At 62.7% G+C, this 57,671-nt stretch carries 54 protein-coding genes (1 of these 54 running past the window's edge); 22 read left to right on the top strand and 32 right to left on the bottom strand.

From position 1 onward, the window contains the following. The 20 genes from FXB41_RS30405 to FXB41_RS30310 all read right to left on the bottom strand — a co-directional run. Positions 1–854, bottom strand: the 5' portion of a protein-coding gene (locus FXB41_RS30405; RefSeq protein WP_219684410.1) for an AAA family ATPase. 28 nt of this gene lie to the left of the window's left edge; 854 of the gene's 882 nt are visible here — the first part of the coding sequence; its start codon is at positions 852–854; its stop codon lies off the left edge, out of view. A 7-nt stretch (positions 855–861) separates the two neighbouring features. Further along, positions 862–1,884, bottom strand: coding sequence for a xanthine dehydrogenase family protein molybdopterin-binding subunit (locus tag FXB41_RS30400; RefSeq protein ID WP_219684409.1), 1,023 nt, complete (start codon positions 1,882–1,884; stop codon positions 862–864). A gap of 1 nt (position 1,885) precedes the next feature. Next, complete coding sequence (locus tag FXB41_RS30395; protein WP_219684408.1) at positions 1,886–3,472, bottom strand: xanthine dehydrogenase family protein molybdopterin-binding subunit; 1,587 nt, start codon at positions 3,470–3,472, stop codon at positions 1,886–1,888. Between the two features lie 11 nt (positions 3,473–3,483). Continuing rightward, the gene (locus FXB41_RS30390) at positions 3,484–3,960 is read right to left on the bottom strand and encodes a (2Fe-2S)-binding protein (RefSeq protein ID WP_007593025.1); all 477 of its coding nucleotides are present in this window, start codon (positions 3,958–3,960) and stop codon (positions 3,484–3,486) included. 5 nt (positions 3,961–3,965) lie between these two features. After that, positions 3,966–4,784 (bottom strand): FAD binding domain-containing protein, encoded by an 819-nt coding sequence (locus FXB41_RS30385; protein WP_219684407.1) that lies wholly within the window; start codon positions 4,782–4,784, stop codon positions 3,966–3,968. Beyond that, on the bottom strand, positions 4,781–5,230 hold the full coding sequence (locus FXB41_RS30380) for an SRPBCC family protein (protein ID WP_219684406.1): 450 nt from the start codon (positions 5,228–5,230) through the stop codon (positions 4,781–4,783). The genes FXB41_RS30385 and FXB41_RS30380 overlap by 4 nt, the downstream gene beginning before the upstream one ends. A 5-nt stretch (positions 5,231–5,235) precedes the next feature. Continuing rightward, positions 5,236–5,673, bottom strand: coding sequence for an SRPBCC family protein (locus FXB41_RS30375; protein ID WP_007593021.1), 438 nt, complete (start codon positions 5,671–5,673; stop codon positions 5,236–5,238). A gap of 9 nt (positions 5,674–5,682) precedes the next feature. Then, entirely contained in the window at positions 5,683–8,586 is a 2,904-nt protein-coding gene (locus FXB41_RS30370) for a flotillin family protein (RefSeq protein ID WP_219684405.1), read from the bottom strand. Positions 8,587–8,611: 25 nt separating this feature from the next. Then, a complete protein-coding gene (locus FXB41_RS30365; RefSeq protein ID WP_007593017.1) occupies positions 8,612–9,445 on the bottom strand; it encodes a phosphoenolpyruvate hydrolase family protein in 834 nt (277 codons plus the stop codon). 3 nt (positions 9,446–9,448) lie between these two features. Then, a complete protein-coding gene (locus FXB41_RS30360; RefSeq protein ID WP_219684404.1) occupies positions 9,449–11,662 on the bottom strand; it encodes an ABC transporter permease in 2,214 nt (737 codons plus the stop codon). Further along, positions 11,655–12,437: an ABC transporter ATP-binding protein gene (locus FXB41_RS30355; RefSeq protein WP_007593014.1), complete on the bottom strand. Its 783-nt coding sequence runs from the start codon at positions 12,435–12,437 to the stop codon at positions 11,655–11,657. Before FXB41_RS30355 ends, FXB41_RS30360 begins: the two co-directional genes overlap by 8 nt. Next, on the bottom strand, positions 12,430–13,551 hold the full coding sequence (locus tag FXB41_RS30350; protein WP_219684403.1) for a branched-chain amino acid ABC transporter permease: 1,122 nt from the start codon (positions 13,549–13,551) through the stop codon (positions 12,430–12,432). The genes FXB41_RS30355 and FXB41_RS30350 overlap by 8 nt, the downstream gene beginning before the upstream one ends. Position 13,552: 1 nt before the next feature. Further along, complete coding sequence (locus FXB41_RS30345; RefSeq protein WP_219684402.1) at positions 13,553–14,563, bottom strand: branched-chain amino acid ABC transporter permease; 1,011 nt, start codon at positions 14,561–14,563, stop codon at positions 13,553–13,555. A gap of 200 nt (positions 14,564–14,763) precedes the next feature. After that, complete coding sequence (locus tag FXB41_RS30340) at positions 14,764–15,591, bottom strand: AraC family transcriptional regulator (RefSeq protein ID WP_219684401.1); 828 nt, start codon at positions 15,589–15,591, stop codon at positions 14,764–14,766. Positions 15,592–15,721: 130 nt separating this feature from the next. After that, on the bottom strand, positions 15,722–16,972 hold the full coding sequence (locus FXB41_RS30335) for an ABC transporter substrate-binding protein (protein WP_007593010.1): 1,251 nt from the start codon (positions 16,970–16,972) through the stop codon (positions 15,722–15,724). A 339-nt stretch (positions 16,973–17,311) separates the two neighbouring features. Then, on the bottom strand, positions 17,312–18,277 hold the full coding sequence (locus FXB41_RS30330; RefSeq protein WP_219684400.1) for an ABC transporter ATP-binding protein: 966 nt from the start codon (positions 18,275–18,277) through the stop codon (positions 17,312–17,314). Then, a complete protein-coding gene (locus tag FXB41_RS30325; protein WP_219684399.1) occupies positions 18,274–19,248 on the bottom strand; it encodes an ABC transporter ATP-binding protein in 975 nt (324 codons plus the stop codon). Before FXB41_RS30325 ends, FXB41_RS30330 begins: the two co-directional genes overlap by 4 nt. 3 nt (positions 19,249–19,251) lie before the next feature. Next, positions 19,252–20,112: an ABC transporter permease gene (locus FXB41_RS30320; RefSeq protein ID WP_219684398.1), complete on the bottom strand. Its 861-nt coding sequence runs from the start codon at positions 20,110–20,112 to the stop codon at positions 19,252–19,254. Then, the gene (locus FXB41_RS30315; RefSeq protein WP_007593006.1) at positions 20,109–21,053 is read right to left on the bottom strand and encodes an ABC transporter permease; all 945 of its coding nucleotides are present in this window, start codon (positions 21,051–21,053) and stop codon (positions 20,109–20,111) included. The genes FXB41_RS30320 and FXB41_RS30315 overlap by 4 nt, the downstream gene beginning before the upstream one ends. Positions 21,054–21,132: 79 nt before the next feature. After that, positions 21,133–22,674 (bottom strand): ABC transporter substrate-binding protein, encoded by a 1,542-nt coding sequence (locus tag FXB41_RS30310; RefSeq protein WP_219684397.1) that lies wholly within the window; start codon positions 22,672–22,674, stop codon positions 21,133–21,135. A 317-nt stretch (positions 22,675–22,991) separates the two neighbouring features. On the opposite strand from FXB41_RS30310, the gene FXB41_RS30305 reads away from it, so the two are divergent. After that, the gene (locus tag FXB41_RS30305) at positions 22,992–23,870 is read left to right on the top strand and encodes a MurR/RpiR family transcriptional regulator (protein ID WP_311985924.1); all 879 of its coding nucleotides are present in this window, start codon (positions 22,992–22,994) and stop codon (positions 23,868–23,870) included. Between the two features lie 147 nt (positions 23,871–24,017). Here the strand turns inward: FXB41_RS30305 and FXB41_RS30300 are convergent, their stop codons facing one another. From FXB41_RS30300 to FXB41_RS30285, 4 genes are all read right to left on the bottom strand, one after another. Further along, a complete protein-coding gene (locus FXB41_RS30300; RefSeq protein ID WP_007593000.1) occupies positions 24,018–24,293 on the bottom strand; it encodes a hypothetical protein in 276 nt (91 codons plus the stop codon). A 165-nt stretch (positions 24,294–24,458) separates the two neighbouring features. Further along, positions 24,459–24,632: a hypothetical protein gene (locus FXB41_RS30295; protein WP_007592998.1), complete on the bottom strand. Its 174-nt coding sequence runs from the start codon at positions 24,630–24,632 to the stop codon at positions 24,459–24,461. A gap of 91 nt (positions 24,633–24,723) precedes the next feature. Then, on the bottom strand, positions 24,724–25,056 hold the full coding sequence (locus FXB41_RS30290; RefSeq protein WP_007592996.1) for a hypothetical protein: 333 nt from the start codon (positions 25,054–25,056) through the stop codon (positions 24,724–24,726). A gap of 281 nt (positions 25,057–25,337) precedes the next feature. Further along, positions 25,338–25,628 carry a hypothetical protein gene (locus tag FXB41_RS30285; RefSeq protein ID WP_157158565.1) on the bottom strand — a complete coding sequence of 97 codons (291 nt, stop codon included), beginning with the start codon at positions 25,626–25,628 and terminating at the stop codon, positions 25,338–25,340. A gap of 316 nt (positions 25,629–25,944) precedes the next feature. Between FXB41_RS30285 and FXB41_RS30280 the strand changes: the two genes are divergently transcribed. The 7 genes from FXB41_RS30280 to FXB41_RS30250 all read left to right on the top strand — a co-directional run bounded on the left by FXB41_RS30280 (position 25,945) and on the right by FXB41_RS30250 (position 33,200). Then, positions 25,945–26,463, top strand: coding sequence for a hypothetical protein (locus FXB41_RS30280; protein WP_007592992.1), 519 nt, complete (start codon positions 25,945–25,947; stop codon positions 26,461–26,463). 448 nt (positions 26,464–26,911) lie between these two features. Next, positions 26,912–27,187: a hypothetical protein gene (locus FXB41_RS30275; protein ID WP_219684395.1), complete on the top strand. Its 276-nt coding sequence runs from the start codon at positions 26,912–26,914 to the stop codon at positions 27,185–27,187. A 172-nt stretch (positions 27,188–27,359) separates the two neighbouring features. Then, positions 27,360–28,115, top strand: a complete 756-nt coding sequence (locus FXB41_RS30270; RefSeq protein WP_007592988.1) for an outer membrane protein — start codon at positions 27,360–27,362, stop codon at positions 28,113–28,115. Positions 28,116–29,226: 1,111 nt separating this feature from the next. Next, positions 29,227–30,072 carry an HD domain-containing protein gene (locus FXB41_RS30265; RefSeq protein ID WP_219684394.1) on the top strand — a complete coding sequence of 282 codons (846 nt, stop codon included), beginning with the start codon at positions 29,227–29,229 and terminating at the stop codon, positions 30,070–30,072. 83 nt (positions 30,073–30,155) lie between these two features. Next, positions 30,156–31,271, top strand: coding sequence for an AI-2E family transporter (locus FXB41_RS30260; RefSeq protein ID WP_007592983.1), 1,116 nt, complete (start codon positions 30,156–30,158; stop codon positions 31,269–31,271). Between the two features lie 155 nt (positions 31,272–31,426). After that, positions 31,427–32,635, top strand: a complete 1,209-nt coding sequence (locus FXB41_RS30255) for an acetate/propionate family kinase (RefSeq protein WP_219684393.1) — start codon at positions 31,427–31,429, stop codon at positions 32,633–32,635. Between the two features lie 106 nt (positions 32,636–32,741). Beyond that, entirely contained in the window at positions 32,742–33,200 is a 459-nt protein-coding gene (locus FXB41_RS30250) for a potassium channel family protein (RefSeq protein ID WP_219684392.1), read from the top strand. Here FXB41_RS30250 and FXB41_RS30245 read toward each other — a convergent pair. Further along, positions 33,178–33,861: a helix-turn-helix domain-containing protein gene (locus tag FXB41_RS30245; RefSeq protein WP_219684391.1), complete on the bottom strand. Its 684-nt coding sequence runs from the start codon at positions 33,859–33,861 to the stop codon at positions 33,178–33,180. The genes FXB41_RS30250 and FXB41_RS30245 overlap by 23 nt on opposite strands. Positions 33,862–34,179: 318 nt before the next feature. Here FXB41_RS30245 and FXB41_RS30240 point away from each other — a divergent pair, with 318 nt between their 5' ends. Both FXB41_RS30240 and FXB41_RS30235 read left to right on the top strand, forming a co-directional pair. Beyond that, positions 34,180–34,803, top strand: coding sequence for a response regulator transcription factor (locus FXB41_RS30240; protein ID WP_219684390.1), 624 nt, complete (start codon positions 34,180–34,182; stop codon positions 34,801–34,803). 197 nt (positions 34,804–35,000) lie between these two features. Continuing rightward, positions 35,001–35,375: a response regulator gene (locus tag FXB41_RS30235; protein ID WP_219684389.1), complete on the top strand. Its 375-nt coding sequence runs from the start codon at positions 35,001–35,003 to the stop codon at positions 35,373–35,375. A gap of 12 nt (positions 35,376–35,387) precedes the next feature. Here FXB41_RS30235 and FXB41_RS30230 read toward each other — a convergent pair whose 3' ends face one another. Genes FXB41_RS30230 through aspT form a run of 3 tightly spaced genes read right to left on the bottom strand, consistent with a single transcriptional unit; the run spans position 35,388 to position 38,614 of the window. Then, complete coding sequence (locus FXB41_RS30230) at positions 35,388–35,999, bottom strand: invasion associated locus B family protein (RefSeq protein WP_219684388.1); 612 nt, start codon at positions 35,997–35,999, stop codon at positions 35,388–35,390. A gap of 27 nt (positions 36,000–36,026) precedes the next feature. Next, entirely contained in the window at positions 36,027–36,869 is an 843-nt protein-coding gene (locus tag FXB41_RS30225) for an alpha/beta hydrolase family protein (protein WP_246649352.1), read from the bottom strand. 56 nt (positions 36,870–36,925) lie between these two features. Continuing rightward, complete coding sequence (gene aspT, locus FXB41_RS30220) at positions 36,926–38,614, bottom strand: aspartate-alanine antiporter (protein WP_007592970.1); 1,689 nt, start codon at positions 38,612–38,614, stop codon at positions 36,926–36,928. 133 nt (positions 38,615–38,747) lie between these two features. On the opposite strand from aspT, the gene FXB41_RS30215 reads away from it, so the two are divergent. From FXB41_RS30215 to FXB41_RS30195, 5 genes are all read left to right on the top strand, one after another. Then, positions 38,748–39,413: a YoaK family protein gene (locus FXB41_RS30215; RefSeq protein WP_376707520.1), complete on the top strand. Its 666-nt coding sequence runs from the start codon at positions 38,748–38,750 to the stop codon at positions 39,411–39,413. Continuing rightward, positions 39,413–41,119, top strand: coding sequence for a SulP family inorganic anion transporter (locus FXB41_RS30210; protein WP_007592968.1), 1,707 nt, complete (start codon positions 39,413–39,415; stop codon positions 41,117–41,119). The genes FXB41_RS30215 and FXB41_RS30210 overlap by 1 nt, the downstream gene beginning before the upstream one ends. 205 nt (positions 41,120–41,324) lie before the next feature. Further along, positions 41,325–44,078: a decarboxylase gene (locus FXB41_RS30205; RefSeq protein ID WP_007592967.1), complete on the top strand. Its 2,754-nt coding sequence runs from the start codon at positions 41,325–41,327 to the stop codon at positions 44,076–44,078. Between the two features lie 14 nt (positions 44,079–44,092). Then, on the top strand, positions 44,093–45,793 hold the full coding sequence (locus FXB41_RS30200; RefSeq protein ID WP_219684386.1) for an aspartate:alanine exchanger family transporter: 1,701 nt from the start codon (positions 44,093–44,095) through the stop codon (positions 45,791–45,793). A gap of 31 nt (positions 45,794–45,824) precedes the next feature. Beyond that, entirely contained in the window at positions 45,825–46,262 is a 438-nt protein-coding gene (locus FXB41_RS30195; RefSeq protein ID WP_007592965.1) for a hypothetical protein, read from the top strand. A 55-nt stretch (positions 46,263–46,317) separates the two neighbouring features. Here the strand turns inward: FXB41_RS30195 and FXB41_RS41810 are convergent, their stop codons facing one another. Further along, positions 46,318–46,581 carry a hypothetical protein gene (locus tag FXB41_RS41810; RefSeq protein ID WP_219684385.1) on the bottom strand — a complete coding sequence of 88 codons (264 nt, stop codon included), beginning with the start codon at positions 46,579–46,581 and terminating at the stop codon, positions 46,318–46,320. Here FXB41_RS41810 and FXB41_RS41100 point away from each other — a divergent pair. Next, positions 46,474–46,869, top strand: a complete 396-nt coding sequence (locus FXB41_RS41100) for a hypothetical protein (protein ID WP_311985925.1) — start codon at positions 46,474–46,476, stop codon at positions 46,867–46,869. The genes FXB41_RS41810 and FXB41_RS41100 overlap by 108 nt on opposite strands. An 85-nt stretch (positions 46,870–46,954) precedes the next feature. On the opposite strand, the gene ppk2 is transcribed toward FXB41_RS41100, so the two are convergent. After that, positions 46,955–47,755, bottom strand: coding sequence for a polyphosphate kinase 2 (ppk2, locus tag FXB41_RS30185; protein ID WP_219684384.1), 801 nt, complete (start codon positions 47,753–47,755; stop codon positions 46,955–46,957). 36 nt (positions 47,756–47,791) lie between these two features. Continuing rightward, positions 47,792–48,244, bottom strand: a complete 453-nt coding sequence (locus tag FXB41_RS30180; protein WP_219684383.1) for a hypothetical protein — start codon at positions 48,242–48,244, stop codon at positions 47,792–47,794. Positions 48,245–48,424: 180 nt separating this feature from the next. On the opposite strand from FXB41_RS30180, the gene FXB41_RS30175 reads away from it, so the two are divergent. From FXB41_RS30175 to FXB41_RS30150, 6 genes are all read left to right on the top strand, one after another. Further along, positions 48,425–48,835 carry a hypothetical protein gene (locus FXB41_RS30175; RefSeq protein ID WP_007592955.1) on the top strand — a complete coding sequence of 137 codons (411 nt, stop codon included), beginning with the start codon at positions 48,425–48,427 and terminating at the stop codon, positions 48,833–48,835. Then, positions 48,828–50,060 (top strand): HlyD family secretion protein, encoded by a 1,233-nt coding sequence (locus FXB41_RS30170; RefSeq protein ID WP_219684382.1) that lies wholly within the window; start codon positions 48,828–48,830, stop codon positions 50,058–50,060. The genes FXB41_RS30175 and FXB41_RS30170 overlap by 8 nt, the downstream gene beginning before the upstream one ends. 113 nt (positions 50,061–50,173) lie before the next feature. Next, positions 50,174–51,517, top strand: coding sequence for a TAXI family TRAP transporter solute-binding subunit (locus tag FXB41_RS30165; protein WP_219684420.1), 1,344 nt, complete (start codon positions 50,174–50,176; stop codon positions 51,515–51,517). 167 nt (positions 51,518–51,684) lie between these two features. After that, entirely contained in the window at positions 51,685–52,659 is a 975-nt protein-coding gene (locus FXB41_RS30160; protein WP_246649348.1) for an ABC transporter substrate-binding protein, read from the top strand. A 104-nt stretch (positions 52,660–52,763) separates the two neighbouring features. After that, positions 52,764–54,401, top strand: coding sequence for a DUF3300 domain-containing protein (locus tag FXB41_RS30155; protein ID WP_219684419.1), 1,638 nt, complete (start codon positions 52,764–52,766; stop codon positions 54,399–54,401). Continuing rightward, complete coding sequence (locus FXB41_RS30150) at positions 54,398–55,315, top strand: DUF2950 domain-containing protein (protein ID WP_219684380.1); 918 nt, start codon at positions 54,398–54,400, stop codon at positions 55,313–55,315. Before FXB41_RS30155 ends, FXB41_RS30150 begins: the two co-directional genes overlap by 4 nt. 113 nt (positions 55,316–55,428) lie before the next feature. Here FXB41_RS30150 and FXB41_RS30145 read toward each other — a convergent pair whose 3' ends face one another. Next, positions 55,429–57,123: a sensor histidine kinase gene (locus FXB41_RS30145; protein WP_219684379.1), complete on the bottom strand. Its 1,695-nt coding sequence runs from the start codon at positions 57,121–57,123 to the stop codon at positions 55,429–55,431. Positions 57,124–57,671: the final 548 nt, after the last annotated feature.

The raw sequence follows: 57,671 nt of genomic DNA, 5'->3' as shown, positions 1-57,671 counted from the left end.
TCGAGGCGCGGCGAAATGAAATGCAGATCCTCCTCGTCTTTCAGGGCAACCCCAATCGAGCGCCTGAAGGCATCGGGCCACCGTGCGCCGCCCTTGTGCAGCAGCGTGGCGGCCTCAGCCCAGTCAACGGCCTCGGCGATCCCGGGCGCCTTGCTGAGCGGCTCGCGTCGCAGCTTCTCGACGGCGGCGACGACGGCCCGCGCGGTCCCCTCGGCGACGCTGGAGGCCCGCATCATCACGATGCGGGCTTCGCGCTCCGCCGAGGGATAGTCGATCCAGTGATAGACGCACCGCCTCCGCAACGCTTCATGAAGATCCCGCGTGCGGTTTGAGGTGAGGACGACGACCGGGCGCTCAGAAGCGCGCACCGTGCCGCGCTCCGGGATCGAGATCTGAAAGTCGGACAGAAACTCGAGCAGGAAGGCTTCGAATTCCTGGTCGGCGCGATCGATTTCGTCGATCAGCAGCACAGTCGAGTCAGGCGCGCGCAGTGTCGCCAGCATCGGTCGCTCGATCAGAAAGGTTTCGCCGTAGATGTCGATGCTCTCATCGCCGGCCTGGCGGATGGCGAGCATCTGGCGCGGATAGTTCCATTCGTAGAGTGCTGCGGATGCGTCGATGCCTTCGTAGCATTGCAGGCGGATCAGGCGGCGGCCGAGGACGGCGGCGATGGCTTTGGCGGCTTCGGTCTTGCCGACGCCCGGCGCACCCTCGACCAGCAATGGTTTGCCCAGCGCCAGCCCGAGATAGGCCGCGGTCGCCAGCCCCTCGTCGGCGAGGTAATAGGCGGCCCGAAGCGCCTTCTCCAGTGCCTCGGGGCTGTCGATGCCGACGATGTTGCTGCGGACGGCCATCGCGACCTCAGCGCCGCGCCTGAGGGCGCGCGCCGCCCTCGGCCTTGATCGCGCGCAGCACCTTCTCCGGCGTAATCGGCAGATCGTCGATGCGAACGCCGACGGCGTTGAAGATGGCGTTCGCAACGGCCGGCAATACCGGATTCGCGCACATTTCCCCGGGGCCTTTGGCGCCGAAGGGGCCATCGGGAGCGGGGCGTTCCAACACGGCGATGTCGTGCGGGCAGATGTCGCCAGGACCGGGCATGATATATTCGACGAAGTCGCGAGGTCCGTGGACAGGGTCTGGATAATACGGTTCGGGAGTCTCGTAGAGCGCGTGACTGACACCCATCCAGGCGCCGCCGACGAGCTGTTGCTCGACCAGGCGCGGGTTGAGCGCGCGGCCGAGCTCGTAGGCAGAGTCCATGCGGATCATCGTGACCTCGCCGGTCTCGTCGTCGACCTCGACCTCGGCGACAAGACAGGCATGGGCGTAGCAGGTCGCCGGCGACATCTCGCCGGTTTCCGGATCGACATTGGACAGAGGAACCAGGAAGATGCCACGGCCAGAGATGGTCTTGCCCTGCTTGAACTGCGCCGCGATGGCGACGTCCTTGGTGGAGATCGAGCGGTGCGGCGCGCCCTTGACGTGGATGTTCCCCCGGCCGTCGGTTTCGAGATCGGCGGCGCTGACCTCGAGTTCCTCTGCGGCGGCCTCCATCATCACGCCGCGCGCCTCGCGCGCTGCCGCCATCACGGCATTGCCGACGCGATGGGTGCCGCGCGAAGCGAACGAGCCCATGCAATGCGGACCGGTGTCGGAATCGGCGGTGTCGACGTAGACGTCCTCGACGGGTACGCCGAGCGTCTCTGCGCAGATCTGCCGCGTGACCGACTTCATGCCTTGGCCGAGATCGATCGAGGAAAGCGCCACGGTGAATTTACCGCTCGGATTGGAGTGAACCAGGGCTTGGCTGGGATCGCCGCCGAGGTTCATGCCGATGGGATAATTGACCGACGCGATGCCGCGTCCGCGATGTCGGGTCATCTCAACGCCTCCTGGTGCCGAACACGGATGAGAATCGGCCCGCCCCATGCGAGGGCGCTGCCGGTCGCGGTGGCTGTGGGGGGGGCGGCGGGGGCTCACGCGGTGGTTCGCGCAAGGCGGTCGTCGGCTGGCGATCATAAGTCGTGCGCTGCTGCGTTGGCGCAGTTGTACCTCCGCGGGTGTCAGTCGGCGTCCGCGGGACGGCGGCGCGGCTGCCGCGGCCGTCTTTGCGGGAGGAGGCGCGCTTGAACTCGTCGCGGATCGGCCATTTGGCCTTTTCGGCGGCGACCTGGACGCACTCGATCAGCGCCGTGTTCTTGGCCTCGCGCCGGTGTGCCTTCATGTCGCCGTCGCGATAGGCATTGAGAATGCGGAATTCCATCGGATCCATGCCGACGAGGTTCGCGAGCTTGTCCATCTGGCACTCGATCGCAAAATCCATTGCGGTGACGCCGAAGCCGCGCATCGCGGTTGCCGGCGTGCGGTTGGTGAAGACGCAGTAGACGTCGCCATAGACGTTCGGGATGGTGTAGGGTCCCGGCAGGTGGGCCGCGCATTTCACCGCTGCATAGCTCGAGAGCCGCGTATATGCGCCGCTGTCGAAATATGCGCGGACTTTCCGCGCGACGACGCGGCCGTCGCGCATCACGCCGTCCTTGATGTAGATGCGCTCGGCGCCCCGCGGCGGGCCGTACTGCATCTCTTCTTCGCGTCCGAACACGTAGCGTACCGGACGTCCGGTCAGCATCGCACCCAGGATGCACAAAGGTTCGGTCAGCGTGTCCACCTTGCCGCCAAAGCCGCCGCCGACGGTGCCGCCAATGAAATGGAAGGTGTTGGAGGGGACATCGAGAATCTTGGCGCAGGTGTCGACCGAAAAGAACAGTGCCTGCGTCGAGGTATAGACGACATAGCGCCCGTTGGTGTCGGGCGCCGCGATCGAACCGTTGGTTTCGGTCGGCGCATGCTCGATAGGCGACATCTGGTAGCGCTGCTCGAGCACGTGATCGGCCGTCGCCAGTGCGGCATCGGCATCGCCGAAGCGGAGTTTTTGGTGGTCATATACGTCGTGATAAATGAAGGCATTCTTCGGATAGGTTTCGTTGACGACGGGCGCGCCGGCCTTCAACGCATCTTCTACGTCGAACACCGTCGGCAACGGCTCGTAGTCGATCCGCACCTTTGCGATCGCCTCGAACGCCTTGCGTTCGCTGTCGGCGACGATGGCCAGGATCGGCTCCCCCTTGTAGCGGACCTTGTCGACGGCCAGCGACGGCTCGTCGTCCTTGCCGAAATTGATCAGGCTCAAAAGTGTGTTGAGGTTACGGGGGACGTCGGAGCCCCGGATGATCCGGCGCACGCCGGATGAGCGCTCGGCGTCCGCGGTGTCGATCCGCCGGATCCTTGCATGCGAATGGGTCGAGCGGACGACCTTCAGGTGCAGCATGCCCTGGAGCTTGTGGTCGTTGAAATAGCTCGACGTCCCCGTGACATGGCCGAGCATGTCCTGGCGCTGCGTGCCCTTGCCGATCTCGTTGAGATTGTCGTCGCGCTCGTCGGCGAAAATGTCTTTGCGCAGTTCCAGCATGATCTGGTCCTTCAGGCGCTCACCCGGCCACCGGAGGCGGCGAGGATGGCGTTGATGATCGGCTCGTAGCCGGTGCACCGGCAGATGTTGCCGGAGATCGCCTCGACGATCTCGGCGCGGCTCGGCGAGGGATTGCGATCAAGCAATGCCTTGGCAGCCATCAGCATGCCCGGCGTGCAATAGCCGCACTGGGCAGCAAAATTCTCGGCGAAGGCGCGCTGCAGCGGATGGAGGTTCGGTCCCTGCTTCAGGCTATCCAGCGTCTCGACGGAGCGGCCGGCAACGGTCTCGGCCAGCGTCAGACAGGAGAGATGGAGTTCGCCGTCGATCAGGACACTGCAGGTGCCGCAGCCCCCCTGGCCGCAACCGAACTTCGGCGTCATGTCGCCGATCAATTCGCGAAGCGCGACGAGGAGGTTGGTGCCACCATCAACGAAAATGGCGACATCGCTGCCGTTGTGGCGGAATTGCAGAGCAGTCTTGGCCATACGATCTATTCCTGACCCAAAAGAAGACGACGCAGATGGACGCCGACGATCTCGCGGCGGTACCAGGCGCTGCCGAGCGCGTTGTCGGACGGCGATGTTCCTTCCGCGGCTGCAGAGGCTGCGGCCGCGACGGTCGCGGCATCGAGCGCGCGGCCTTCCAGGGCGCGTTCGGCCGCCCGCGCACGTATTTGCGTCGGCGCCATCGATCCCAATGCAATTCGCGCCCCGGCGATCCGTCCGCCACTGATAGGCAGATGTGCGGCGAGCGTGATGACCGAGCCGCCCTTGGGCTTGATCCGTGCGATCTTGCGGTAGCGAAAAGCATCCGCGTTTGTCGGTCGCGTGCACGACACCGACAGCACGAGCGCACCCGCCTGCCTTTCGCGCGACTGCAAAAACTCCTCAATTGGAATGTCGCGCGATCCAAAGCCGCCTTGCAGGGCCACCGTGGCATCGAGCGCAAGCAGGGCGACGGTGAAATCGCCATAGGGGTTGGGCGCGAACAGATTGCCGCCCACCGTACCCATGTTGCGCACCGCCGGGCCACCGATCGAACGGGCAGGGGCGTGCAGGAAAGCAAGGTCGCGCTCGCCCAGAATCCGGGCGAAAGTTACACCAGCACCTAGGGTGATCCGCGGGCCGGAGGGGTCGATGCGCGTCAAGGCATGGTCATTGGCGCGCACGACGGTCGAGATCGAGATGTCGCCTTCGTTCAGTGCGCGCATCACCAGCGTGCCGCCGCCGAGATAGCGCGCGTTGCGATCGGACGACAGCGCAGCGGCGGCCTCGCTCGAACTCGTGAAGGTCTTCACCGTCACAGTCATGTTGACACAGCCTCCTTGAGGTGCCGGCGGATCGCGTCGAATCCCGCCTGGTAGATGTCTTCCGCGACCATGTGGGTGATCCGGTCCTTGTCCCCCGGCCGTGTCGAGAAGCGGGATTCCCAGTGCCAGAAGGTGCGGTCGCCGTCCGTGACGGGCAGCAGGCGGACGTGGGCCACGTAGTTGAACATCGGGACCGGCGTATCGAGCAGGCAATAGCTGAAGGTCTGCTCCAGATCCGAGAGCGTCAGCAATTGCTCGCGCAGCTCCGAGCCGTCCTGCAGCTTGAAGCGCCTGACACAACCGATCTTGTCCGAAGCCTGCGCGCGCTCGATCGTGGAGGTCGCGACCGCCGGATGCCAGCGATCGTGCCCGTTGAAGTCGCGCAGCACGGCCCACACGGAGCCGGTCGGCGCATCCAGGATCGTGCTCTTGACGATATGCGGCACGGCGCTCAGCCTCCGAACTGGCGCTTGAGGGCGTCGAAGCCGCCCTGGAACACGCCGCCGCCGATATTCGCGACGAGCTCCGCCTCCCGCTCGGGTGCGCAGTCGAACTCGGCGGTCCATTCCATGAAGGTCTGGTCGCCATCCGTGACCGGCGTCAGCCGAAGCGTCGCGACGTAGTCCTCGACCCCCATCGGGGATTCGAGGATCGAGTAGGTGCAGAACATGTCGTAATCGGACAGGCCGAGCAGCTTTTCCCGGATACGATCGCCGTTGCGCAGGCGAAAATCCCTGACGCAGCCGATCTTGTCGGAGGGCTCGCCGCCCTCGATGCGGCTTTCCGCAATCGCGGGATGCCAGTTCGGCAGACCGTTGAAGTCGCGTACCCGCGCCCAGACGCGATCGTTGCGTGCGTTGACGACGGTTGAGACATAGACCCGGGCCATGGGGCGACCTCAGCTCTTCTTCCGAGGGCTGCGCTCGGCGGTCGGCTCGCCGTCGGACGAAGGCGAGGGCGCAGCGGTCGGCTTCTCGCCGCCGCCGCCGCCCTTGCGCGCGGAGTCCTTGATGCCCTGCATGTCGCGAGCTTCTCGGATCAGGCCTGGCATCTTGGCGAGGCTGCCGCCTTCGACGCCGATGTCCGCAAGAAGCGAGTCGATCAGCGGCGCCTGGACGCGATAGCGCAGCGCCGAGTCGATCACCTCGTCGGTCGCGCTCCGGCCGCCATTGCCGCCATGGCCGTTGCCGTTGAGGCCGTCGACCTGGAGGATGCGGATGCCCTCGATCTTCTCCATCGGCTTGACGCTCTCACGGACGATGCCCTCGATGCGGTCGAGCAGCTTTCTACGGAACAGCGAGTAGCGCGCCTGGTCCGTCAGCACGTTCTCGGCCTCGTTGAGCATACGCTGCGCCTCGGCCTCGACCGCGGCGCGGATCCGTTCGGCTTCCGCGGCAATTCGCGTCTCCTCGGCCTGCTTCTCGGCGATCAGGATCTCCACGGTCTTGCGACGCTTCGCGATCTCGCTCTCGCGCGCGGTAATGACGCGCTCGGTCGCCTCAGTGGCATGCACCCGCGCCTCCTCGGCCGAGGTCTTGGCCGCGGATTCCTCCAACGACTTCAGGTGGATGGCAATCGCCTTCTCCATCAGAACGGTCTCGACCTCCTTCTCACGATTGATTTCAAGCTTGCGCAGCTCGCGCTCGCGGCCGATGCGGGCCTCGTCGAGGCCGCGATCGGAGGCAATGCGGGAGCGCTCGACCTCTTCACGCGCGGCAATCTCGGCTTCCTGCAGCGACTGGACGCGAGCGACTTCGAGCTGTTCGATCGAACGGCGACGTTCGATCCGCGCCGCCTCCAGCGCATGCTCGCGCGAGACGTCCGTGGTCTCGACCTCCTTGCGCGCGACAATCTCGGCCTGCCTGACCTGGCGGTCGGCGTCGATGCGCTCGGACTTCTTGGTCGAGAGCGCGATGACCCGGTCCTCATCCGCGATCTCGATCGCCTTCTTGTGCTCGATGTTGAGGACTTCGCGCTTCCTGGAGGACGTGATGCGCTCGGTTTCGAGCGCGAGATCGACGCCGATGCGCTGCCGCTCGATGGTGTCGCGCCGCTTCAGCTCGGCCGCCTCGAGCACGGCTGTGCGCTCGATCTCGAGCGCGCGTGTGTCACGCTCGGCCTGAATACGCTCGGCTGCAACAGACTTCTCCTGCGCGATCCGCGCGGCTTCGATGGCTTCGCGTGAGGCGATGTCGGCTTCCTCGACGGCGCGGTTGCGGGCGATTTCCAGCGACCGAACGCGTTCTTGTTGGGTGATGCGGGCAGCTTCCGTGGCCTCGCGTGCCGTGACCTCTGCGACTTCCAGCGTCTGATTGCGTTCGATCTCCAACTGCCGGGTATTCTGCTCGACCGCGATGCGCTCGACGGCGAGCCTATGCTCGCGGTCGATGCGCGCCGCCTCGACCGCACGCTGCGCCTCAATCTCGGCTTCCTGGATGTTACGCACCTGCTGGATCTCCAGCGCACGGGTGCGCTCATCGGATGCGATGCGCTCGACATTGACAATCATGGTCTGGGCGATGCGGGCCTTTTCGGTCGTCTCGCGGGCAGCAATCTCGGCTTCGTCCACGGCGCGCGTCCGGTCGATCTCGCGGCGCCGGGTCTCCTCTTCGTTGGCGATGCGGGCGTCCGTCACGACGCGGTCCTGCTGGATACGCGCTTTCTCGATCGCCTCGCGGGCGGTGATCTCAGCTTCCTCGATGGTCTGCATCCGCTCGATTTCGCGCTGGCGCACCTCGCGTTCGGAGGCGATGCGGCTGGTATCGATCGAACGCTGGTTGGCGATCCGGGTCTTCTCGATTTCCTCCCGTGCGAGCAGCTCCTTCTCCTCGATGGTGCGGGTGCGCTCGATCTCCCGCTGACGGGTCTCACGCTCCGAGGCGATGCGGGCCTCGGCGATCGCCTGATCGTTGGCGATGCGGGCCTTCTCGATGGTTTCACGGGCGGAAATCTGCGCCTGCTCGGCTTCGGTCTCGCGCAGGGCCCGCTCGCGTGCGACCTCGGTGCGTTGCAGGGCCCGGCGCATCTCGATGTCGCGCTCCTGTTCGAGGCGCGCCGTCTCGCTTTCGCGTTCGATCTCGAGAGCCTGCCGCTCGGCCTCCAGGTTGCGAGAGCGGATCTTGATCATCGAATCTTGCTCGATGTCGTTGCGCAGCTTGCGCTTGGCCTCGATGTCCTCCATCAGGCGGGTCAGACCTTCGGCGTCGAAGCGGTTCGAGGGGTTGAAGAATTCGAGATCGGTCTGGTCCAGATCGGTGATCGCGACTGACTCCAGCTCGAGTCCGTTCTGGGCGAGGGCCTCTGCCGCGTTTGCCTTGAGGCGGGCGACGTACTCGCCGCGCTGTTCGTGCATCTGCTCGAGGGTCATCTCCGAGGCAACGGAACGAATGGCGGAGATGAATTTGCCGGCGAGGAGGGCGTGGAGCTGTTCGGGCTCCATGGTGCGGCGGCCGAGCGTGGCGGCCGCGATAGACACGGCTTCGCGGGTCGCCTGCACGCGGACATAAAAATCGGCCTCGATGTCGACGCGCATGCGGTCACGGGTGATTACGGCGTCCTGGCGGGAGCGAACGATGCCCATCGGCTGCACGTTCATGTTGACCGGCGTGTAGTCGTGGATGAACGGCAGCACGAAGGCGCCGCCGTTGATCACGACGCGCTCGCCGAGCAGGCCGGTCCGGACGAATGAGGTCTCCTTGGACGAGCGGTGATAGAGCCAGTTCACGATGTAGACGCCGACCACGATCACCACGACGGCGACGATCAGCCAGAGGATCAATTCACCGACCAGAGTCCCTGACATGTTTCTCTCCCTCGACCTTTGGGCGTTATCGCGCGCCGATCGCCTTGAATTTGCGAACCTGATCCGTCAGTGCCCGCTCGACCGGCAGCCGTTCCATCGAGGAGGCGCCGTAGAAGCCGTGGCAATTGCGTGTGTTCCTCATGATGAAATCGGCATCGTCCGGATCGGAGATCGGTCCGCCATGAGCGAGCACCAGAATGTCCGGATTGACGCCGAGTGCGGCGGAGGCCCAGGTGTCGATGTGCGCTGGGCAATCCGTCAGCTTGAGCGCTGTCTGCGCGCCGATGGTGCCCCCGGTCGTCAGGCCCAGATGACAGACGATGATATCCGCGCCCGCGATCGCCATCGCGGCAGCTTCCTTCTCGCTAAAGACGTAGGGCGTCGTCAGCAGGTCCTTCTCGCGCGCCTTTGCGATCATGTCGATCTCGAGCGCATAGGACATGCCGGTCTCTTCGAGATTGGCGCGGAACACGCCGTCGATAAGGCCGACGGTCGGAAAGTTCTGCACGCCGGCGAAGCCGAGCGCTTTCAATTGGTCCAGGAAAAGATCCATGTCGCGGAACGGATCCGTGCCATTGACGCCGGCGAGCACTGGCGTCCTGGAGACGACGGGCAGCACTTCGCCGGCCATCTCCAGCACGATGGCGTTGGCGTCGCCGTAAGCCATCAATCCCGCGAGTGAGCCTCGGCCAGCCATGCGGTAGCGGCCGGAATTGTAGATGACGATGAGGTCGACACCGCCAGCCTCCTCGCATTTGGCCGAAAGGCCGGTGCCGGCGCCGCCGCCGACGATCGGCTCGCCGCGCCTTGCCATGTCGCGGAAGCGCTTCAACAGTGCAGCGCGTTCAAACCGTGCCATCGGTCACCTCGCTAGTCTCCCGCGCGCCCCAATGCGGCCGAACAATGTTCGGAACGCGCTGACAATGGTGGAGGCGAACTCGGGGTCATTGATGTTCTTGGGAACGCGGATAAGCTGACGGATGGCGGTCTGCCGCACGTTGCGCTCCAGCGTGCGGAACAGCGCCGCATCGGCATCCGGATCCCAGAATGGCTGTCCTCGCGCGTCGAGCGCGGAGACGCCGCCCTCGGGCAGGAAGAAGCGCACCGGCCCGTCCATCCGGTTGAGTCGATCGGCGATCCAGTGCCCCATGCGCTCGTTCTCCTCCGCCGTGGTCCGCATCAGTGTGACCTGCGGATTGTGGATGTGGAATTTCCTGCCGCGGTAGCGCTCCGGGATCGTCTCGGGAGCGCCGAAATTCACCATGTCCAGCGCGCCCGCCGAGCCGACATAAGGCACCCGGCTGCGGATGATGGCGCCAAAGCGGTCGTCGGTGGCCGGGAACACGCCACCCATCAGGAGGTCCCCGACCTCCGTGGTCGTGAGGTCGATGACGCCTGCGAGCTGCCCGGAATCGACGAGCTTCTCCATTGAGCGTCCTCCAACGCCGGTGGCGTGGAAAACGAGACACTCGAAATCCTCGCGCAAGTCGGCCGCGATCTTCTGCACTGCCGGCGTGGTGACACCGAACATGGTGATGCCGACCGACGGCAATCCGCTGTCGTCGCGATCCTTCCGTGCATGCTGATCCAGGCGCGCCTTGACCATGCCGGCCAGCGCGTTGGCGCCGTTGGCCAGCAGGGCGCGCGAGATCGAGTTGAGGCCCTGCACGTCGGCGACCGAATGCATCATGGTGATGTCCGCGGGGCCGACATAGGGCCGGACGTCGCCGGAGGCGACCGACGAGACGATGAGCTTCGGCACCCCGACAGGAAGCATCCGCATACCCGGCGCGACCAGTGACGCTGCGCCCGAGCCGCCCGCCGAAATCACGCCGGCAACATTGCTCTGGCGCCGCAGCCAGCTGCTGAAGGCCTCGGCCATCGCGGTGACGGCGGCGCCGCGGTCGGGTCCGAATACCGCCGATCCGCCGCGACCATGGTTCAAGGCGATCTCCTGGGCGGAGACGTCGCTGGCCGCGTGTCTGCCGCTGGTGGAGACATCGACCAATCGGGTTCGCAGGCCTGTCCCGGCGATGATGTCGCGGATGAAGCGGAGCTCCGTGCCCTTGGTGTCGAGCGTACCGACGACGAGCACGACCGGGGGGCCCTGCGTTTGCGTCGCAACCGGTTCGCGCGCTCGCCGTGTGGTCTCGTCGAGACGCATCACCTGTGTCGAGAACGTGCGGGCCGCGGCCTCGATGCGGGCGATCGGCACCGGTTGCGACCAGCGAGTCGGCGGCGTCGGGTTGGAGATGTAGATGCGGATCGCGCCGCCCGGCCGCGTTTGCGGCGGAGAAAGCTTCTCTTCCGTATCCGCCGGCGGCACGTCGAGGTCGAGCTCGAGTCCGGCGTGCATTCCGACGCCGAGCAGGCGCTGCTGCAGTTCGCGATCGGCGGCAAGCCGCACCGAATCGATGATGCGGTTGACGCGACCGTTGACCATGATCGCGACGTTGCCCGACACGGCGGTCGCCACCCCGATATTCTGCTCGATCACGAGCACGGACATGTCGCCGTCCTCGCCAAGCCGTAGCAGCATCTCCTCGACCTGGGCCACGATGACGGGCGCGAGCCCCTCGGTGGGCTCGTCCATGATCAGGAGCCGCGGGTTGGTGAGCAACGCGCGCGAGATCGCGAGCATCTGTTGCTCGCCGCCGGAGAGCTGGCCGCCGCCGTGATCCTTGCGCTCGGCCAACCGCGGAAACGTCTTGTAGATGCGCTCGACCGTCCAGGCGCCGCGGCGCAAGCCGGCGGCAAGCCGCAGATGCTCGTCGACGCTGAGTGAACGCCACAGCCGCCGTCCCTGCGGAACGTAGCCGACGCCGAGTCGGGCTATGTGGGCGGGCGGCTGCCGGGTGATGTCATCGCCGCGGATGCGGATCGAGCCGCCGCTGACCGGCACCAGCCCCATGATGGCCTTGCACAGCGTGGTCTTGCCCATGCCGTTGCGGCCGACGACCGAGAACACGCCGGCCTCGAGCGTCAGGTCCACGCCCTGCAACGCATGCGAATGGCCGTAATAGACGTCCAGGCCGCGGACTTCGAGCGCGGCGGCGGTACGGCGGACCTCATTCATGGCCGCCTCCGAGGTAAAGCTCCTGCACTTCGGGATCGGACTCGATCTCCTGCGGACGGCCTTCCTTGAAGATCCGCCCGTTGTGCATCATCGTGACGCTCTCGACGACGCGCAGGGCCACGTCCATGTCGTGCTCGATGATGATGTAGCCGATATGCGCGGGCAGGGAGGTCAATATCTCGATCAGCTCGGCACGCTCGGTCGGCGACAGTCCCGCGGCCGGTTCATCGAACAGGACGAATCGCGGTGCGCCGGCAAGCGCAAGTGCGATCTCGAGCTGGCGCTGCTGGCCATGCGCGAGTTCGGCAACGCGCTGATCCTTCACGCCCGAGAGATGGACGGCCTGCACGAGATTTTCGGCTGCGTGCATCAACGCATCGTTTTGACCGGGGCGGAGAAACGAGAAGCGCCCCCGTGAGACGCCACGGCAGGCGAGGTAGACATTGTCCTGGACGGTAAGGCCGGGAAACAGCGCGGAGATCTGGTAAGTCCGGCGCAGGCCGCGGCGGATGCGCTCATAGGGCGGGAAGTGCGTGACGTCCTCGCCGAAGAAGCGGATGGTGCCGGAAGAAGGTGGGAAGTCGCCGGTGATGCAGTTGAACAGCGTGGTCTTGCCGGCGCCGTTGGAGCCAAGCACGGCGCGCCGTTCGCCGGGGCGGACGGTAATGGTGATGTCGGTGAGTGCCGCCAGCGCGCCGAACAGACGTGTCACGCCGCGCAGCTCCAGCGCCGCGCCGGCGCCCACGACAGAGAGGCGTTGTGCGACGCTATCCATGGTTGGATCCTTGACTGGATCCTTGGCCAGATTCTCGGCCACGTCGTCCGCTTGAACTTGCCGCGCCGGAGCGTTGGCGGCGGCGCCAGCTCTGCCAGAGCCCGATGACGCCGTCCGAGGACCAGAACACGATGGCGAGGAAGCCGAGGCCGATCAGGAGCCGAAAGCGGTTGCCGTCGAGCCCCAGCTTGACCAGGAAATCGAGTGCGAAAGTGCGCAGCAGCACGAAGATCAGCGCGCCGATAAAGGGTCCGATGGGGCGCGTGATGCCGCCGACGACTGCGATGATGAGAATATCGATGCAGGCTCCGACGCTCACGGATCCCGGCGAAATCTGCCGGTAATTCCAGACCTGGAGTACCCCTGCGAGCGCCGCGACGAAGGACGCGAAGACGTAGGCCGCGACGCGATGCGCATTGACGTTGAAGCCGAGCGCCGCCATGCGGCGGGGATTGTCGCGTACGCCTTGCAGCGCGAGGCCGAATGGCGCGCGGGAGATGTAGTCGACGGCGAAGTAGCACAGCGCGGCTACCGCGAGGACGATATAATAGAACGGAATGTCGGCGCGCCAGTTGACGCCCCAGAAATGCGGCGTGGCAACGGTATTGATGCCAGTATGGCCGTTGAAAATCGCCCAGTTCTGGTTGGTGAAATAATAGAACGCCGCGCCGATCGCGAGCGTGATCATGATGGTGTAGATGCCCTCGGTGCGCACCGCCAGCGCGCCGCCGAGCGTGCCGAAGATGGTCGCGAGCGCAAGCGCCATCGGGACCGCAAGCCACCACGGCCAGCCCAGGCTGATATTGGCGTTGCCGCTGACGCCAAACACCGCGACCATATAGGCGGAGAAACCCGCGATGGTGAGCTGCATCAGGCTGACCATGCCGCCATAGCCGGCAAGAAACATCAGACTCAGCGCCATGGTTCCGAGGATCAGCGTGGTCGCAAAGATCTCGATCAGGAAGAAGCCGTTGGCGATCAGGGGCATGATCAGGAGAATGGCGGCGACGGCCCAGGCCGCCGGATTGTCGATGTCCGGCCATCCGCGCAATCTGGAGCGCTGCACCGCAGTGGCGGGACGAACCGGGACGCGGGCGTCGTGAGCGAGGGACATGTCAGCGCCTCGCCAACAGGCCCCGCGGCCGAATTGCCAGCACCAGAACCATGATCAGGAAGGTCACCACGATGGCGTAGGTCGGGATGTAGACCGAGCCGAGCTGTTCGGCGAGGCCAATGATGAGCGCGCCCAGGGCGGCCCCAGGAATCGAGCCCATCCCACCGACGATCACGACGACGAGGGAGGCGAGCAGGAAGCGGATATCTTCGCCTGGCGAGAGCGACTGGAAGGTTCCGCCGACGACGCCAGCGACGCCGGCGAGGCCGGCGCCGAGCGCAAACACCACCACGAAAACGAGTTGGATCCGTACCCCGGTCGCAGCCAAGATGTCGCGATCGTCGACGCCGGCGCGGATGATCATGCCGATGCGCGTGCGGTTGAGCGCCAGCCACATCGCCATGCCGATCACGACGGAGGCGGCGAAGATCACGAGTCGAACCAGGGGATAGCGGAGATAGACCGGCTCGCCTGAGGATTTGATCGCGGTGACCAGCGGCAGCTCTACAGGTCCGATCAGCCAGTTCGGGGTCTGGATCTGATAGAAATCGCCGCCGCAGGCCCACAGCATCAGATCGGCGAACACGATCGAGAGTCCGATGGTCACCATGGTCTGGCGCAGGTCCTGGCCTTCCATACGGCGGAAGACGAGGACCTGGAGCAGGACGCCGACCAGTGCCGTCAGGACGAAAGCGACGATGAAGCTGAGGACCCATGAACCGGTAGCGGCGCTGATGGCATAGCCGACATAGCCGCCGAACAAATAGAGCGAACCGTGCGCGAGGTTGACGTTGCGCATCAGGCCGAAGATCAGCGTGAAACCGCTGGCGACGAGGAAATAGAGACCGCCGAGCGTGATGCCGTTGAAGAGGGCGTTGAGGAAGACCCGCTTGCGGCCGAACGCATCTTCGACGCCCTGCGGCCACACTGCGAAAACCAGCCAAAGCGCCACCGCAATCACGATGATGACAATCAGTGCCCAGGCAGGATGGCGCTCGACAAAGCGGGTCATGATCGCCGCTCCGTCTTCACGTCACCCCATCTCTCACCCCGCAAGCGGGGCGGAGAGGCACGCAGACCGTTGCCGGCCGCAAGCCCTGCCATGAACGTGCGCTCCCTATTGCGCGTGATCCTCTTTTCGGGATCGCGTTTGGCGCATCCTAATGCGGCCGTAAGGGAGGTGTTTGATCGTGAGTATCTTTTCGCGTGCGGTCAGGCGCGCAAAACCTTGGCCGCGCGGCGATAATCGGTCGGCGCCATGCCGACATTGGCGGCGAAGAAGCGGGTGAATCCGCTCTGCGACGAGAAGCCGAGATCGAAGCCGATATCAGCGATCGGCGCTTCGCTCGCCACCAGCGCCTCCAGCGCCTGCTCCATCATCAGCGTGTTGAGATAGAGGTGTGGCGTGACGCCGGTCTGGGTGCGGAAGAGCCGGTAGAAATGCGGCCGCGACAGGCCGGATTCGCGCGCGATGGTGTCGAGCTCGATCTCGGCGCCAGGACTCTCCGACATCATCTTGATGCACTTGCGCACGCGAAAATCAGTGATGGAACCGTTTGTGCGCGGATCGCGCGCGGTCGCCGCCTGTTGCCAGCTTTCGTCATAACAGATGTCGATCAGGCTTCTCAGCTCGCCATCGAGGCTGTTGAGCGAGGGAGCGCCGCACACGAGGGCGGCTGCGTGCCTGATATGCTTGTCCAACGCAACGGACCGCGTGAACTGGGTGCGGCCGAAGCGCAGGCGATCGGCGCCGGGCGCATCGGGCGCAAACCACTCCGCATTGACGTAGAGCACGAAGAAAACGGCACCGCCGTCGAGATCGGACGGCAGGAAATTATGCGGCTCCCACGGATTGACCGCGACGACGGAATCTTCGGTGAGCTCGTAGCGTCCGTCGCTGACATCGATGCATGCGGAACGCCCGCCGACATGGAAGATCAAATGACCTTCGCGATGTGCGTGGATGTTGAAAGGGCGGTTCAACTGATAGACCGTCGCCCGACCAAAGCGGCCGTGGAAGACGGCGAGCGCCCGGCTCATGCCTCTCCTCCCAAAAGCTCTTGGTATTTTTTGGTAGCGTTCAACAACCGAGGAGAGAATGCAAGGGCGCACGTGTCGCGCTTCTGGCAAATCTCTCCCCGGCCGGTCATCGTTCGCGAACGAGACTAGGTCAGTATTTCTTACATTCCGGTACTGTGCGGCTCGGTAAACCGATTTTGGCGAACACCGCGGGATCGTAGCCCAGCGTTTGGTTGACGTTCGGGATCACGTTCACGACCTTTGAGAACAGCGCGCCCTTGCCGTCGTCGACGACCTCGGTGACGAAGTTGGTGCCGATCGCCTGGCGGTTGGAGTCCAGCTTGATCTTGCCGTTGGGTGCGTCGAGTTCGATCTTGGCAAGCGCCTCCTTGTACTTGGCCTGATTGTTGGAGAGATCTCCGTTGACCTGACGCAGCGCCAGGATCAGCGCCATGGTCGAGCCATAATAGTTGGTGGCGAGCAGCGATGGGCTCGGGAAGCGCTTGTTGGGCGGGAAGGCGTCCTGATAGTCCTTCACGAACTTCTGCCAACTCGGGTTCTCCCAGGTGTCGGCCTGGCCGCTCGCGGCCAGCGTGCCGATCAGGGCATTCTTGGCGTTTCCCTTGGACGACAGGATGGTCTGGTCGATCATGATCGAGCCGCCCATCAGATGCGCCTTGCCGCCGGCCTGCTGGTATTGGTTCAGGAAGTTGACGGCGTCGGCGCCGCCGAGGCCGAGATAGATTGCGTCGACGTCGTCGGGCAGTGCGGCGATAACCGAGGCAAAGTCCTTTGTGCCAAGCGGCACCCATTGCCGGTTGGTGACCTGTCCGCCAGCACCGCAGAACTCGAGCACGAGGCCGAACACCTGCGTATAGATGAAGGAGTAGTCTTCGCCGACGGTCGCGATCTTGCGATACTTCTTTTGGTCATAAGCGTATTTGCCGAGGCCCACCTGCCACTGCGCGCCGTCCATGTTGTAGCGGAAAAAGTTCGGAGCCGGATCGACATAGGTCGTTTCCTGGGCCCCCGAGGCGGCGTTGATGAAGGTCAGTTCGGGATGGGTCTTTGCAAAATTTTTGACCGCGATGCCTTCGTCGCCAGAGAGCGGCGACAGCAGGATCTGTACCTTGTCCTGCTCGATCAGCTTGCGCACGGCTCGTACGGCGGAGTCCGGCGTCGCGTCGGTCGAGGCGATGACAAATTCGAGTTCCTTGTCGCCGACCTTCTTTCCGAGGACGTTGAGGGCCGTCTGGAAGCCGCGGATGCCGTCCTCGCCGAGCACGGTGTAGGTGCCTTCGAGCGTCGCGGTGACGCCGACCTTGATCTTCTCCTGTGCGAAGGCGGTGCCCGAAAGTAACAGGCTGCTCAACGCGATCAGTCCTAGACTGCCTTTCAACATTGCTCTGCTCCCTGGGCGTTCTTGTCACTGTTTTTCACCGCGCCTGGACGCGCCCGCCGCGCGGTGCGGCGTTCGGACAAGGCCAACGGTTCTTGAAATGGAGGCTAACTGAACTCCGATGCAGCGCACGTGCCGGAGCCGCGCGCGGCTTAACGGGCAGTCTCATTTTGAATGCTGCGTCGCGATTAACATCGCAGTGCAACAGGCGTCAGGCTTCCCGAATTTGCACCCGCCAGCCGCATGGCGGTCGCGGACTGCCGCCGTGTGAAGGGATCGCTCGAATAGAGGAGAAATCAATCGTAGGCGTTGCGTGATTTCGCCGCGCGCGGCACTCGCTGGTCATACGTTGTGGCAGGCGATCGTCCGACCGTCCGCACCGACAGATCGAAGTTGTGGCACATCGACGAGACAGCGATCGCTGGCCATTGGACAGCGGGGCGCATATGCACAGCCGTGCGGTCGCGTGAAGAGGCTTGGCGGTTCACCCATTTCGATCGCGCCCTGGATCCGTTCCGATGGATCGGGCTTCGGAATTGCCGCCACCAACGCGCGCGTATAGGGGTGGAGCGGATGATCCAGGACCGTCCGCGTCCCGGCCTGCTCCACGATCCGGCCCATATACATGACAGCAACGCGGCTGCTGATCTGTCCGATCACGCCAAGGTCGTGCGAGATGAAGAGCATCGACAGTCTCAATTGGTCACGCAGATCCATCATCAGGTTGAGCACTTGGGCCTGCACGGAAACGTCGAGGGCCGAGACCGGCTCGTCGGCGACGATGATGGACGGCGTGGGAAGAATGGCGCGTGCAATTCCGACCCGTTGCCGTTGCCCGCCACTCAGTTCGTAAGGGTAGCGAGCGGCGAAAGACGGGTTCAACCCGACGGCCGTCAAGGTGGCGGCTATGGCCGCGCTGCGCTCGGCGCGGCTCTTGAAGATGCCGCTGATGTCGGCCGCCTCCGCCACCGAATCTCCAATTGCGCGCCGCGGGTTGAGCGATGCATTGGGATCCTGGAAGACCATCCGGACGCTCAGACGCATCTCGCGGAGGCCGGAGCCGCCGGCTCCGATCAATTCGGTTCCCTTCAAATTGATGTTGCCGCTGTCGGGCTGGACCAGCCCGACGAGGGTTCGGCCTAGCGTGGTCTTGCCGCAGCCGGATTCGCCCACGATCCCGAGGACCTCGCCTTCCGCCAGCGACAGCGATACACCATCCACCGCCTGCACCCGGTATTTCCGACCGGCTCGCCTGGCACTGAACGAGACCATCATGTCCCGGACCTTGAGGATGACATTGCCGCTCATGGCAGCCCCCCGCCGGCCAGCGGAAATGCGCAGAGCACCTCGTGTCCTTGGGAGGCCTCCAGGCGGGGAGGGGGCGCCACGCGGCACTCATCGCGCACCGCTGCGCAACGCAAGGCAAACACGCAGCCGGCAGCGACCGTACCTGGCAGCGGCGGCTGACCAGAAATGGTTGGCAGCCGGCGCGCGCCGGAGTTTCGCGACGGCATGCAATCCATCAATCCGCGGGTGTAATGATGACGCGGTGCGCCGAACAGCGCACCGACTGAAGCGGTTTCCACGATCCGGCCGGCGTACATGACAGCGACGCGATCGGCGAGCTGCGCAATGACTCCCATGTCGTGGGTGATGAACAATATCGCCATATCCAGCCGATTGCAGAGCTCGCGCAAGAGCCCGAGAATCTGAACCTGTATGGTGACATCGAGCGCGGTGGTCGGTTCATCGGCGACCAGCACCTGTGGCCTGCAGGCCAGCGCAATCGCGATCATGACCCGCTGGCGTTGGCCTCCGGACAACTGATGCGGATACGCGGACAGCTGCATTTTGGGGTCGGGCATACGTACCAGTTCGAGCAGTTCGCGCGCACGGACCAGCGCCGCCGCGCCCGAAATTCCCTCATGCACGCGCACGGCTTCGGCGATCTGATCGCCGATCCGACGAACAGGGTTGAGTGAGGTCATCGGCTCCTGAAAGATCATTGCCATGCGGCCGTGGCCCGCTTCGACACGTTGCCAGGGCTGCAGCTGCGTTACGTCGCAGCCCTCCAACAGGACCCGCCCGGCGCGAACCCGAGGACCGGGCTGCGGCAGCAATCCCATGACCGCAAGCGAGGTCATGCTCTTTCCGCAACCGGACTCGCCGACGAGACCAAGGATCTCGCCCTTGGCCAAGCCGAAGGACACGCCCGCGACGATGTCGACCGGCGAGGTTTCCGGCCCCACTGACACCGTAAGGTCGCAAACTGTCAGCACGGCCTAACCCTTCTCACCAAAGACCTGACGGAATCGCGGATCGAGTCGATCGCGCAATGCATCGCCGACCAGGTTCAGAGAAAACGCCGTCGCCACGATCATCATGCCCGGAAAGAAGAGCAGCCACGGAGCGCGCGTGACGAAGGTCCGCGATTCCGCCAGCATATTGCCCCAGCTCGGAATGTCCGGCGGGGCGCCGAGGCCCAGGAAATCGAGTGAAGCCGCGCCGAGCTGCGCGAACGCGAAGACGAAGCTGGCCTGCACGAGAAGTGGTGAGACCAGGTTCGGCAAGATGTGCCGACTGATGAGCCATGCCGCTCCGGCGCCCATGCTGCGCGACGCCTCGACATAGGTTTCCGCGCGCAAGCGCAGTGTCAGTCCGTAGACGATCCGGGTCGTCGTCGTCATGTAGCCGATCCCGATGGCCAGGATGACGGTGGCCACACTCGGGCTCAAGATGACAATCAGGCCGAGTGCGAGAAGCAGAGTCGGGAAGGCCATGAGCACGTCGACCATGCGCATCAGCAGGTGACCCAGCCGCGGGAACAGAGCGGAAAGTACGCCGGCCGGAACGCCGGTCGCGAGAGCGAAGACGACCACGCCCGAGCCGATCAGAAGTGCCATGCGTGCTGAATGAATGGTGCGCGACAGGGTATCCCGGCCGAATTGGTCGGTGCCGAACCAGTGGGTCACGTTCGGGGGCGTCAGGCGGATCAGCGGATCGATGGCATACGGATCGTAAGGCGACAGCCAGGGTGCGAAGATCGCGGCGAGCACGGTCGCCAGAAGGACCCCGAGCCCGGCCAGCGCGATCGGACGGGCGATGAACGGCTTGAGCCACAAAATCACGCTGTTGCTGCTCATTGAAGTTCAACCCGCGGATCGAGCAGACGATAGCTCAGATCGACGATCAAATTGATCAGGAGATAAACCACCACGATGACCAGGATGACGCCCTGGATCACAGGGTAGTCTCGACGAAGGATCGACTGAACGACGAGGCGGCCGATGCCGGGCAGGGCAAAGACGGTTTCGGTCACCACCGCTTCGGACAACAGTGCGGCGAAGGTGAAGCCGAAGGCCGAGACGACCGCCAGCAGTGCATTACGCCAGATGTGACGACGCACGACCTGCCACGGCCTAATTCCCTTTGCACGCGCCGTGCGCACGTAGTCCTCCCGGGAGACGTCGAGCATGCTGGCGCGCGTCAGCCGCAGGATCAAAGCGGCATTCGGAGCCGCAAGCGCCAGGCTGGGGAGGACGAGATAGCGGAGATTGACGACACCGCCTTCGAAGATCGACGGATAACCGGAGCTCGGAAACCAGCCGAGCCAGGCGGCGAAGATCAGGATCAGATAGAGCCCGACCCAGAACGTGGGTATCGAGGCCATCAGCATCGCCCCACCGGACAATCCCTGGTCGAGCCACGTGCCGTGCCGGACCGCCGCAATCATGCCGATCGGCACGCCGATGACCGCAACCCAGATCATCGTCATGGTGGCGAGCAAGATGCTGGTCTCGGCGCCATCGGCAATCACCGACAGCACGGGCGCCTGGAAGAAGATCGACCGCCCGAGGTCGCCCTCGAGCACATGGCCGGCCCAAGTGAGATATTGCAGGATAATCGGCTGGTCGAGACCGAGCTGGTGTCGCAAGGCGTCGATCTGGTCGGGAGTCGCGGTATCACCGAGCAGAACATAGATCGGGTCACCCGGCACGATATGGATGAACGCGAAGATGATGATGGACGCTGCCAGCAGCGTCACCGCCGTCGTTCCTGCGCGCTTGAATGCGTAAGACCACATGTGATTGGGCGCCTGATCAGCGGCAACGATGCGCGCCGGCGCCGGCGCTCGACAGTCCTCGCGGCCTCATTGCCCGTCCTTATTTCGTCGACACATTCCAGAACACGGGACCGTTGGGGTTGAGCCCCTTGAGCTTGGGAGACGCAATGTCATAGGTGTAGGCATCGCCTACTTTCATCACCGGTACCTGCTCATAGATCAGCGACTGGATCTTGTCCCATGTCGACTTGCGCGCGGCTGGATCGGTCGTGTTGATCAACTCTGCCCGAAGCGAGCCGATCTCGGGGCTGTCCCACCAGCCGGGATAGCTCGCATTCAGGAACGTGAGCAGCAGCGGGTCGGGCGCGAAGGAATGGTGGGTGACGAAGATGTCCCACTGTTCCGGCTGGCCGCGCATCTTCAGAAGGGTCGCCCAATCGACGACCATCATCTGAACATTGATGCCGGCGTCGGCCAGCTGGCGGGTGAAGACAGAGGCTTCATCATAGTGTGCCTGGTAGTTCGTCGAGACCAGCAGGCGGATCGGCGTCCCCGTGTAGTCCGCCTCCTTTGCGAGCTCCTTGGCCTTCTTCGGATCGTGCGCACTGTAATTGGAGGCGCCTTCGGTCGAGTACCAGGGTGTGCCGTTTGGAAAGATCGATCCTTCGGCATTCCACAGGTCCTTGGGACCGAAGGCGACGCGTAGTGCCTGCGACTTGTCCAACGCGGTCTGGATGGCGCGGCGGAGCTTGTAATTGTCCTTCAAGATTCCCTGCTTCGAGTTCATGAAGAAAAGGCCGAAGATCGGCGCGTTGGTACGCTGCACCTGAACTGATGGATCTTTGCTCAGGGACTCGTACAGATCGCCGGAGATCATTTCCGCGTAGTCGTAGTCGCCCGCCTGCACGCCGCTCACGCGCGTGCCGACGTCAGGCACCGGAATGAACCGGATCTTGTCGAAGCTCGCAACGCGGGCGCCGGCGAAGCCGTCCCCCTTTTCCTTGACTGGCTTGTAGCCCTCGAACCTCTCCACCTCGACATAGCGGTTCGGCCGCCACTCCACGAACTTGTAGGGTCCGGTGCCGATATAGTCCTTTTGCTCGATCGGCCGGTTTCCCGCTTTGGCGGCTATGTCTTCCGGATAGATCGCAAGGCCGCCATTGACGTCCGCAATGAGAGCCTTCCAGGCGCCGTTCGGCGCGGACAATTTCAGCGTGACTTCATACTTTCCGGTCGCCTCGACCGAGGTAGCCGCCGCCATCAGGAGCTTGCCACGCGCACCGAAACTGCCCCATCGCGTCATCGAGGCGACCACGTCCTTGGCGGTCATCTCCTTGCCGTTGTGGAAGAGGACACCTTCGCGGAGCTTGATGACGATGGTCCGACTGCCGTCTTCCGTGCGATCGCTCTCGGCCAGAATCGGACGCGGCGTATAGGTCGAGTCCAGGGCATACAGGGTCTCGAAGATGTGGCGGCCGATGACCGATGCGACGTCGGCTGTCGTCAGCATGACATCGAGCGGCGGCGGTTCTCCGATGGTGGCTTCGCGGAGCAGGGTGGCGGCATTGGCCTGCGCAATCAAAAACGACGCAGTGGCCAGCCCCATGACGCCACGCATCAAGACACTTGGACCGTATCTCATGATCGCCCTCCCGCCTTGTTGAACCGCCTGCTTCCCGGTGCAGGGGATGTGCCTTTCAGCTGTTGGGCTGATGGCACGCTATTGATTGTTCGAAAGTTACATACACAATTTGACAATTATCAAGCGGAAAATGCTGTTCTTGATGGGGCATGCCGATATACGTTTGGTCGATGCTGAAGGTTTCTTACGGCAGCTTCTTGCCAAGGGCGCAGGTTGATCTGACCTGGGAAGGGCGGGCAATGGCGCGTGCAAAGCGAAATCATCCGGCGAGAGCCGTTGGTACAGCGATCTCGAAGCCGTCGGGCGACGACAATGTCGTGGCCGGCGACATCATCTCCCTCATCAGGCAAAGCGCTCCAAGCCTCAGCCCCTCGGAGCAACGCGTTGCCACGGTGCTGCTGGCCGATATGGAGTTTGCCGTTCACGCCAGCAATTCCGAGTTGGCCCGTCGGGCGCGCGTCAGCGAGCCGACGGTAACCCGGTTCAGCCGCTCCGTCGGTTGTCGGGGCGTCCGCGACCTCAAGGTGAGGCTGGCTCAAGCAATGGCGGTCGGGCGGATTTACGTTGAGCTTCCCCCGCATGTCGGGACCGATCTGGCGCGCCCCGCGCTCTGGCGGTCGGTGTTTCAGGAAATTCGCCGTGCAATTGCCGCCGCCGAGGAAGGACTTCGCAAGGAAGACATCGAGAGGGCTGCCGAAGCTATCTCGCGCTGTTCGAAGCTTGCCGCGTTCGGGGTTGGGGGCGGTTCCACTCTTGCGGCGGCGGAGGTTCAGAACCGGTTCTTTCGTCTTGGGGTTGCCGTCTCGCATGCCTCCGATCCGAGCTTGATGCGGATGATCGCCGCGACCCTCGGACGGGATGATGTCGTCGTTGCCATCTCGACCACCGGTGCAGCGAACGCGGTGATCGAGGCAGCCAGTATCGCCAAGCAATACGGCGCCTTGGTCGTCGCAATTACCAAGCCGCAAAGCAGGCTGGCCTCGATCGCCGATATTGCGCTCGGCGTGCACGTGCCGGAAGCGCCCGACGCGCTCAAGCCGACGGCGTCGCGCTATGCATTTCTCGCCACCATCGATCTGCTCGCAGCGTCAACCGCCTATTGCAAGCCGCTCGAAGCCCAGGCACGCATGCGGCGGATCAAATACGAGTTGCTGAAGGGAAGCGACGGGGACGCCAAAGGGCCGCTGGGAGACTGAAAAATCTCCCAGTGGCCCGACGAGGATTTGTTCGGTGCATCGCCGCTCGCATGTGGCAACGTCCATCGCGCTCCGAAACCTGAACAGTACATGCTGCAGAAAAATCGTCCGGCAGGATACGATGTTCAGAGCCGGCTACGACGGCTATCAGCGACAGACGTAGCTGCCATTGACCAGAACGCGGACACATCCCGTACCGACAGCGGCTGCACCAACTGCTGCGCCGCCGACGACCGCGCGCCTGGTGGTGCGCCGTGCTACGCCGGCGACTGATACGGGCGTCAAGGGCCGCCCGACCCGTGCTTCAGCCCGGCCGAGCGAGAGCGAAAGGCCTTCGTCCACCGACCAGTCCATCGAGCCGGACACTCCGAGGGCGACCACGGCAACTGCGAGTGATAATTTTGTGACCAAACCAAGCTTCATAATAGTCTCCGCCTGTGAGAGTGAATTTGGACGCTCCATGGACTGGGGCTCGGACCATTGATCAAGATCAAGGAACCGTCGAAATCGTAAGCTGGTAACCGAAGGCGAACCACCAGAACGATTCAGTCGGGTTCGGGTACATGCGTCACCCTTTTCGCCTCGTTTTTACTTCTGTATGCAGAGCGGCCTCAGTGTCTCGTCGCTGCTGCGCGCTTTCGCGTATTCCATCAGCGCCGTCCGGGCTGCTTCGCAACGCTCTGCGCTTGAAAATTCTTGTGTCGATATGACGGCGCCATTCGCGACGCCGAGCCAGCTGATGACGACCAGAACATAGGTCACGGTATCCTCCCCCTCAGCCGTCGATCTCCTGAGCTCAGATTAGCGCGACAGGCGGCTTAATGAGCGCCGCCCATCGCGCCATCATCAAGCTCTATTGGCACACGTACATGATGCCATCGCCGCCCTTCACCAACGAGCCTGGGACGCAACCGATGCCGTTGCGCGCCGCATAGTCGGTCCAGCCGCTATAGCCATAGCTCCACGGTCCGCCGAAGTAATAGGCTCGCACGGCGTACCAGGGCAGACCCTCGTTAGTGTAGTAGTGTCCGCGATAATAGGGAGTGACGTACAACCTCGTCGCCGCTTGCGCCTTGTCGAGCCCCAGCGAAACTCCGCCTTGATCGGTCCAGCCGATGGACAGCGTCGTGCCGCATACGAGCGCGGCGACGGCAACGGCAATCTTCCTTGCGCTTATCGACTTCATGGACGTTCTCCAAAAATGAACTTCAACGCCACCACACCAACGCAGCACCAGGGCGGCGGCTTGCTTTAGATCAAGGGATTCAACAAATCGCATCTGCTTCGTCTTCGATTTTACCGGGTCAAGTTCAGATCGAGTTAAGGGAATCTGGATGACGACGCTTTGACGTCCGACGAGTGCAGCCCGCCGGGTCGCATCGGAAAGCATGCTGTCACGTGGTGCACCGGCTCTCTCCATACTTGAGCCATGTATGCAATCGTGCGAACGCTTCTCGCTGGAATGCGTCAGGCAGTCGGTGACAAGCTCCGAGGCGGTATGACGCGTTTGGATCTACTTTTCATCATTTCTGCCGTTTGGTTCGCAGGCTCGTGTTGCGCCGCGACCAATTTGTTGAAGGCGAAGAATAACCGGGCGGTGATGCCGCCTTTCAATTGGTGCTCATCAGGAAGCATCTCGGCGGCCAGCCGTGACCAGCTTCTTGCCTCGGCCATCCAGACCGTTTGGTTTGCCGGATCCTGGCTTGCAAGCTGCCGGCAAAGTGCTGCGCGCGAACTCAGCTCGAATTGACTCATCATCGGCCCTCCCTGCCAGAAGCTCGATGTACACGGTGAGAATTCTGCGTTGCGTGCCACACCTCTGCAATTGCCCTTCCGGTCATTGTACCAAGGGGCAGGTCACGGCCACTGACCAAGCCGTGCGATACTATGCGAGGCCGTGTTGCGATAGTTCAATTCGTTGATCTGGCTCAAGCGAAGCCGCGTTCGGACGCGGTGAATATTCGCCTGCTGCAGCGTGCGTGCGCTTACCGACGAAGCGCCGCCATGCCTCAGCAAGTGCTTCACCAGGGGCGCGCCGCGGCAGAAGCGGCGGCTCGATTTAGGCAGCCATGCCATGCAGGTTGCATTGCTTCGCCAATTCTGCCGCCGTGGCCCGTTGCTTGCCCGGCGAAGATCTGCGGCGGCAATGGCGCCGACAATGCCCATCTCACGATATCTGCTCTATGTCGGCAGTACGTTGCTCGCGATGCTCTTTGTTGTGGACGCACTGGTGCCGGATCGGCCCGCCATCCACGGTGGAGCTGCGCGCTCCGCGACCATCCGCATCCATTCCGATTGGAAATTACCCGAGCGGGTCGTTCTCGACACTAGCCTGCCGACGATTGTCGCAACCGACATCGCCAGGGTCGAGCTTGGTATCCTGCCCGGCGCCGACGTCTCACAGAGGCGCGCTCGCGAGGCCTTTGCTCAGCTAGGAGCCCCCGATGCCGAACGACCACCAGCGCGTCCGTCGACAAAGGCTGATGTGAAGCCGCAGCGCCAAAACAAAAGTGCGAGGAGGCACATCGAAAAAAATATCCGGCTCGTCGCGCGGCCGCCGCAATACGGCTGGTTCGGCAACCAGGTTTGGTGAGCGTCTCCTATCGTCGCATCTTCGGAGTGGGGCGCCCGCCATTGATACTATCAACGAGTGCACGTCGAGGCATTGCCCAATCAAACGTCCTTGAAGATCGGGAGTAACTGACATGAGTGAAACGTCGAGGTCTGAGCGAATCGATCGTCGCCGGGCTCTTTCGTTGCTCGGATGGGCCGCGGTACTCGGATTGGCGACCTCCGGAACGTTCCTGTTCGGAGCAGAAGCGCCGGCGCAGACGATCGGCATGGAGCGACGCCAGGAGAGGCGCGGAGCCCGCCACGAGCGGCGTCAGGAACGGCGCGCGGGCCGGACTGAGCGCCGTCAGGAAAGGCGTACAGGGCGCACGGAGCGCCGTGAAGAGCGGCGCAATTAGGACGCCGACATGACCTCACCGATTATCGTTCGCCGGCAGATGTCTGCTTGATCGCGATCCGGAAGCTGGCGGATGCCGCAGACCTGGTACGTAACATTCGAGGTGCACAAGCGTGGGACCTTGCCGAAGCGGCGAAGTCCACGGGAGACACGCACATTCGAGAGCGAAGCCGAGGCGCGGGCTTTCGCGCGAGCGAAGTTCAATGAGGGATTGATCGTGTTTGCAGGCACGCTCAATCCCTTTTTGCCGCGACGGCTGATTCTCTCGAGCGATATCCCGTCCTGGATAGAGCAAGACCGAGGCGACGAGGTTGCCGGCCACGATGCCAAGCGCGACCCGGAGAAATAGGCAGCATGTCTTGGTGCTCATGCCGATGTCGCGTCGAAATGTCTTGAGTGTTGCCATTATGGCACGTGGAGTTTGTGGCGTCGCCCGTAGAGTTTCAGCTGGAAGTTGGGGGATGATTGCAGTGCAACAAGCCGCCGATCGGGCAATCAAAAGCGGCCGGCAAGGAGAGAGCATGATGAAAAGACTTCTACTAGCAACCGTTGGTCTGGTGGCGCTGTGCACGGCGGGGACCGCCATGGCTGCCGATATGGCCGTAAAGGCGCCTCCACCGGCACCGATCATTCCGATCTACAATTGGACGGGGTTCTACATCGGCGGCAATGGTGGCTGGGCGCAGAACCACAACTGCGTCGATTTCCTTGACGCGGCTGGAGTCGCCGTCGCCTCTGGCTGCCGCGATCGTTCCGGTGGTGTCATCGGTGGCCAGCTCGGTTATCGCTGGCAGGCCAGCCAGTGGGTGTTTGGTCTGGAGGCTCAGGGCGATTGGGCGGATCTCAGCAACCAGCGCGTCAGCCTGTTCAATCCGGCGCTCTCCACGCGCGCCAAAACGAGCGCCATCGGCCTCTTCACCGGCCAGATCGGCTACGCCTGGAATGCGTCACTGTTCTACGTGAAGGGTGGCGCTGCGGTAACAGACAATCGTCTCAGCGTGCTTGATACTGCGTCCGGCGCCGAGCTCGCGGCGCAAAGCGCAACCCGCTGGGGTGGTGTCATTGGTGTCGGATACGAGTATGGCTTCACCCCGAACTGGTCGGTGGGGCTCGAATACGACCATCTGTTCATGGGGCATCGGAATAATTCGTTCACGGCCGCCGATCCGCGCCTTGCCGCTTTTGTAAACGACCGGATCACCCAGGACGTGGATATGCTCACCGTGCGCTTCAACTACCGCTTCGGAGGGGCCAACCCGGTCGTCGCGAGGTACTGAACTCTCCCGGTCTGATGTCTTCAGGGGGCCGGCAGTCATGTCGGCCCTCATTTTTGTGGTCTCATCGTGCAAGCCAGTCAGCGTCTGCCGGCGCGATCGACCGGACCGCCGCGGTTGGTCGGAGTGCCGGACCGCACTGCTTCTCGTGCGGCAGCGCGCGCGACGGGACGCACTCCCAAGACGACGCCCGGTCTTGCGACGCAATGCGCGGGCTAGTCCACATATTGGCAATATACGGCCGCGTTGGCGCTTTCAGGACTCGCGAAGACGAGCCCGGGCACCAAGAGCGCGTGCTCAGGAAAATCCGGGGCAGATCTACCAGCCGGAATAGTAGCTCCGCCTCGCATAGTAGCCGCTATAACCGCCATAGCTACCGTAGGCGCTGTAGGCACTGGGCGGACAATATTCATAGCCGTATCCTCCGCCGTAAGAGGAGTATCCGCCGCGTAGGAAGGATATGCACCATAGTAGCCGGAGCTTGCGATCGCGCCACCCACGACAGCGCCCGCAACCACCGCGCCGGCGCCCCAGCCACGGTAGCCTCGATATCCGTAACCTCTGTAGCCATATCCGGCGCCGCGATAGCCCAAACCACGATAGCCCAATCCCGCTCCGCGGTAGCCTCCGCCCCATCCGCCGCGATAACCCCAGCCTCCGTAGCGCACTTTCACCACGTCATTATCGAGCGTGGCTCTCATGGCGCCGACGTTGGTCGGCAAGGGCGCTGCTTCGCTTCCGGCTACAGAAATCATGGTGGTCGCGACAGTAAGAATTGCTGGAAATGCTCCTTTGATGAACCTCATCATATCCTCCACTGGTTTAAATCTCGACTGACCGGCGAGAGAAGAATTCCGTCACGCCGGCGGCACGACCGCGCACATGAAATGTTTGCGGTCGTTACCGGCTTGGCCTTGATTTGAATCAACGAGCGAGCTTGGAGGCCGTGAGCGGCTCCGGCCGGTCACGGGCCCGCTTGCCCGAGGCGCGGCACCAGATGGATCGTCCTTAGGTCGCAGAGCGCGGCGGGCTTGAAGAACCTGCGAATATAGCGAACATTAATCGCAACGGCTCGATCTGCATATCGTCGACACTTGCATAGTGGAGCGGCCTGATGATCACAGTTCCAGAACTGGTGTCGCAAGCTCTGGGCGCGTTTCTGACGACGGAAACCAAGGACCGGTTCGGCGCCTCGCATGCCGGCCTGACCGAATTGCTTCCATTTGCAGCCAAGCTCACGATGGAGTGCATCGGCAACAGCGATGCTCTCTATCACAACATCGAGCATACGTTGCTCGTGACCCTTGCCGGGCACGATATCCTGACAGGCCGCGCGCTGCTCCGGCCCACCACGGCAAACGACTATGCGAATTTCATTCTGGCGTGCCTTGCCCACGACATCGGATACGTCCGCGGCGTCGTTCAGGGCGATGAGGACGATCTGTTCATCGCGGACGTCACCGGCAACACGGTTCGTCTGCCGCGAGGATCGTCCGATGCGGCTCTCGCGCCATACCATGTCGATCGGTCGAAACTGTTCGTGCTGGAACGGTTGGATTCCGTCGAGCAGGTGGATGCCGATCGGGTCGCTCGGGCGATCGAATATACCCGGTTTCCTTACACGATGTCTTCGAATGACAGCCTCATTGAAGAGGAGGGATTGCTGTTGCGGGCCGCCGATCTCATCGGTCAGCTCGGCGATCCCAACTATCTGAAGAAGTCCAACGCGCTGTTCTACGAGTTCGAGGAGATCGGACTCAACAAGACCTTGGGCTACGCGACGCCAGCGGACATCGTTTACAAATATCCACAATTCTATTGGAGTAACGTAGCTCCCCAGATCCAACCGGCGATACGTTATCTCAACGTGACGTCTCGAGGCCGGCAATGGATAGCGAGTCTCTACGGCAACGTATTTCGGGCCGAGCGTGAGCTGACTCTCTCCGGACCGCAGCCCTAGACCGGACCACAGCCCTAGAAGAGGCTCGACGCTTGATCTGGATCAAGCGCGCGGCGTGAGAGCAGGGGCTAGTTCGCCTCAGCATGCGCGGCATGACTGAAGGCGCGTCCGTGAAAACACTCCGTCAGATATTCTCTGGAGACGAGATCATCCAGCTTTTGATCCGGCTTGGATTGCTCGGGCTGCTGCTCGTCTGGGCGCTCCTCCTGGTCCGTCCATTCATCCCCATATTGGCCTGGAGTGTCGTGCTTGCTGCTGCGCTGAACCCGGTTTTTCGGCGCCTCAGCGACATTCTCGGTGGGCGGCCGAAGCTTGCGGCGACGATCCTCACGCTCGTCAACCTGGCTGTGGTGATCGGACCGGCGACCTGGCTGGGCATGGGCGCGGTCGACGGGATCACCGATCTTGCCGCCCAGGTGACGGCCGGTGAATTGCATGTGCCTTCGCCGCCGCAGTCGCTCAAGGAGTGGCCAGTCATCGGGCCTCAGCTCTTCGATCTCTGGGATCAGGCGACGACCAACCTCCGGTCGCTCTTGCGCGCGGTCGTGCCCTATTTGAAGCCATTCGCGACCACCTTGCTTGGGTTTGCCGGCAATGCCGGTGTGGGAACGGTCAAGTTTCTGCTGTCGGTGGCGGTGGCCGGCGTGCTGTTTCCGTATGGACCTCAGCTCGTGGCCGCAGGGCGCAGCTTTCTGTCGCGCATCGTGCCGGACCAAAGCGAGCATTTTTTGGACTTGGCGGGAGCCACGATCCGTGCGGTGGCTCAAGGCGTGATCGGCGTTGCTATCATCCAAGCCTTGCTGGCGGGAATAGGTTTCAAGCTCGCCGGCATCGCCAGCGCGGGCCTTCTTGCCTTCGTGGTGCTGTTGCTGTCGATCGTGCAGATCGGCGGGACCATCGTCATCCTGCCGGTTATCATCTGGATCTGGACCGACAAGGAATTTCCGATCGCGCTCCTGCTGACGGTGTTTCTCGTGATCGTGTCGGTGCTCGACAATATCCTGAAACCGCTTGTCATGGGCCGCGGCCTGACCACGCCGGCGCTCGTGATCCTGATCGGGGTGATCGGAGGAACCCTCTTCCATGGGATCATCGGCCTCTTCATCGGACCTATCATTCTATCTGTGGTCTGGGAACTGACGGTGGCCTGGATTCGTACCGAACGTGCTGTGCCGGCGAAACTGGCGATCGAGCGTTGACGCATATCAATTCGACTGAGCCTTTCAGGCAAAACGATACGACAACGAGGTCGGAACGTGGTGGTGGAAATATCTGGCCCGCCTGGTCCCCTTGCTGTGGCCGCCGGTATTGATGCAGGACTTCGGCATGCTCCAACGAGTGCGACGTGAGCGCCATGGATACCATTCTTGTCATCAATGCCGGCTCTTCCCACCTCAGATTCCGTATTTATTCGGTCGAAGGAGAAGGAAGCCTACGGCAGCAGATCAAGGGGCGGATCGACGGGATCGGACGTTGCCCGCGACTGCAGGCGAGCAGCGCCGGTGGCGATCCGCTTGCCAATCGCGCCTATCCGATCGAAGCAGTGCGGGATATTCCGGCCGCACTGAATATTGCAGGCGCCTGGTTGCGGGATGAGCTTCATATCAGCCCCATCGCTGTCGGGCACCGCGTCGTTCACGGCGGTGCGGAGCATGACCGGCCGGTCCTGATTGATCAGGGGATGCTGGCTCGCCTGGAAGGACTGACGGCGTTGGCGCCGCTTCATCTACCGCACAATCTGGCGCCCATACGAGCGATCCTGGCTGACTTCCCGACGCTTCCGCAGGTCGCCTGCTTCGAGACCGCATTTCATCGAACACATGCTGCGGTGGCCGACCACGACGCGATCCCTCGTGGGCTTCATGCAGAGGGCGTACCGCGCTATGGATTTCATGGCCTTTCCTACGAATACATCGCGAAGACCTTGCTGAGGGTTGCGCCGGAAATCGCGATGGGACGCGTGATCGTCGCGCATCTCGAGAGCGGGGCATCAATGTGCGCGCTCGATGGAGGGCGGAGCGTCGAAAGCACCATGGGCTTCACCGCGATTGACGAACTGCCGATGGAAGCGCGACCAGGGCAGATCGACGCGGGAGTTGTGCTTTATCTCATTTCGGAGAAGGGAATGGCAGCATCCAGAGTGCAGGAGCTTCTCCACGGAGATTGCGGGCTGAACGGCCTCTCGGGCCTCAGCTGCGATATGCGTCAGCTCGAGGCAAGTAAAGACGTCAACGCGAAATTTGCGATCGACTATTTCGTTCACTGGGTCAGCCTTAACGCTGGTATGCTCGCAGCTGCGTTGCAGGGGCTCGATGCGTTCGTCTTCACCGCCGGGATCGGCGAAAGCTCCGCGTCGATCCGTTTGCGCGTGGCGGAGCGGCTCGCATGGCTCGGTGTCAAGCTTGATGTGGCGCAGAACGCGCGGCAATCGCAGTTGATATCGTCTGCCGCGAGCCGCATTCCGGTTTACGTCTTGCCGTCCGACGTGGATCTTATGATCGCGAGACACACGTTGGCGCTGCTAATGAACAGCAGCTCGACAGCATCAAAGGGGGCGTCGTGATCGGTTCCCCTTGATCGGGGTTGCGGTCAAGCGTCAACGGGGTCCCGTGGTCGGCGCTTGCGGGATCATCGGACGGCTTCTTCGATGTCGGCACCAGGAGTGCGTATTGGCGGTTCAATTCCTGCTCGGTACCTTGATCAGCGTGATCAACATCATGATTCACGCGCTGGTGACCGTTGCGGCCATCGACATCGCCCGTACCGCCGGATTGAAGCATACGGCGCGGCCCCGGTCGCACCTGATGGCCGTGATGGTCATCACTGCTGTCATTTTGATAGTCGCGCACGTCGTCGAGGTTCTCATTTGGGCGCTCGCCTATGCGGCGGTCGGCGCGGCGCCTCCGGGAAGCGATCTGCTATATTTCACCTTCGTGAACTACACCACGCTCGGCTATGGGGACATCACGCCCGTGGCGGGCTGGCGGCTGACCGGACCTATGACCGCCATGAACGGCATCCTGATGTTTGGTTGGTCGACCGCGGTTCTTTTCGAGGTCCTGCGCAAGACGGTTGAACATCTCGCGGCGATTGCGGCGCCTAAGTCTAGTTCTGGAGATCGAGGCTAGCGAGCTTCCGCCGGTCCAGCAGCACGATCTGGCGCTGGGTATTTCCGACGAAGCCGAGGATACCGAGTTCATGCAACCGCGATAATGCGCGGGAGACGGTTTCCAGCGTTAATCCGAGATAGTCGGCGATATCGCGCCGCGACATCGGCAGCGCCATGATCCCGGCGGCTGTCAGCCGCTTGTCCATCTCGATCAGGAAGGCTGCGACCCGCTCCAGCGACGTCTTGCGGCCGAGCAGCAGCATGTGGTCTTCCGCATGCTGAAGGTTGGTCGTGGTCATGCTCAGCAGGTTGCGAGCCACCACGGCGTCGTCCTGCGCGACCAGCTCGAGACTTTGGCGCCTCACCAGGCGAACCGTGGTATCGACGATCGCTTCCGTCGTGAACCTGTGCGCACTGCCGTTTTCCAGCCCGAAGATGTCGCCCGCAAGATGAAATGCGCCGATCTGGCGGCGGCCGTCCGACAGCAGCTTGTAGCTCCGCACAGCGCCGTTCTTCACCTGATAGACGTACTCTGCGGGCTCCTTTTCGCCGTAGACTTCGGAGCCCTTCTTATAGGTAAACTCGTTTAAACTGATGATCGGGTTTGAATCGGTGTTTAACCCTAGCTCGCGGAGCGAATGAAGCCGCGAGGAGGCGTCGGCAGCGGTGCGAACGAACATGGCCAACTCCCGAACTGATGGTGACGCGGTATTTCCATCGCGGGAATAAGGAGCCGCCGAAAATCCGCTTCCCGCGAAGGTTGTTTAGGCGATAATTGGGGTTTTCAACCATTGTCTGTAGGTGCATTGTACCAAGGTACAGGAGGGGTTCGATGCGCTGACTGAGAACCCGTCAGAGTGTCTGTCAGATGGTGCGGCAATATGCCGAAAACGGACGCTTCGTTCCCGATTGCAGCATCCCAATTGGGCTGCTTTGCTTAGGCATCAACGGCACGTCTGGTCTTTCTGCATTTGAAGTACCCATCGAGGGGAAAAAACTTGTCCGGCTTCGTATATGTCGTGGACGACGACGCATCCTTTCGGATGGCGATTCAGCGTCGGCTCAAACTGGCTGGGTACGAAGTTGTGACCTACGCGTCCGCGCAGCAGCTGCTGGATGATCCGCCAGGGTCCGACCATCCGGGATGTATCTTGCTCGATGTGCAGCTTCCGGGCCTGAGCGGGCCGGAGTTGCAAGCCTCGCTCGTCCAATGCCATTCGCCGCTGCCCATCGTCTTTCTGACCGGACATGCGGATACCGCGACGACGGTCCGTGCAATCAAGGCCGGCGCAGAGGATTTTCTGACCAAGCCGGTGTCGTCGGAACAGTTGATCGATGCGATTGAGCGGGCAATGGCTCAACAGGAGGTGGCGCGGAGCCAACAAAGCAAGCTCGATTCGGTACGTTCTCGCTTGAGGTCTCTATCGCGACGCGAGCGACAGGTCTTCGACCTGATCGTGCGCGGGAAGATCAACAAGCAGATCGCCTACGAGCTTGGAACGACCGAGCGCACGGTGAAGGCGCACCGCCACCAAGTGATGACAAAGATGCAGGTACTATCGTTTGCCGAATTGGTGTCCGCTGCCGAGCGGCTCGGCCTGCTGGATTCGGCAAAGGTGTGACGCAGGCCGGTTTTCGTGCGCTTCGTCAGGTCTGCGATCAGACCTGTACGATGGGACAATATGAAATGTTATTGACATAATTCGCTCTGGGCCGCCTACATACCGGCGTCGTTAGCCGTCGGATTAGCGCAGGAACCTTTGCCGCGTAGCGTCGTTGCGACGCGAGTGCCAGGTTTCCAATCAGAAAGACGGGCCCATTGTTTGCACGTAAGCCGATTTACGTCGTGGATGATGATTTATCAATGCGCCGAAGCTTGGAGCGGCTGCTTCGAAAGCATGGGTTTGAAGCGGTTGCTTTTGATTCCGCCGCTGCGCTGTTTCGTTATGGCTGCATCGAAGAGGCGTGCTGCATCGTTCTGGATATCAATCTGAACGGAGAGTCGGGTATCTCACTCCGCGGCAGGCTCGCGAGCGAGTGTGCCAGTGTCCCGATCATCTATATTACCGGCAACGACTGCCAGGCAAATCAGGCTGCCGCGATTCAGTCCGGGTGCGCCGCCTATCTGGCCAAGCCCTTTGCAGCAAGCGCACTCATCGACTCCATTGAACGCGCCTGCGCCGAGCATGGCTGAAGCCGCCGCTGCTCACTCGTCGATGTCCTGCTCCAGAGTCTGTGCGGGCGCGCCGTTGTGAGCCGAGCCGAACTGTGCCAGCGGCAACGATGTCGTCAGAGACAGAAGGTTGGAATCGGTGACCTCGAGCACCAGAGTCTTGCCGGCTTCCATGTCCTCGATGAACCTGGGATCGGCGGCGTCTGCGGCGATACAGGTATTGGTCAGGCACCAGGTGTAGGGCAACGATCTGGAAGTTCCCTGATCGACGGTCAGCTTGGCAGGCCGTTGCAGATACATCCCGACGGGGACAAACACTTGCAGCCGGGCAGTGCGGTCGCCGTCGCGCTCGATCAGGTCCACGCGCACCGCCATCTGGCCCGTTGCAAACTTGCCGGTGATCGAGGTCCGACACAGCATCGGCGCACCGCCGGGCTTGACGCAAAGCTTCCGCCAGTCGCTATAGGTGATGTCCTTGGCTTCGCGCTGTCCGCGAGGCGCGATTTCGGCGGACTTTGCCTCTGGAGCCGGCTTGGGCGCGACTGCATTCTGCGCCGAAGCTGGTCCGGCAAGAGCCGCCGCGAACAACATCGACAGCCAGACGAGCGTACCGCCCGGCGAAGGTATTGATGTTGGGTCAATCATGTTCTGCCTCCACGCCAGCCTCTGCGGCTATTTCTGCGCGTCAAGAAATCGTTCGACGAGCGGTGACCACATCGGGATCGTGTCGGGCGAGCCGATGAAGAAATGTCCTTCGCTGCCGAACGGCGGCATCAGATGATATTCGGCCCTGCCGCCGGCCGCGGTGAAGGCCTCATGCATGCGCTTCGATAGGGCAGGGCCGAAGAACGTGTCGTTCTCGATATAGAACCACAGCATTGGCACCCGCGACGTCCGGCCGAAATCGGCGGTCACTTCGACCAGCTTGTCCGGTGCGCAATTGTTGTTGGGTTTGCCATCGACGCGGCCGCCGCGTCCTGCGGCGAAGGTGATGATCGCCTTGACCTGCGGAGGGTTTGCGCTCGAGAGCGCAATGGAAGCCCAGCCGCCTGCGGACTGTCCGATGACGATCACGTCCTTCGGCAGAACGCGCTTCTCGGCCACCATGTAGTCGATGATCCAGAGATCGACTTGTGCCACCGCACGCCCGGCGTCGTGGAAGTTCGGATTGGTGCAGCTTCCGACCTTGGAGAAGAAGGGCCCGTAAAGACCGTGCTCGGGAATATCGATGGCGGCCGCGCCGTAGCCGGTTCCGACCGGCGCTACGACGAAATAGCCGCGGCTGGCGAACCACTTCGCGGCATTGCGGAATTCCACCAGCGGGAAAAAGCTTCGGTCGACCGCTTTGAGCGAGACGCCATGGTTCATGATCGCCAGCGGGAAGGGGCCATCGCCGACCGGCCGCACCACATAGGCGAACATCGGCAGCGGAAGCGGCAGGGCCCAGACCTCTTCCTGGATCCGAACATTGTCGTCGGCGCGCACAGGGGCAAGAAAGCAGGCCAGGATGCTCAGTGCTCCCGCCAGGTAGGTCACTGTTGAAGCATGCCGCAAATTCACGTGCGCCTCCTTCAACCGGCGAAAGTGCTGGCCACGATGATCGGTCCAAGCACGGTCAGCACAACGTTGCCGACCGCGTAGGGCACAGCGACCCCAAGCACCGGCGTTTGGCTTTCTGCAACTTCGCAGGCCCCGGTCACCGCGGCGTCGACAGTCATGGCGCCGGCCAGCGCGCCGCAAATGATGACCGGGTTCATGCGGAGCACGCGATGGGCAAACAGGGTCGTCACGATCAGCGGCACCAGCGTAACGACCAGGCCCATGCCCACCAGCAGCATGCCGTGCGACTGGATTGCGACCCAGGCCGCGTGGCCGTTGCCGAGCCCGATCGCGGCGATAAAGCCGCCGAGCCCGAGGTCGCTCAGCGTTTGCTGCGCGGCGGGCGGCATTGCACCCATCGTCGGCCGGCGCGAGCGCAGCCAGCCGCAGAAAAGTCCCGCTATCAAGGCACCGCCGCCGCCGCCCAGAGTCAGAGGCACTGAACCGATCTTGACGCTCGCGAGGCCGGCGAGCAGACCTATGGCAATGCCTGCGGCAAGGAATGCGATGTCGGTGCGGTCTTCGGAGCTCAGGATCTGTCCAACCTGCGAGGCGGCGCGCTCGATGTTGCGGGTGCTGCCGACCAGCGTCATGACATCACCGACATAGACGCGGGTGTCCGCGCTCAACGGGACCTCGCGTCCCATCCGCGTCAGGGTGCGCAGGAACACGCCGCGCGCGGCGTCGCCGACGCGTTCAGCCATGTCCTTGACGGAGCGGCCATGGAGCTTGCGATTGTCGACGAGGACGTCGACCACGTTGCCTGGAAGAGCCTTCAGGATCTCGTCGGCGTCGATTTCTGTGCCAACAATCGGCTTTGCAGCGACGATGGCGGCGGTGCGGCCTGCGATAACGATGTCGTCGTTCGCTTCAAGAACGGTGTCGCGATGCGGTTCGACGTCAGCGCCCTGGCGCACGATCCGCTCGATCACGCTGCGGCTGCCGATCTGGTCTTCGACGGCGCCGACGGTCCGTCCCGCCGCTGCCGACACCCGGTACGCGCGCGCCTGGAACTTTCGATAATGCAGATTTTCGGTCTGCGGCGGGTTGCCACCCGACAGCTCCGCCTCGAGTTTTGCAGCTTCCGCTTTCAAATCGATCCGCATCAATTTCGGCGCGACGAACGGCACGTACAGGAGCGTGAGGATATAGCCGAGCACGTAGGTGACGGCGTAGCCGGCCGCGATATTGGCGTCCTGCTGCTGCAGCAACTCTTTGGGGAGTCCGAGCTGAGCTAGTGCGCCAGATGCGGTGCCGATGACCGACGACTGTGTCAGGGCTCCCGCAGCAAGACCGGAAGCGGTGCCGGGACCGAGCGCGAACACATGGGCAAATACGAGAACGATGACGAGGCCGGTGCCGCCAAGCACGAGTGCGAGCGCAACCTGCGCCAGGGTCCGGATGCTCAACGAGGCAAAGAACTCGGGTCCGGACCGGTAGCCGATCGTGAACACGAACAGGCTGAAGAGGATGACCCTGAGCAAGGACGGAAACGTGAAGGTGCCAAGCTGCCCGATCAGGACGGCAACGATGAGCGTGCAGGCCGTGGTGCCGATCGAAAAACCGCGGATTCTGACGCGGCCAAGAATGGTGCCCAGCGCAACCGACAGCAGCAGGAAAATTTCCGGAGCGGCGGAGATGATCCATCTGACCGTGCTCATGGCGCATGCCCTCCAGCGATTTGTGCTAAATCTGGTTCGTCAAACCGGGCGATGCTTGATTCAGATCAACCCCTGCCGGGGGTTAACCCGCTCCGTGTTGAGCCGCAGGATTTGACGTGGGGACCTGAGCACGATGGATACCGCCGTTGCTTCGTCGATACGCCGCGACGAAACGGCGCCGATTGCGCTGCTGCTTGCCTTCGCCGGCGGCTATATCGACGCCTATACGTGGATCATCCACGGCGTGATGGCCAATGCCCAGACCGCAAACCTTGTGCTGTTGTGGGTTTATGGCTCGATCGGAAATTGGACGAAGGCGCTGCACTTCGTCCCGCCGATCCTTGCATTCGCCGCCGGTATTCTGGTCGCTGCATGGCTGCGCCGGGCGACCGGAGGGCGCGCCAGCGCGATCGGTACACTGATCGAAATCCTGCTGCTGGTCACCATCGCCATCCTGCACAATCGCCTGCCGGATCTCGCGGGAACGCTTGGCATTTCCTTCGTCGCCGCCGTACAGAGCGCGGTCTTCACGAGGGTCGAGGGCGCGCTCTACAGCTCCGTCATGATCACGGGCAACATGCGGCAGGCGATTGAAGGGCTGTTCGCTGCGGCCTCCGGCAATGGGACGCTCCGTCCCCCTGGCATTTTCGCCACGTTATGCGTCGCCTTTGGTCTAGGGGCGGCTGTGGGCGCCTTCGCGACCAAGCAAATCCCGAATCTGGCGCTCGGTCTTCCCGTGATCGCACTGCTGGTCGTGCTGTTGCTCTGCGAAGTCTCAAGCGAGGAGAGCAGGCTCTGATGTCTTCCGGGCGGAAATGGCGCTGGATCTTCCTGTTTCCGCCCGCAACCTGGTTGGCGCGGTATCACCGCGCCTGGCTGCGTTCGGACGCCATCGCCGGCATCACGCTCGCGGCCTACGCCATTCCGGTGTCGCTGGCCTATGCCACGCTGGCGGGCCTGCCGCCCCAAATCGGCATCTACGGCTACATGCTCGGCGGCGTCGGCTATGCGCTGCTGGGGTCGTCGCGCCAGCTTGCAATCGGTCCGACCTCGGCGATCTCGCTGATGATTGCGGCGACCGTCGGGACGCTGGCCGGCGGAGACGCGGCGAAATACGCCGAGATCGCGAGCCTAGCCGCCTGTGCGGTAGCGCTGCTTTGTCTGATCGCGTGGCTGTTCAAGCTCAGCGTTCTCGTCCGCCTGGTGAGCGACAGTATCCTGGTCGGTTTCAAGGCCGGTGCGGGACTCACCATCATGATGAGCCAGTTGCCGAGCCTGTTCGGCGTCGCCGGAGGCGGTCACAATTTCTTCGATCGCGCCATCAAGCTCGCCGGCCAGCTCGGCGGCGTCAATTGGCTGGTTCTGGCGATCGGAGCCATCGCGCTCTTGTTCCTGCTGGTGGGAGAGCGGCGGCTGCCGGGAAGGCCGGTCGGGCTCACGATCATGGCGCTATCGATCATGCTGGCGACACTGCTTGGCTTTCCGTCGCTTGGCGTGCCGGTGACCGGCAAAATTCCGGAGGGATTGCCGGCGTTTGGATTACCCAGCTTTGGTCTATTGGAGCCCGACGAGCTCTTCCCGCTGGCCGCGGGATGCGTGCTGCTGGCCTATATCGAAGGCGTCTCCGCCGCACGCAGCTTTGCTGCCAAGCACGGCTATGCCCTCGATGTCCGGCAGGAGCTTTTGGGGCTCGGCGCGGCGAACCTCGTCACCGCCTTCGGCCACGGCTATCCCGTGGCCGGCGGGCTGTCGCAGTCTGCGGTCAACGACAATGCCGGGGCGCGCACGCCGTTGGCCCTGGTGATCTGCTCGGCGGCGCTTGCGCTGTGCCTGCTGTTCTTCACGGGGCTTTTGACGAACCTGCCCAAGGCGGTCCTGGCGGCGATCGTTTTTGCCGCCGTCTACAGGCTGGTGGACATCCGCGCGCTGTTGCGAATGTGGCAAGTCAGCCGCATCGACTTTTATGCCGCGGCGATTGCCCTCCTGTCAGTGTTGCTCCTGGGCATCCTGCAGGGCGTCTTGCTGGCGGCCGTCGCGTCGATCTTCCTGCTCCTGGCGCGAGCCTCGCGTCCGAATGTTGCTTTCCTCGGCCGGCTGCCCGGTACCGGCCGCTATTCCGACAATGCGAGGCACGAGGGCGTCGAGCCATTGGTCGGCATCATCGCGTTTCGACCCGAAGCCTCGCTGCTCTACATCAATGCCGAAACGATCCTGGAGACAGTGTTAGGCACCTTGCCGCTGTCGGCCGGCGTCAAGCTCGTTGTCTGTGATCTGTCGGCCGCGCCCTACATCGATCTGGCCGGCGCGCGCATGCTGCACGATCTCTATGACGAACTCGCCTCCCGGAATATCACCTTCCGCATCGTCGGCGCGCACGCACAATTACGCGATCTGCTGCGGGCTGAAGGCTTGGCGGAAAAGACCGACAGCAGGACGTGGCTTCGTTCGGTTGACAGCGTACTCGGGGAAACCATGACCGGGCAATCATCTGATCCCAATCCATAAGATACGCCCGACCTATGGGCGGGCCGGCTCTGACGCGATCTCACCATCATCCTCAATCGGTCACGCGGTAGCGCCTTGGACGATGTCCGCATCGCAAATTGTTCCGGGCCTCTTCAAGGCGCTCGACCCTTGACTTGGATCAATGGGCCGAGGTGAGCGGGCATCACGATCCCGGCCGAGACGTCGCAAAGATCCGGAGAGAGACATGTCCAAGGACGCCAAGGCTACAGAAAAGCGCATCGATCAGTTCATTTCCGGGCCCGGCGGACGGGCGGATGATTGGCGCGATCTGGTGGAGGCAGCGAAGGCATGGGCGCGCGGCGGTGACCGCACGAAGTACGATGCGGCGCTGGCGGATCTCTCCGTGATAGAGGAGTTTCACGGCTATCCGGGGCTGCAGTTGATGGCGGCTTTGCGGGAAGCGGCCTCGGCCGGGGATGCGGCGGGTTCACTTGCTCTCGCGACGCGCATCACGCAGGCGTTGATGACGAGATCTTTCCGCCAGCTTGCCGGCGACTGGAATGCCAAGGACGACGGCAACGGTGATGCGCCCGAGCTTGTGCCGTCAACTTTCGGATCGCATGAGGGCCATCGACCCTATTTCGAGACACTGATCGTCACCGGCCTTTCGTCCAACCATTGGCCGGCGCTCGCCGCCGAATGGCGCAAGTTGCGCCGTCCGGTCGATTCTTTCGTCTATGAGCCGGTGATCGTCGGTAGTCTTGAAGACGCCTTCTGCGCGACGATGCTCAACCCCAATATCGCCGCCGTCGTCATCAACGAAGGGTTCGGCCTGCGCTCGCGCCACGATGCGCCGATACTCCGCACCATGACCGCCGCCGCGGGCATCAAGGACGAGGCGGACGCGTCCGCGCTCCGGCTGGCGCACGTCATCAAGCGGGTACGTCCCGAGCTCGACATCTACCTGATGTCGAATCGCGACGTGGAGGCAATGGCGGGGAACCCCGAAGCCAATGTGGTTCGGCGGATATTTTACTCCATCGAAGAGCTCCTCGAGCTGCATCTCTCCATCCTCGAAGGGATCCAGGATCGCTTCGACACACCGTTCTTCGACAATCTCAAGAAATACGCGCAACGCCCGATCGGGACGTTTCATGCGCTACCGATCGCTCGCGGCAAATCTGTCTTCAGGTCGGACTGGATCCGCGATATGGGCGAATTCTACGGGCTGAACCTGTTCCTGGCCGAGAGCAGCGCGACCACCGGCGGTCTCGACAGTTTGCTGGAGCCGACGGGCACCATCAAGAGAGCGCAAGATAAGGCGGCACGCGCGCTCGGCGCCGATCGCGTGTTCTTCGTGACCAACGGCACCTCGACATCCAACAAGATGGCGGTGCAGGCGCTGCTCGGGCCAGGCGACATCGCGATCGTGGATCGTAACTGCCACAAGTCGCACCATTACGGCATGGTTCTGGCCGGTGCTCAGCCCATCTACGTCGAAGCGTTCCCGATGACCGAATATTCGATGTATGGCGCGGTGCCGCTGAAGACCATCAAGCAGGCCCTGCTGAATGCCAGAGCCGACGGCCGCCTGGACCGCGTCAAGATGCTTGACCTGACCAACTGCACCTTCGACGGCCACATCTACAACACCCGCCGGGTGATGGAGGAATGTCTCGCGATCAAGCCAGATTTGATCTTCCTGTGGGACGAAGCCTGGTTCGGCTTCGCGCGCTTCTCTCCGTTCCTGCGGCGACGGACCGCGATGGGCGCCGCCAACGAGATCGAGACCTGGATGCATGATCCGAAATCGGTCGCGGCTTACGAGAAGCAGCAGGCCGACCTCGGCAAGACCCCCTCGGACGAGGTGCTGCTCAAGACTCGTCTGATCCCGGATCCGCGTCAGATCCGCCTGCGCGTCTACCAGACCAACTCGACCCACAAGTCGATGTCGGCGATCCGGCAGGGCTCGATGCTGTCGGTCAAGGACGTCGAATTCCACACCGTCGAGCAGCAGTTCAAGGAGGCGGTGTTCACGCACGCGTCGACCAGCCCGAACCAGCAGCTCATCGCCAGCCTCGATGTCTCGCGGCGCCAGATGGAGCTTGAGGGCTACGGTCTCGTCGCCAACGCGATCGAAATTGCGTTCGCGATCCGCAAAGCGGTCAACAGCAATCCGCTGATCTCGAAATACTTCCGGATTCTCGGTGCGGACGCGATGGTGCCGGCGCAATATCGCCAGAGCGGCTTCACCGACTATCTCGCAACAGGCATGAACTGGGCGAGCGTCCTGAAGAGCCTGGACGACGACGAGTTCTGCCTCGACCCGACCCGGATGACGTTGGTCTGCGGCACCGCCGGCTACGACGGTACGCAGTTCAAGGGCATCCTGGCCAACGACTACAACATCCAGATCAACAAGACATCGCGCAATTCTGTGTTGTTCCAGTCCAACATCAACAATACCCGCAGCGACGTCGCGCATCTGGTGAGGGTGCTGGCCGAGATCGCGGGAGAGGTCGACCGCGGGTTGGTTCAGGGCGGCGCCAATGCGAAGAAGACCTTCGAGGCGCGCGTCAAGAGCCTGATGACCGATGTGCCCGACTTGCCGAACTTCTCGCAGTTCCACGACAGTTTCCGTGGCGATGCCGGCACCAGGACCAACGAGGGCGACATTCGTAGCGGCTTCTACTCGGCCTATGACGCAGCGGGATGCGAATATATCCGGCTCGGCGATTCCGAGATCGACCGTCGTCTCAAGGCCGGTCCCGACCTCGTCTCCGCCAGTTTCGTGATCCCGTATCCGCCGGGCTTCCCGATCATGGTGCCGGGGCAGGTCATCACCCAGGAAACCATCGACTTCATGCGCAAGCTCGATGTGAAGGAAATCCACGGCTACGACGCCAAGGAAGGGCTGAAGCTCGTACGTGCCGAAGCCCTGGCGAAGATTGGGCGGCCCAAGCCCGGCGCCGCGCCGAAGCTGAAGGCGGCATCGTAATAAAGGGGAGGGATATGCAGAGCTTTTTCACGTTCTTGCAGCAGAACCCGTTTCTGTTGCTGTTCTTCGTCGTTGGGCTCGCCGTCTGGATCGGCCGGGCCAGCATCAAGGGTTACGGCCTCGGCATGGTCGCCGGCGCCATCGTGGTGGGCGCAGCCCTTTCGGTTTGGGCGTCGGTCTACGGCGTGAAGCTTGAGCTGAACGCGTTCGCCAAGAGCCTGTTCTACTATTTGTTCATGTATGGCGTCGGCTTACGTGTGGGACCGTCCTTCATCAACAGCCTGAAGGGCGATGGTCTCAAGTTCTGCATCCTGGCGCTGGTGTCGAGCGTTCTCGGTCTTGCGCTTGTCGTTATGCTTTCGAAGCTCTTTGCGCTGCCGATCGGCGCTGCCGGCGGCATGCTGGCGGGATCGCAGACCATGTCGGCCGCGATTGGCTCGGCTGAGCAGGCCATCACCTCGGGCGTCGTGAAGCTTCCCGAAGGCATGAAGCCCGAAGACGCGTCGGGCATGATCGCGCTGTCCTACGGCATCACTTATATCTGGGGCACCGTTGGCATCATCCTAATCTGCAAATATCTGCCGCGCTGGTGGGGCGTCGACGCCAAGGCCGCAGCCAAGCAGTACGAGCAGGAGTTTGGCGTCAAGGACCTCGAGGGTGGTGGCCTGACCGGTTACCGGCAGTTCGGCCTGCGTGCCTACCGGCTCGATAATCCGGCCCAGGTCGGCATGAGCATTGCCAAATTCCGCACGATGAATCCCGAATACCGCATCGTCAATGTGGCGCGCCGAGGAGAACCGCTGGGTGCCGACCCCGAACTCGTTCTGCAAAAGGGCGACGTCGTCGCGCTCGGCGGCTCGACCGAGCATCTCACCGACAAGATGGGCCTGCTCGGTCCGGAGGTTGCCGACGCCAAGGCACTCGGTATTCCCATGGATCAGGCGGACATCCTCGTCACCAACAAGGAGATGGCCGGACGGACCTTTGAATCCTTCCGCGATACGGCCATCGCCGGCCAGCTGCAGGTCACCAAGGTGGAACGTGGCGGCGTGCAGATTCCGGCCGGTCTCAAGACCGAGTTGCAGCGGATGGACATCGTCTCGGTGGTCGGCATCAAGTCGGCTGTCAACGAGCTCGGCGACATGTGGGGACGCATTGCGCGGACCAACACCTCGACCGATCTGTTGACGCTCGCCTCAGGCATGATCATCGGCTTCCTGATCGGCATGATCGAATTTCCGGCCTTCGGCGCCAAGATCGGCCTCGGCAATGCTGGCGGTCTGTTGCTGTCCGGCGTGATCGTCTCATCGCTGGTCTCGCGACTGCGCTTCTTCGGCAATACGCCGAACGCGGCGCGCAACGTGCTGGAGGATCTCGGCCTCGTGGTCTTCGTCGCCATCGTCGGCATCAATGCCGGCGCCGGGTTGTTGGCGCAGCTCACGGGTGCGGTCGCGTTGAAGATCTTCATCGCCGGCTTCATTGCCTGCACGATTCCGCCGTTCATCGTCTGGGCGATCGGCTTCCACGTCTTCAAGATCAACCCGGCCGTGTTGATGGGCGGCGTTGCCGGTGCGCGATCTCACTCCGGGCCGTGCCGTGAGGCCGCGGTGGAAATCCAGAGCTCCGTGCCCTGGATTGGGTTCCCGGTCGGGTACGCGGTGTCCGGCATTCTGCTCACCGTGTTCGGCTACTTCGCAATGATCCTGGCTCAATAGCTCGGCGTCACAACCAGAGGAAATAAGACTCATGAGAAAAGTCGCTATCTATGCCGCCCTGGTCGCTTCGCTGGCAGGCGTCGCCGGCTTCAGCACGCCGTCGCGGGCAGAGACCGGCCAGGTCGCCGTTGTCTTCACCAAGGGCGGTTTCATCGTTGGCGTCGGTGGCGGCGAGGGCGTTCTGCTGTATCGCGGCCACAAATATCCCTTCACCGTCTCGGGTATGAGCGTCGGCTTCACGATCGGCGCTTCGACCACCAAGCTGGTCGGTCGCGCCCTCAACCTGAGGGGGCCGGAGTCGATCGAAGGCTCCTACGCTGTCGGCGGTGCGGGCGGTGCTATCGCTGCCGGCGCAGGTGCCGTTCAGCTCCAAAACGGCAACGGCGTGATTCTGCAGCTCAGCGGACCGAAGGTCGGTGCGGAGCTGTCGGCCGCTGTGGGGGGCGTGACGATAGCTTTGAAGCGGTAGAGCGGCACTCGCGCCGCTCTAGCTGAATGACGGCTGCTTCTCTCATGCACGTAAGTCAGGGAAGCGGCGGCAAATCAGCGCCAGGTTCGGATGCCAGCCGCGTTTCGCGAGGCATCGTCGAAAAGCGGATCACGGTACCCATATCGAGGGAGGACATGCCATGCTTCGTTATCTTCTGGCTCTTGTTGCGGCCGTCGTTCTTCTCACGGCAATGCTCATTCCCGATGATGCCTATGCCCGCCGCGGAGGTGGCGGTGGTGGCTATCGCGGAGGTGGAGGGGGCATGCGCGCCGGAGGTTTCCATGGCGGCGCCGTTCACGCGGGGCGGATCCATGGCGGAGGCGGACGCCATTACGCAGGAGGTCCGCGGCCAAGCCATCCGATCGCCGGTCGTCCTGGCCGTCCAGGTTACCCCGTTGCGGGCCGTCCCGGCCGTCCCGTCGCCGGTTATCCCGGAGGCTATCCGCGATATGGCTATCGAGGCGCGGCTTACGGCGCTGCTGCCGTCGGTGCGGCCGCCGCGGGCGCCTACGGATACTACAACAACAACGGTTGTTATCAGGACACGTACGGCAACTGGGTCTGTCCCAACCAGTACCCGTATTGAAAGAATGCGCTGCTGACGGACCCAGCGGACCGTCAGCAGCGCGGTCAAGGATCAGACCGCACCGGCAGTGCGTTCGATCACCTCGTCAATAACGTTCGGCGACGAAGTTCATCCCGCGCAGGACCGCTTGGTCATTGTAGCGTCCTTTGTCGGAGCGCTTCGGCAGCTTCACCTTGTCCTTCTTGATCCGCTTGTGCGGGATAGCCTCCAGGATGTGCGCGATACAGTTCAGCCGCGCCCGCCGCTTGTCGTCGGAGCGAATGATGTACCAAGGCGCCTCCTTCGTGCTCGTCTTCTTGAGCATCAGGTCGCGCGCGCGGGAATAATCATACCAGCGTTTGAAGGATTCGAGGTCCATCGGACTCAGCTTCCATTGCCGCACCGGATCGTCGATGCGGGCGTTGAAGCGGCGCTCCTGCTCCTCCATCCCGACCTCGAGCCAGATCTTGATCAGGATGATGCCGCCGTCGATGGCGTACTTTTCCATCTGCGGGCAGAGCGACAGGAAACGATCGTGCTCGGCGGGCGAGCAGAATCCCATGACATATTCGACGCCGGCGCGATTGTACCAGCTGCGGTCGAAGATCACGATCTCGCCCCCGGCCGGAAACTGCTTCATGTAGCGCTGGAAGAAAAGCTGGGTCTTTTCGCGATCCGATGGCGCAGGCAGCGCCACCACGCGAAACACGCGCGGGCTGACCTTTTCTGTGATCGCCTTGATCGTGCCGCCCTTGCCGGCCGCGTCGCGGCCTTCGAACAGGACGATGACCCGAAGCTTGTTTTCCTTCACATAATCCTGGAGATGGCAAAGCTCGATCTGGAGCTTTTCGAGCTCCTTCTCGTAGTCCTTGCGCTTCATCCGCTCTGAGGCTTCGTCCTTTGCCATGCCGCTCCGCCTTCTCTTAACTCGGCCGAAACGTGTTCAGTCGCCCCAGGAAATGATGACGCCGATGTCACCGGGCACGCCGCCAGGAAAATCGATGACCTGATAGCCGATGCGATAGCCGCGAGGCTTGAGGTATTCGGTCCAGAGTTCGAAGATCTCTTTTGGAATTCCGGTCAGCGTTTTCTCCCAGCCCGCCTCCATCTGGTTGATTGCGCGGCCCTTGTCGGTGCACAGGGTGTTCGGGAAGCGATAGACCTGCACTTCGGTCAGGCCGTTGCGAACCGCGCGCTGGATGATGGTCGAGGCGAGCTTGATCTTCTCCTCCTCGGATTTGCCGGACGGTTTGCTCAGCCGTTCGATCAGAGCGCGTTTCTCGGCTTCGGCCGCGGCGGCGAGGCGAACATATTCCTCGGCCTTTCTGGCTTCCTCGAGCGCAGCTTCCTTGCGAATTTGCAGTGCGTTGGGAATGAGCTCATCGATGCCGGGCATGATTGGGGCGTTCCTGGCTTGCTGTGGGGTCGGCGTCAGGGCTAAGCTAGGTTTCGCGCCGTTCGGACCTTTGATTCATATCAAGCAATTTTCCCACCTGCGCGGCCACGGTAACGAGCCGGCGCGCAGACCGCCCTGATCCTTCCGTGGAGGCGACCATTGAGCGAGCAACTTCATCCGATGGCCCCGCATCATCTGCCGTTCTACCTCGCGCCGGGAAGCGGCACGGACGTGCTGATGGTGGTGATGGGGATCTTCCTGATCGGCACCGTACTCTGGGTTGGCACGCTCTATTGGAAGCTGCACAGCCTGCCCGAACGGATGGCGCACAAGTCACAGAAGCTGCAGTTCGAGATCGTGGCCGTGCTGGGCATCATCTCGCTCTTTACGCACATGCACATTTTCTGGGTGGCCGGCCTTCTGCTCGCGATGATCGACTTGCCAGATTTCGGCACGCCGCTGCGGAGTATCGCAGGCTCGGTTGAGAGGATCGCTGACGCCGCGCCCGGCGAGGGTCGCGAGCCAGAACTCCCCAGCTTGCCGCCGGTCGAGAAGCCGATCGTCAAGGGGAAGGAGCACAGCCATGTTTGAGCTCATGTTCTGCTCCATCCTGACCATCCTGCCGGACTACCTCTACCGACGTTATGCCCAAGGCAAACGGTTCGGCAAGGAAATCACCTTCTTTTCCATCTGGTACGAATTGCGATGGGGTATCACCGGCTGCTTGATGCTGACGATTTCGCTGATCACGATGATCTTCTACTTTCACCCGTCAACGACCTCGGCCGCGCTCTATTTTCGGACAGTCCCGATCCTGCCTGAAGGCTCCGGCCGTGTCGCGGAAGTCAATGTCGGCTACAGCGAGGCAGTGAAGAAGGGCGACGTGCTGTTCAGGTTGGACAGTTCGAAGCAGAAGGCTGCTTTGGAGACGGCCACGCGCAAGATCGCCGAGGTCGACGCCGCGATGACAAGCGCCGAAAACGACGTGGTCAAGGCCGAAGCGCAGATCCAGGAAGCCAAGGCCAGCCTTCAGCAGGCCAGGGACGAGCTGGACGTCAAGACGGAGTTGCAGCGCCGCAATCCCGGTATCGTCCCGCAACGCGATATCGAGAAACTACAGGTCGTGGTCAACCAGCGGCAGGCTGGTGTGGACTCGGCCACCGCGTCCAAGACGTCGGCGATGTTGCGGCTTTCAACGCTGTTGCCGGCTGAAAAAGCGAGCGGCCAGGCGGCGTTGGCTGAAGCGCAGGTCGATCTCGACAAGACCTTCGTTCGCGCCGGCGTCGACGGTCGGGTCGAGCAGTTCCTCGTTCGGACGGGCGATCTCGTTGCCCAGATCATGCGACCCGCCGGCGTGTTGATACCGGCGGATGCCGGCAGGGGTAGGCTGCAGGCCGGGTTTGGACAGATTGAAGCGGGGGTGGTGAAGGTAGGGATGGTCGCAGAAGCGACCTGCATCTCCAAGCCATGGGTGATCATTCCGCTCCTTGTCACCGATGTGCAGGATTACATCGCCGCCGGCCAGGTGCAGGCTGGCCAGGAATTGATTGAAGCTCAGAATGCACGTAAGCCGGGTTCGATACTCGCCTTCCTGGAGCCGCTGTACAAGGGCGGCCTCGACGGCGTGACGCCGGGCAGCAGTTGCATCGTCAATGCCTACACCAGCAATCACGAGGAGATCTCGGCCAAGGAGACCGGTACAGGCCGGGCAATTGCCTTGCACGTCGTCGATGGTGTCGGCCTCGTGCACGCCATGCTCTTGCGAATTCAGGCGCTGCTGCTGCCGATCAAGACGCTGGTGCTCAGCGGGCACTGACCGGCATCGCTTTGGCTTGAATCGCATTTCGGTTCAGCGATGCGCCTCAGTTGAGCCGGTCTGGCGTCATGAGCCAGTCCGACCAGTCAGCGCATATTCACTGTGAGCGCCACATGGTCCCCGCAAAAATGCCGATCTGGCTTCGTTCCTTCATTGTCGCCAGCGCTGTCGTGCTCGTGCTTGGAGCTGGCCTGTTCGGCTACCGGTGGTATTCTCGCCCCACGACGCTGACCATCGCCGTCGGATCGCTGGACGGTGAGGCCGCGCGTCTGGTCTCGGCACTGGCGAGCCGGCTTGCCGTGGTGAACGCCCCGGTCCGGCTCAGACTGGTGGAAACGACCAACGCGGTTGATGCTGCCGAGCAGTTTGCGGCGGAAAAGGTTGAGCTTGCTGTCGTCCGGGGCGACGTCGGCGACCTATCGCAGGCGCAGGCTATCGTGGTTCTCGCCCACGCCGTTTTCCTGCTGGTTGCGCCGCCGGGCTCCTCCATTACCGAAATCGCTGGTCTGAAGCGCACCAGCGTCGGCGTGATCGGCGGCGAGATGAATCGCAAGCTCATCGACGTTCTGAGCGACGAATACGGTCTGGGACGTGCCAATGTGACGTTCCGCAATCTCCAGCCGGCCGATGCGCGGCGTGCACTCGATGCGAAGGAGGTGCGGGCGATCCTGGTCGTCGTTCCTCTTGCCGAAAAATATCTTGCTCTGTTACGCGGCCTCTTTCTGCAGACGCCCAAGACCGCGCCGGTTCTGCTTCCGATCGATGCGGCCGGTGCCATCGCGGAGAAGCAGCGCGCCTATGAAAGCTTCGATGTCCCGAAGGGCACGCTGCGCGGTTCGCCGCCTATCCCGAGCGAGGATCTGACCACGTTGCGGGTCTCTTTCTACGTGGTCGCGCGAAAGCAGCTCAGCGCTGAGGTGGCCGGCAGCCTCGCCGACGCCCTGATGAAGGCACGCAGGGATCTGCTGGGGGAATTGCCGATACTCTCTCAAATGACCGCGCCGAGCACGGATTCGGACGCCTTCCTTCCGGTTCATCCTGGCGCCGCAGCATTCTACAACGGAACGCAGCAGAGCTTTCTGGACGAATGGGGAAACATCATCTTTCTCGCGCCCATGATTTTGGGCGGCCTCATCTCGGTGCTGGCCGCGGCCTGGAAATTCCTTCAGGTGCGTGATCCCTCTAAGGATGAACGGGGCCTGGACTCGCTGTATGCGCTGGGCGCGCGGATACGCAGGACGGAGGCGGAGGCCGAACTGTCCGATATCGAGGTCGAGATCGACCGGGTGCTCCAGGGCCAGCGCGCCAAGGCCGCTGCAGGAGACGAGAATGCGCTCGATGTCACGACATTGAATGTCGCTGCGCATCGTCTTCAGAGCCTGATTCACGACCGTCGGATCCTGCTGTCCGCGCACGGACATGAGCAAGCGCTCGGTCAGCCAGTTGACCGCACCTGACGGTGGTCACTCCAGACCAAGTCGAATCACGGCCGACCCCAAGCTCAGCGACCTTGATCTTGATCAAACCCTCCGGCCGCCAACCCCGTTTCCTTCAGCAATCGCGTCATGCGAAGGGTGCGGGACATCAGGGGGATAGCGGACGGGCAATGAAGCGCCGTGAGTTCATGGCCGTGATCGGGGCTGCAGTTGCTTGTCCGGTTTTCGCGCGCGCTCAGGATGGGGCACCGCGGCCGATGCCGTCGGTCGGCGTGCTGACTGGCAATTTGGTGGGCGATGGCGGCGCACAGATGCGCGTCAATGCCTTTCAGCAGGGTCTCGCTGACCTCGGCTGGATCGCCAATCAGAACTACCGACTCGATGTGCGCTGGCCGGGCTCCAATCCGACATGGCAGGAACGTGAAGCTCGCGAACTTGTTGCCACCGGACCCGACGTGCTGTTTGCGACCAGCACGGCGACGACACGGGCGCTGCGGGCTGCAACGCAGATCATTCCGATCATCTTTGTCGGGCTCTCGGATCCGGTCGGGACAGGCCTCGTCGTCGATCTGGCAAGGCCGACCAGCAATCTTACCGGCTTCTCGCTTTACGAGCATGCTATGAGCGGGAAATGGCTGAGCTTGTTAAAGGACTTGGTACCCAGCATGAGCAGTGCGATGCTTCTGTACAATCCCGAGACCGCACCATACGCGCCGCTTTATCTTCAGGCCGCACACCAGGTGGAAAATCGCCTGCGCATGACGGTTACCGGCGTCGCCGTCCGCAGCGGCGCCGAGATCGCGGGGGTCATCGAGACGGCGGCGCGGAATGGCAGCGGGCTCGTCGTGCTGCCGGATGGCGGTTTCTTCAGTGCTCAGAGCGCCATGGCGATCCCGTTGCTGGCCCAGCGGCGCGTGCCGGCGATCTTTGCCGTCCGCTTCTATGCTGTGAATGGCGGGCTGATGTCTTATGGCGCCGACCTGACGCAGCAGTTTCGCGATGGCGCTGGCTATGTGGCTCGCATCCTTCGCGGCGCCGAGGTCCGCAGTCTTCCGGTGCAATTCGCCACGAGGTTCGATCTCGTCATCAACATGAGAGCCGTTCACGCCCTCGGACTGGCAATCCCGGAGCGATTGCTCATGGAGGCTGAGCTGATCGACTAGCTTGCTCGGGCGTGGCGGGGGACGAGGCAGCGTTTCGTTGATCTCGATCAACAAACGCCAGCTCTCGGGTTTGATGATCGCCGGACATGTGTATGGAGGATCTGATGTTTTGCTGCGGCAGGACCTTGATGGCGCTTGCGCTCGTGATCGCGATTCCGCTGGCGGCGGCGGCGCAGACCGCAGATAAGGCGCCGGCCTCCAGCCCACAGCAGGCAAATCCCCCCGGGCAAGCCGCAGAGCTTCTGAAACCGGAGCAGCTCGAAGCCCTGGTCGCACCGATTGCGCTCTATCCGGACGAACTGCTTGCTAACGTGCTGGCCGCGTCCACCTATCCTCTGGAAGTCGTTCAGGCCGATCGCTGGCTGAAAGAGCGCAAGACTCTGAAGGGTGATGCCCTGAAGACGGAAGTCGAGAAGCAGCCGTGGGATGACAGCATCAAGGCACTGACTTCGACCGCCGAGGTCCTGACCATGATGAGCGACAAGCTCGACTGGACCAAGGCGCTGGGCGACGCCGTGCTGGCACAGCAGCCGGATGTGATGGATGCGGTCCAGCGGCTGCGGACCAAGGCTTATGACAACAAAAAGCTGGTGACCACCAAGCAGCAGAAGGTGAGCGTCAAGACCGAGGAAAGCAGGCAGGTGGTCGTGATCGAGCCGGCGGTTCCCGATACGATGTACGTGCCGTACTACGAGCCTGCGACGGTCTACGGCGCGTGGCCCTACAACGAGTATCCACCATATTACTTCGGCTACCCATCCTACATCGGCGCAGGCGTCGTCGCGGCGGGGCTCGCCTTCGGCACGGCTTGGGCCATCGGTCGCTGGGGCAATTATTGGGGCGGCGGCTGCAACTGGGGCAACCGCAACGTCTATATCAATCACCGGACCACGAACATCGGAAATGGCTGGCAGCACAATCCCTCGCATCGCCAAGGGGTACGCTACAACAACGCCAACGTTCAGCAGCGCTTCGGCAATAGCAATCTGAAGGCCGGCGCCGCCGACCGGATGGATTTCCGCGGCCGCGACGGACAGCAGAAGCCGGGACAGGATCGGCCTGGTGGCGCAGATCGCGCCGGTGACCGTGCGGGAGATCGCGCTGGCGACCGAGGTGGCGACCGTCAAGGCGCCGGGGATCGCGCCAAGGCGGGAGGCGATCGCGCCAAAGTTGGCGGCGATCGCGCGGGCAAGGCGGGTGGTGCCAAAAACGCGGGCGCCAAGAACGCCGGGACCAAGGGGGGCGGCGGTGCCAAGGCCGCGAACCGAGCTGGCGGCAGGCCACGCGGCGGGAGTGCGCTGAACGTATCGTCTGGCCGCTCGGCGGCCGCAGCATCGGCCCGCGGTCACGCCAGCATGGCGAGCATGGGACCGCGTGGCGGCGGTGGCGGCGCGAGCTTCGCCGGTCGTGGTGGCGGCGGTGGCGGATTCCAGGGCGGTGGTGGCGGCGGCCGGGGCGGTGGCGGCGGCGGGCGCCGCTCCGACATCGTGCTCAAGCACGATGTCGTTTTGCTCGGCTATCTCGCCAACGGGCTTGGTTACTACCGCTTCAGCTATATTGGCAGCGACAAGGCCTATGTCGGGGTCATTGCGCAGGAAGTCGAAGAGGTGAAGCCAGAAGCCGTTACCCGCGGAGCCGATGGTTATCTCCGGGTCTATTACGAGAAGCTCGGTCTAAAATTCCGTACGTATCGGGATTGGCTCGCCGGCGGCGCAACGATTCCTGCGGAGGTGATGCCATGATGAGCTTTAAGTCGCTTCATCGCGTCGCGCTGCCGGCCATCATGGCGCTGGCGCTCATGAGTTCGCCATCCCGGGCGCAGCAATCTTACCCGACACCGGAGGATGCAGCGGCGGCGCTCGCTGCCGCCGTCAAAAGCGGGCCCGACCGGGCCATCCTGAAAGTCCTCGGCAGCGCTGCCGAGGACATCGTCTCGTCCGGCGACGAAGTCGCCGATGCCGATATCCGGCAACGCTTCACCTCGATGTATGAGGCCAAGCATTCGATCAAGGCGGAGGGCAACAAGAAGGCGACGCTGGTGCTGGGCCCGGACGACTTCCCATTCCCGATCCCGCTCGTCAACACCAGGACCGGCTGGGAATTCGATACCGCCGAAGGCCGCATTGAGGTGCTGTATCGCCGCATCGGCCGCAATGAACTCGACGCGATCCAGACCAGTCTCGCCTTTGTCGATGCCGAGAACGAATACGCCGACAAGGATCGCGGTGAGGGTATTGGCGTGTACGCGCAGCGCATCGTCAGCAGTGCCGGCAAGAAGGATGGACTGTTCTGGCGCGACGACAACGACCAGAGCCCGCTCGGTGCATTGGCGGCGCAGGCTTCGGCCGAAGGCTACAAGCCCGAGGAGGGTGCGGCGCCTTATCACGGCTATTATTTCCGGATCCTGAAGGGGCAGGGGTCGAACGTGCCAGGTGGCGCGCTCAACTATGTGGCCAAGGGCAAGATGATCGGAGGTTTCGCGCTCATCGCCTGGCCTGCCGAGTACGGCAATTCCGGCGTCATGACCTTCCTGGTCAACCATGGGGGCGTTGTCTACCAGAAGGATCTCGGGCCTCGAACCAAAGTCCTCGCCTCCCGTATCACCGCATTCGACCCGGACCAGACCTGGAAGAAGGTCGATGGTGCAAAACCCTGAGCGACTGACGGAGATACTGCGTCTGGCACCCTCGTATCGATCGCCAACCTCAGCACGATCATCATCTCTATGAAGTGAGCGAAATGCGGAACGGTCGTGACGGTCCCGTACCGTCATGGCGCCGAAGCGGGAGCGGAAATTGGAATTTCCAGCTCGAAAATGGAGCCCTTGACGTCCGATTTGATCAGCCTCAGCTTTCCTCCACACCTTGCGGCCAAATTGCAGGAGATAGCCAGCCCCAATCCCATACCGCCTTGTTTCGTCGTGAAGAACGGATCGAAGATGCGCTCTTGATCACGTGGCGAAATGCCGGCGCCCGAGTCTTCAATGGACAAATGGACCGTTGTGCCTCCATCAAGACGGGTTTTCATACGCAGCTCTCGTTGATCGGCGGGGACAGAGCTCATTGCGTCAATCGCGTTCTTGCAGAGGTTCAGGAGAATCTGTTGGAGCTCAGTGCCGTCCAGGACGACTGGAGGAATGTTGCCCTGAAACTCCGTCGTTACTGATACGCCGTTGGCCAGGAGATCGTGCCTCAGCAGCCTGCGCGCCAACTCGGCGACATCCTCGACGTTTGCCGAAGCGCCGCCGTGCGCCGTTTTGATCGTCATCTCGCGAATGCTCGATATGATGTCTGCGGCCCGGCTGCCATCGGCTTCGATGTCACAGAGGATGTTCTCGAGTTCCTCCAGTTCAGGCGAGGTCGCTCGGAGGTGACTGAGCCCTGTCGCAGCATTGAGCGAGATGGCCCCTAACGGCGATCTCAGCTCATGGGCGATCGCACCAGTGACCGCGTCGATGCTGAAAAGCCGGTTCGCTCGTTCGCGTCGCTGCAGGGCGATGACGCTGGCGAGGCGCGAATAGATAAACATCGTTTCGATGAGCAATATGGTCAGCAACATGCAGCTGCCGACCAGAACGAAACCGCGTGCTGCGTACCAACCCACGGTGAATCGAACCGAGCTGCCGATGATCGCCACCAGGAAATTGGGCAGGTAGGCGAGCAAAGTCACCATCAACCAAAGGTCAAGAATGGTGCGCATGCGCGCAAACAGGACGGTGAGAGCAGTCACATTCCAAAGCAAAAGTATCAAGTTGACCTGATTACCGAGAGGCGTCTGATGCCTGACGTCATTCACGTAGAAGCTCGGGAGAAACTCGGCTTTCGCGGTCACCATCCACGTCAGTCCCGCCACCGTGGCGGCGATGCAGCCGAATGCTAACACGATCGCGGCTATCGCAGGTCTGCCTGGTCTGCCGGCGGTGGAACGATCCTTTGTGAATCCGTACACTAGGATCGCTGCGGGAAAAGCCGTGTGCCAAAGCACGTAAAGCCAAGCGGGGCTGTTCAGTCCGTCCCCAATGAGACCCACGGGAGCGTATCCGTTCGGAAAGGCGAGCGTTTGCAAGAATGCGAACGATCCGCTGAAAACGTATCCGCTTGCGAGTGCAAGAAGTGCCCGCTGAGGCTGGATCGAAAATTGAGCAAACAGCAGGGCTGCCGTGATGAATTCGGCCAGGGCCAACGCGGTCTGCAAGACTGGAACGAAACCATTGATCTGGCCCAATTGGATCCGGGCGAACGGCGCGATGACCGCTGCAAGGACGATGAGCGAGACGGCGACACCCACGGCCCAGGCCTTTTGGCGGGGGGTTGCGGGGATGTTCGCGATGACCAATGGGAATTCTTGCTCATCATCGTAAGCGGGCTCGGCGGCTGCGTTGGCCAATCGCTCGCTCGCTAGCGCAATGCCCGGCCCTGATGCTGTCGCACCGCCGCCAAGTCCCATGAACTTGCGCTGGCTCATGCCGCCTCCGGAGCACCGCGAGACACATCCTACTCGTCTAAACGCCCTCAGTGAAGCGCCTGATTGAGAGGTGGATATAGACTGGGGGCTCCCGCCAATGGTGCGGATGGTGTGCTCCCGATGGACACGCTCCGCGTACGTCGCCAAGAGTGACTCGGATTCCATGCCATGGGGCCCTCCAGTATGAGGCTGCGCATTAAACTAAAGCCGCGGGACTCGTCGAGCGAAACACCCGCCAGCGCCGTCAACCCCTCTTTGCAAAAATATTCCACTTTACCGAAATTCGGTTTTGACGTATGTATCGGCCATCCCGGCTCATCCTTGAGGGGCGATCTTGTGGTCGTCATGTTCGCGAGCCGGGCTTGCGGTGGACGCGGCAGCGTTCGGGTGCGAGTGGCCAAGGGCAGGGCGGATTGCTCTCCGTGAGCCCAAGGCTTCGTTCCGACGAGCGGCGCTGCTAGGCTTCGTCTCGTCTGTAAGTTTCCGGCTCTGTCGACAGGGCTGGAAAAACTGCGGCGAAATGGCGAACCGTGCGTACGGCAAAACCG

It is taken from the genome of Bradyrhizobium canariense, assembly GCF_019402665.1.
Taxonomy (GTDB): Bacteria; Pseudomonadota; Alphaproteobacteria; order Rhizobiales; family Xanthobacteraceae; genus Bradyrhizobium; species Bradyrhizobium canariense.
The sequence above is the reverse complement of the archived record's forward strand: the minus strand, read 5'-3'. Positions and strand labels throughout refer to the sequence as shown.

Bases quoted from the DNA above. Each gene is read 5' to 3' on its own strand.
- FXB41_RS30255 (WP_219684393.1), top strand. From the start codon at position 31,427: ATGGATACCATTCTTGTCATCAATGCCGGCTCTTCCCACCTCAGATTC.
- FXB41_RS30360 (WP_219684404.1), bottom strand. From the start codon at position 11,662: ATGAATGAGGTCCGCCGTACCGCCGCCGCGCTCGAAGTCCGCGGCCTG.
- FXB41_RS30200 (WP_219684386.1), top strand. From the start codon at position 44,093: ATGCAGAGCTTTTTCACGTTCTTGCAGCAGAACCCGTTTCTGTTGCTG.
- FXB41_RS30280 (WP_007592992.1), top strand. From the start codon at position 25,945: ATGCAGGTTGCATTGCTTCGCCAATTCTGCCGCCGTGGCCCGTTGCTT.
- FXB41_RS30260 (WP_007592983.1), top strand. From the start codon at position 30,156: ATGCGCGGCATGACTGAAGGCGCGTCCGTGAAAACACTCCGTCAGATA.
- aspT (WP_007592970.1), bottom strand. From the start codon at position 38,614: ATGAGCACGGTCAGATGGATCATCTCCGCCGCTCCGGAAATTTTCCTG.
- FXB41_RS30245 (WP_219684391.1), bottom strand. From the start codon at position 33,861: ATGTTCGTTCGCACCGCTGCCGACGCCTCCTCGCGGCTTCATTCGCTC.
- FXB41_RS30170 (WP_219684382.1), top strand. From the start codon at position 48,828: ATGTTTGAGCTCATGTTCTGCTCCATCCTGACCATCCTGCCGGACTAC.
- FXB41_RS30330 (WP_219684400.1), bottom strand. From the start codon at position 18,277: ATGAGCGGCAATGTCATCCTCAAGGTCCGGGACATGATGGTCTCGTTC.
- FXB41_RS30310 (WP_219684397.1), bottom strand. From the start codon at position 22,674: ATGAGATACGGTCCAAGTGTCTTGATGCGTGGCGTCATGGGGCTGGCC.
- FXB41_RS41100 (WP_311985925.1), top strand. From the start codon at position 46,474: ATGCTCATTCCCGATGATGCCTATGCCCGCCGCGGAGGTGGCGGTGGT.
- FXB41_RS30210 (WP_007592968.1), top strand. From the start codon at position 39,413: ATGTCTTCCGGGCGGAAATGGCGCTGGATCTTCCTGTTTCCGCCCGCA.
- FXB41_RS30145 (WP_219684379.1), bottom strand. From the start codon at position 57,123: ATGAGCCAGCGCAAGTTCATGGGACTTGGCGGCGGTGCGACAGCATCA.
- FXB41_RS30180 (WP_219684383.1), bottom strand. From the start codon at position 48,244: ATGCCCGGCATCGATGAGCTCATTCCCAACGCACTGCAAATTCGCAAG.
- FXB41_RS30345 (WP_219684402.1), bottom strand. From the start codon at position 14,563: ATGACCCGCTTTGTCGAGCGCCATCCTGCCTGGGCACTGATTGTCATC.
- FXB41_RS30340 (WP_219684401.1), bottom strand. From the start codon at position 15,591: ATGAGCCGGGCGCTCGCCGTCTTCCACGGCCGCTTTGGTCGGGCGACG.
- FXB41_RS30315 (WP_007593006.1), bottom strand. From the start codon at position 21,053: ATGTGGTCTTACGCATTCAAGCGCGCAGGAACGACGGCGGTGACGCTG.
- FXB41_RS30175 (WP_007592955.1), top strand. From the start codon at position 48,425: ATGGCCCCGCATCATCTGCCGTTCTACCTCGCGCCGGGAAGCGGCACG.
- FXB41_RS30320 (WP_219684398.1), bottom strand. From the start codon at position 20,112: ATGAGCAGCAACAGCGTGATTTTGTGGCTCAAGCCGTTCATCGCCCGT.
- FXB41_RS30285 (WP_157158565.1), bottom strand. From the start codon at position 25,628: ATGATGAGTCAATTCGAGCTGAGTTCGCGCGCAGCACTTTGCCGGCAG.
- FXB41_RS30300 (WP_007593000.1), bottom strand. From the start codon at position 24,293: ATGAAGCTTGGTTTGGTCACAAAATTATCACTCGCAGTTGCCGTGGTC.
- FXB41_RS30270 (WP_007592988.1), top strand. From the start codon at position 27,360: ATGATGAAAAGACTTCTACTAGCAACCGTTGGTCTGGTGGCGCTGTGC.
- FXB41_RS30335 (WP_007593010.1), bottom strand. From the start codon at position 16,972: ATGTTGAAAGGCAGTCTAGGACTGATCGCGTTGAGCAGCCTGTTACTT.
- FXB41_RS30265 (WP_219684394.1), top strand. From the start codon at position 29,227: ATGATCACAGTTCCAGAACTGGTGTCGCAAGCTCTGGGCGCGTTTCTG.
- FXB41_RS30275 (WP_219684395.1), top strand. From the start codon at position 26,912: ATGCCGCAGACCTGGTACGTAACATTCGAGGTGCACAAGCGTGGGACC.
- FXB41_RS30375 (WP_007593021.1), bottom strand. From the start codon at position 5,673: ATGGCCCGGGTCTATGTCTCAACCGTCGTCAACGCACGCAACGATCGC.
- FXB41_RS30390 (WP_007593025.1), bottom strand. From the start codon at position 3,960: ATGGCCAAGACTGCTCTGCAATTCCGCCACAACGGCAGCGATGTCGCC.
- FXB41_RS30385 (WP_219684407.1), bottom strand. From the start codon at position 4,784: ATGACTGTGACGGTGAAGACCTTCACGAGTTCGAGCGAGGCCGCCGCT.
- ppk2 (WP_219684384.1), bottom strand. From the start codon at position 47,755: ATGGCAAAGGACGAAGCCTCAGAGCGGATGAAGCGCAAGGACTACGAG.
- FXB41_RS30215 (WP_376707520.1), top strand. From the start codon at position 38,748: ATGGATACCGCCGTTGCTTCGTCGATACGCCGCGACGAAACGGCGCCG.
- FXB41_RS30370 (WP_219684405.1), bottom strand. From the start codon at position 8,586: ATGTCAGGGACTCTGGTCGGTGAATTGATCCTCTGGCTGATCGTCGCC.
- FXB41_RS30350 (WP_219684403.1), bottom strand. From the start codon at position 13,551: ATGTCCCTCGCTCACGACGCCCGCGTCCCGGTTCGTCCCGCCACTGCG.
- FXB41_RS30230 (WP_219684388.1), bottom strand. From the start codon at position 35,999: ATGATTGACCCAACATCAATACCTTCGCCGGGCGGTACGCTCGTCTGG.
- FXB41_RS30155 (WP_219684419.1), top strand. From the start codon at position 52,764: ATGTTTTGCTGCGGCAGGACCTTGATGGCGCTTGCGCTCGTGATCGCG.
- FXB41_RS30165 (WP_219684420.1), top strand. From the start codon at position 50,174: ATGGTCCCCGCAAAAATGCCGATCTGGCTTCGTTCCTTCATTGTCGCC.
- FXB41_RS30195 (WP_007592965.1), top strand. From the start codon at position 45,825: ATGAGAAAAGTCGCTATCTATGCCGCCCTGGTCGCTTCGCTGGCAGGC.
- FXB41_RS30160 (WP_246649348.1), top strand. From the start codon at position 51,685: ATGGCCGTGATCGGGGCTGCAGTTGCTTGTCCGGTTTTCGCGCGCGCT.
- FXB41_RS30355 (WP_007593014.1), bottom strand. From the start codon at position 12,437: ATGGATAGCGTCGCACAACGCCTCTCTGTCGTGGGCGCCGGCGCGGCG.
- FXB41_RS30395 (WP_219684408.1), bottom strand. From the start codon at position 3,472: ATGCTGGAACTGCGCAAAGACATTTTCGCCGACGAGCGCGACGACAAT.
- FXB41_RS30290 (WP_007592996.1), bottom strand. From the start codon at position 25,056: ATGAAGTCGATAAGCGCAAGGAAGATTGCCGTTGCCGTCGCCGCGCTC.
- FXB41_RS30400 (WP_219684409.1), bottom strand. From the start codon at position 1,884: ATGACCCGACATCGCGGACGCGGCATCGCGTCGGTCAATTATCCCATC.
- FXB41_RS30150 (WP_219684380.1), top strand. From the start codon at position 54,398: ATGATGAGCTTTAAGTCGCTTCATCGCGTCGCGCTGCCGGCCATCATG.
- FXB41_RS30365 (WP_007593017.1), bottom strand. From the start codon at position 9,445: ATGGCACGGTTTGAACGCGCTGCACTGTTGAAGCGCTTCCGCGACATG.
- FXB41_RS30205 (WP_007592967.1), top strand. From the start codon at position 41,325: ATGTCCAAGGACGCCAAGGCTACAGAAAAGCGCATCGATCAGTTCATT.